General features: G+C 74.1%; 53 protein-coding genes and 1 pseudogene (2 of these 54 running past the window's edge). 25 read left to right on the top strand and 29 right to left on the bottom strand.

Annotated features, from left to right (window positions below):
• Positions 1–391, top strand: the end of a protein-coding gene (locus AB0O01_RS28685) for an alpha/beta fold hydrolase (RefSeq protein WP_365317787.1). Its footprint begins 443 nt before the window's first position; the window shows 391 of its 834 coding nt (coding positions 444–834); its start codon lies beyond the left edge, outside the window; its stop codon occupies positions 389–391.
• Here the strand turns inward: AB0O01_RS28685 and AB0O01_RS28680 are convergent.
• Positions 288–1379, bottom strand: coding sequence for a DMT family transporter (locus AB0O01_RS28680; protein ID WP_365317786.1), 1092 nt, complete (start codon positions 1377–1379; stop codon positions 288–290). The two genes, AB0O01_RS28685 and AB0O01_RS28680, sit on opposite strands and share 104 nt — an antisense overlap.
• Positions 1380–1426: 47 nt before the next feature.
• On the opposite strand from AB0O01_RS28680, the gene AB0O01_RS28675 reads away from it, so the two are divergent.
• The 3 genes from AB0O01_RS28675 (at position 1427) to AB0O01_RS28665 (ending at position 6561) form a co-directional block, all read left to right on the top strand.
• On the top strand, positions 1427–3010 hold the full coding sequence (locus AB0O01_RS28675) for a PLP-dependent aminotransferase family protein (protein WP_365317785.1): 1584 nt from the start codon (positions 1427–1429) through the stop codon (positions 3008–3010).
• 298 nt (positions 3011–3308) lie between these two features.
• On the top strand, positions 3309–4883 hold the full coding sequence (locus AB0O01_RS28670) for an alkaline phosphatase D family protein (protein ID WP_365317783.1): 1575 nt from the start codon (positions 3309–3311) through the stop codon (positions 4881–4883).
• A 202-nt stretch (positions 4884–5085) separates the two neighbouring features.
• Positions 5086–6561 (top strand): GNAT family N-acetyltransferase, encoded by a 1476-nt coding sequence (locus tag AB0O01_RS28665; RefSeq protein ID WP_365318019.1) that lies wholly within the window; start codon positions 5086–5088, stop codon positions 6559–6561.
• A gap of 558 nt (positions 6562–7119) precedes the next feature.
• Here the strand turns inward: AB0O01_RS28665 and AB0O01_RS28660 are convergent.
• A pseudogene (locus AB0O01_RS28660) lies at positions 7120–8271 on the bottom strand (PLP-dependent transferase); the annotation flags it as partial.
• A 60-nt stretch (positions 8272–8331) separates the two neighbouring features.
• Between AB0O01_RS28660 and AB0O01_RS28655 the strand changes: the two are divergent.
• Complete coding sequence (locus AB0O01_RS28655; protein ID WP_365317782.1) at positions 8332–8814, top strand: Lrp/AsnC family transcriptional regulator; 483 nt, start codon at positions 8332–8334, stop codon at positions 8812–8814.
• Positions 8815–8847: 33 nt separating this feature from the next.
• Positions 8848–10545 (top strand): DUF885 domain-containing protein, encoded by a 1698-nt coding sequence (locus AB0O01_RS28650; RefSeq protein ID WP_365317780.1) that lies wholly within the window; start codon positions 8848–8850, stop codon positions 10543–10545.
• A gap of 162 nt (positions 10546–10707) precedes the next feature.
• On the opposite strand, the gene AB0O01_RS28645 is transcribed toward AB0O01_RS28650, so the two are convergent.
• Together AB0O01_RS28645 and AB0O01_RS28640 are read right to left on the bottom strand one after the other, a co-directional pair.
• A complete protein-coding gene (locus AB0O01_RS28645; protein ID WP_365317779.1) occupies positions 10708–11541 on the bottom strand; it encodes an SDR family oxidoreductase in 834 nt (277 codons plus the stop codon).
• Between the two features lie 63 nt (positions 11542–11604).
• Complete coding sequence (locus tag AB0O01_RS28640) at positions 11605–12069, bottom strand: rhodanese-like domain-containing protein (protein ID WP_365318018.1); 465 nt, start codon at positions 12067–12069, stop codon at positions 11605–11607.
• A 93-nt stretch (positions 12070–12162) separates the two neighbouring features.
• Between AB0O01_RS28640 and AB0O01_RS28635 the strand changes: the two genes are divergently transcribed.
• A complete protein-coding gene (locus AB0O01_RS28635; RefSeq protein ID WP_365317777.1) occupies positions 12163–12609 on the top strand; it encodes an Lrp/AsnC family transcriptional regulator in 447 nt (148 codons plus the stop codon).
• 9 nt (positions 12610–12618) lie between these two features.
• Here AB0O01_RS28635 and AB0O01_RS28630 read toward each other — a convergent pair whose 3' ends face one another.
• The 4 genes from AB0O01_RS28630 to AB0O01_RS28615 form a co-directional block, all read right to left on the bottom strand.
• A complete protein-coding gene (locus AB0O01_RS28630; protein WP_365317775.1) occupies positions 12619–15603 on the bottom strand; it encodes an SMC family ATPase in 2985 nt (994 codons plus the stop codon).
• A 262-nt stretch (positions 15604–15865) separates the two neighbouring features.
• Positions 15866–17029 carry an exonuclease SbcCD subunit D gene (locus tag AB0O01_RS28625; protein ID WP_365317774.1) on the bottom strand — a complete coding sequence of 388 codons (1164 nt, stop codon included), beginning with the start codon at positions 17027–17029 and terminating at the stop codon, positions 15866–15868.
• A gap of 146 nt (positions 17030–17175) precedes the next feature.
• On the bottom strand, positions 17176–17325 hold the full coding sequence (locus tag AB0O01_RS28620) for a hypothetical protein (RefSeq protein ID WP_365317772.1): 150 nt from the start codon (positions 17323–17325) through the stop codon (positions 17176–17178).
• 132 nt (positions 17326–17457) lie between these two features.
• Positions 17458–18084 carry a YigZ family protein gene (locus tag AB0O01_RS28615; RefSeq protein WP_365317771.1) on the bottom strand — a complete coding sequence of 209 codons (627 nt, stop codon included), beginning with the start codon at positions 18082–18084 and terminating at the stop codon, positions 17458–17460.
• 131 nt (positions 18085–18215) lie between these two features.
• On the opposite strand from AB0O01_RS28615, the gene AB0O01_RS28610 reads away from it, so the two are divergent.
• Entirely contained in the window at positions 18216–18533 is a 318-nt protein-coding gene (locus AB0O01_RS28610; protein ID WP_365317769.1) for a hypothetical protein, read from the top strand.
• A 36-nt stretch (positions 18534–18569) separates the two neighbouring features.
• Here AB0O01_RS28610 and AB0O01_RS28605 read toward each other — a convergent pair whose 3' ends face one another.
• The gene (locus AB0O01_RS28605; protein ID WP_365317767.1) at positions 18570–19121 is read right to left on the bottom strand and encodes a histidine phosphatase family protein; all 552 of its coding nucleotides are present in this window, start codon (positions 19119–19121) and stop codon (positions 18570–18572) included.
• The gene (locus tag AB0O01_RS28600; protein ID WP_365317765.1) at positions 19118–19861 is read right to left on the bottom strand and encodes a hypothetical protein; all 744 of its coding nucleotides are present in this window, start codon (positions 19859–19861) and stop codon (positions 19118–19120) included. The genes AB0O01_RS28605 and AB0O01_RS28600 overlap by 4 nt, the downstream gene beginning before the upstream one ends.
• Before the next feature lie 278 nt (positions 19862–20139).
• Between AB0O01_RS28600 and AB0O01_RS28595 the strand changes: the two genes are divergently transcribed.
• Positions 20140–20547, top strand: a complete 408-nt coding sequence (locus tag AB0O01_RS28595; protein WP_365318017.1) for a CoA-binding protein — start codon at positions 20140–20142, stop codon at positions 20545–20547.
• A gap of 105 nt (positions 20548–20652) precedes the next feature.
• Here AB0O01_RS28595 and AB0O01_RS28590 read toward each other — a convergent pair whose 3' ends face one another.
• From AB0O01_RS28590 to AB0O01_RS28580, 3 genes are all read right to left on the bottom strand, one after another.
• A complete protein-coding gene (locus AB0O01_RS28590) occupies positions 20653–21210 on the bottom strand; it encodes a YbaK/EbsC family protein (RefSeq protein WP_365317764.1) in 558 nt (185 codons plus the stop codon).
• 170 nt (positions 21211–21380) lie between these two features.
• Positions 21381–21953, bottom strand: coding sequence for a helix-turn-helix domain-containing protein (locus AB0O01_RS28585; protein ID WP_365317763.1), 573 nt, complete (start codon positions 21951–21953; stop codon positions 21381–21383).
• A 117-nt stretch (positions 21954–22070) separates the two neighbouring features.
• Positions 22071–22874 (bottom strand): acyltransferase, encoded by an 804-nt coding sequence (locus AB0O01_RS28580; RefSeq protein WP_365317761.1) that lies wholly within the window; start codon positions 22872–22874, stop codon positions 22071–22073.
• 118 nt (positions 22875–22992) lie between these two features.
• On the opposite strand from AB0O01_RS28580, the gene AB0O01_RS28575 reads away from it, so the two are divergent.
• Entirely contained in the window at positions 22993–23517 is a 525-nt protein-coding gene (locus AB0O01_RS28575; RefSeq protein WP_365317760.1) for a gamma carbonic anhydrase family protein, read from the top strand.
• Positions 23518–23522: 5 nt separating this feature from the next.
• Here AB0O01_RS28575 and AB0O01_RS28570 read toward each other — a convergent pair whose 3' ends face one another.
• On the bottom strand, positions 23523–26042 hold the full coding sequence (locus tag AB0O01_RS28570; protein ID WP_365317758.1) for a glycoside hydrolase family 3 C-terminal domain-containing protein: 2520 nt from the start codon (positions 26040–26042) through the stop codon (positions 23523–23525).
• A gap of 217 nt (positions 26043–26259) precedes the next feature.
• Positions 26260–26697, bottom strand: coding sequence for a DUF4442 domain-containing protein (locus tag AB0O01_RS28565; protein ID WP_365318015.1), 438 nt, complete (start codon positions 26695–26697; stop codon positions 26260–26262).
• Between the two features lie 191 nt (positions 26698–26888).
• On the opposite strand from AB0O01_RS28565, the gene AB0O01_RS28560 reads away from it, so the two are divergent.
• Both AB0O01_RS28560 and AB0O01_RS28555 read left to right on the top strand, forming a co-directional pair.
• Positions 26889–28091 carry a hypothetical protein gene (locus tag AB0O01_RS28560; RefSeq protein ID WP_365317756.1) on the top strand — a complete coding sequence of 401 codons (1203 nt, stop codon included), beginning with the start codon at positions 26889–26891 and terminating at the stop codon, positions 28089–28091.
• A 270-nt stretch (positions 28092–28361) separates the two neighbouring features.
• Entirely contained in the window at positions 28362–29735 is a 1374-nt protein-coding gene (locus AB0O01_RS28555) for an MFS transporter (RefSeq protein ID WP_365317755.1), read from the top strand.
• On the opposite strand, the gene AB0O01_RS28550 is transcribed toward AB0O01_RS28555, so the two are convergent.
• The 3 genes from AB0O01_RS28550 to AB0O01_RS28540 all read right to left on the bottom strand — a co-directional run bounded on the left by AB0O01_RS28550 (position 29697) and on the right by AB0O01_RS28540 (position 32824).
• Positions 29697–30542: a fused MFS/spermidine synthase gene (locus AB0O01_RS28550; protein ID WP_365317754.1), complete on the bottom strand. Its 846-nt coding sequence runs from the start codon at positions 30540–30542 to the stop codon at positions 29697–29699. The two genes, AB0O01_RS28555 and AB0O01_RS28550, sit on opposite strands and share 39 nt — an antisense overlap.
• Before the next feature lie 73 nt (positions 30543–30615).
• The gene (gene tuf, locus AB0O01_RS28545; protein WP_365317752.1) at positions 30616–31785 is read right to left on the bottom strand and encodes an elongation factor Tu; all 1170 of its coding nucleotides are present in this window, start codon (positions 31783–31785) and stop codon (positions 30616–30618) included.
• Positions 31786–32059: 274 nt separating this feature from the next.
• A complete protein-coding gene (locus AB0O01_RS28540; RefSeq protein ID WP_365317750.1) occupies positions 32060–32824 on the bottom strand; it encodes a DNA alkylation repair protein in 765 nt (254 codons plus the stop codon).
• 219 nt (positions 32825–33043) lie between these two features.
• Here AB0O01_RS28540 and AB0O01_RS28535 point away from each other — a divergent pair, with 219 nt between their 5' ends.
• Positions 33044–33925 carry a TVP38/TMEM64 family protein gene (locus AB0O01_RS28535; RefSeq protein WP_365317748.1) on the top strand — a complete coding sequence of 294 codons (882 nt, stop codon included), beginning with the start codon at positions 33044–33046 and terminating at the stop codon, positions 33923–33925.
• A 190-nt stretch (positions 33926–34115) separates the two neighbouring features.
• Here the strand turns inward: AB0O01_RS28535 and AB0O01_RS28530 are convergent, their stop codons facing one another.
• Positions 34116–35285 (bottom strand): thiolase family protein, encoded by a 1170-nt coding sequence (locus AB0O01_RS28530; RefSeq protein WP_365317747.1) that lies wholly within the window; start codon positions 35283–35285, stop codon positions 34116–34118.
• 137 nt (positions 35286–35422) lie between these two features.
• Between AB0O01_RS28530 and AB0O01_RS28525 the strand changes: the two genes are divergently transcribed.
• On the top strand, positions 35423–35896 hold the full coding sequence (locus AB0O01_RS28525) for a helix-turn-helix domain-containing protein (RefSeq protein WP_365317746.1): 474 nt from the start codon (positions 35423–35425) through the stop codon (positions 35894–35896).
• Positions 35897–36156: 260 nt separating this feature from the next.
• Positions 36157–37032: an undecaprenyl-diphosphate phosphatase gene (locus tag AB0O01_RS28520; protein WP_365317744.1), complete on the top strand. Its 876-nt coding sequence runs from the start codon at positions 36157–36159 to the stop codon at positions 37030–37032.
• 365 nt (positions 37033–37397) lie between these two features.
• Here the strand turns inward: AB0O01_RS28520 and AB0O01_RS28515 are convergent, their stop codons facing one another.
• The 3 genes from AB0O01_RS28515 to AB0O01_RS28505 form a co-directional block, all read right to left on the bottom strand.
• Positions 37398–37730: a hypothetical protein gene (locus tag AB0O01_RS28515; protein WP_365317742.1), complete on the bottom strand. Its 333-nt coding sequence runs from the start codon at positions 37728–37730 to the stop codon at positions 37398–37400.
• A gap of 394 nt (positions 37731–38124) precedes the next feature.
• Complete coding sequence (locus tag AB0O01_RS28510) at positions 38125–39300, bottom strand: helix-turn-helix transcriptional regulator (protein ID WP_365317741.1); 1176 nt, start codon at positions 39298–39300, stop codon at positions 38125–38127.
• 59 nt (positions 39301–39359) lie between these two features.
• Entirely contained in the window at positions 39360–39998 is a 639-nt protein-coding gene (locus AB0O01_RS28505) for an HAD family hydrolase (protein ID WP_365317739.1), read from the bottom strand.
• Positions 39999–40476: 478 nt separating this feature from the next.
• On the opposite strand from AB0O01_RS28505, the gene AB0O01_RS28500 reads away from it, so the two are divergent.
• From AB0O01_RS28500 to AB0O01_RS28480, 5 genes are all read left to right on the top strand, one after another.
• On the top strand, positions 40477–40695 hold the full coding sequence (locus tag AB0O01_RS28500) for a hypothetical protein (protein WP_365317738.1): 219 nt from the start codon (positions 40477–40479) through the stop codon (positions 40693–40695).
• A 24-nt stretch (positions 40696–40719) separates the two neighbouring features.
• A complete protein-coding gene (locus AB0O01_RS28495; protein ID WP_365318013.1) occupies positions 40720–41022 on the top strand; it encodes a 4a-hydroxytetrahydrobiopterin dehydratase in 303 nt (100 codons plus the stop codon).
• A 113-nt stretch (positions 41023–41135) separates the two neighbouring features.
• A complete protein-coding gene (locus tag AB0O01_RS28490) occupies positions 41136–41627 on the top strand; it encodes a hypothetical protein (RefSeq protein ID WP_365317736.1) in 492 nt (163 codons plus the stop codon).
• Between the two features lie 250 nt (positions 41628–41877).
• Entirely contained in the window at positions 41878–42057 is a 180-nt protein-coding gene (locus AB0O01_RS28485; protein WP_365317734.1) for a hypothetical protein, read from the top strand.
• Positions 42058–42238: 181 nt separating this feature from the next.
• Entirely contained in the window at positions 42239–42817 is a 579-nt protein-coding gene (locus tag AB0O01_RS28480; protein WP_365317732.1) for an AAA family ATPase, read from the top strand.
• A 10-nt stretch (positions 42818–42827) separates the two neighbouring features.
• Here AB0O01_RS28480 and AB0O01_RS28475 read toward each other — a convergent pair whose 3' ends face one another.
• Complete coding sequence (locus AB0O01_RS28475; protein ID WP_365317730.1) at positions 42828–43577, bottom strand: SDR family oxidoreductase; 750 nt, start codon at positions 43575–43577, stop codon at positions 42828–42830.
• A 566-nt stretch (positions 43578–44143) separates the two neighbouring features.
• Between AB0O01_RS28475 and AB0O01_RS28470 the strand changes: the two genes are divergently transcribed.
• Together AB0O01_RS28470 and lnt are read left to right on the top strand one after the other, a co-directional pair.
• Entirely contained in the window at positions 44144–44584 is a 441-nt protein-coding gene (locus AB0O01_RS28470; RefSeq protein WP_365317729.1) for a nuclear transport factor 2 family protein, read from the top strand.
• 122 nt (positions 44585–44706) lie between these two features.
• Positions 44707–46296 (top strand): apolipoprotein N-acyltransferase, encoded by a 1590-nt coding sequence (gene lnt / locus AB0O01_RS28465; protein ID WP_365317727.1) that lies wholly within the window; start codon positions 44707–44709, stop codon positions 46294–46296.
• Between the two features lie 99 nt (positions 46297–46395).
• Here the strand turns inward: lnt and AB0O01_RS28460 are convergent, their stop codons facing one another.
• Together AB0O01_RS28460 and AB0O01_RS28455 are read right to left on the bottom strand one after the other, a co-directional pair.
• Positions 46396–47310, bottom strand: coding sequence for a Gfo/Idh/MocA family oxidoreductase (locus tag AB0O01_RS28460; RefSeq protein ID WP_365317725.1), 915 nt, complete (start codon positions 47308–47310; stop codon positions 46396–46398).
• A gap of 51 nt (positions 47311–47361) precedes the next feature.
• Complete coding sequence (locus AB0O01_RS28455) at positions 47362–48756, bottom strand: FAD-dependent monooxygenase (RefSeq protein ID WP_365317723.1); 1395 nt, start codon at positions 48754–48756, stop codon at positions 47362–47364.
• A 96-nt stretch (positions 48757–48852) separates the two neighbouring features.
• Between AB0O01_RS28455 and AB0O01_RS28450 the strand changes: the two genes are divergently transcribed.
• The 3 genes from AB0O01_RS28450 (at position 48853) to AB0O01_RS28440 (ending at position 50819) form a co-directional block, all read left to right on the top strand.
• Positions 48853–49545 carry a TetR/AcrR family transcriptional regulator gene (locus tag AB0O01_RS28450; RefSeq protein ID WP_365317721.1) on the top strand — a complete coding sequence of 231 codons (693 nt, stop codon included), beginning with the start codon at positions 48853–48855 and terminating at the stop codon, positions 49543–49545.
• Between the two features lie 88 nt (positions 49546–49633).
• Positions 49634–50149: a DinB family protein gene (locus AB0O01_RS28445; protein WP_365317720.1), complete on the top strand. Its 516-nt coding sequence runs from the start codon at positions 49634–49636 to the stop codon at positions 50147–50149.
• A 175-nt stretch (positions 50150–50324) separates the two neighbouring features.
• Positions 50325–50819 carry a hypothetical protein gene (locus AB0O01_RS28440; RefSeq protein ID WP_365317719.1) on the top strand — a complete coding sequence of 165 codons (495 nt, stop codon included), beginning with the start codon at positions 50325–50327 and terminating at the stop codon, positions 50817–50819.
• Positions 50820–50861: 42 nt separating this feature from the next.
• Here the strand turns inward: AB0O01_RS28440 and AB0O01_RS28435 are convergent, their stop codons facing one another.
• The 4 genes from AB0O01_RS28435 to AB0O01_RS28420 form a co-directional block, all read right to left on the bottom strand.
• On the bottom strand, positions 50862–51494 hold the full coding sequence (locus AB0O01_RS28435; protein ID WP_365317717.1) for a hypothetical protein: 633 nt from the start codon (positions 51492–51494) through the stop codon (positions 50862–50864).
• Positions 51495–51619: 125 nt separating this feature from the next.
• Positions 51620–52303, bottom strand: coding sequence for a uracil-DNA glycosylase (gene ung / locus AB0O01_RS28430; protein WP_365317715.1), 684 nt, complete (start codon positions 52301–52303; stop codon positions 51620–51622).
• A 209-nt stretch (positions 52304–52512) separates the two neighbouring features.
• Positions 52513–54093 carry an ABC transporter substrate-binding protein gene (locus AB0O01_RS28425; RefSeq protein WP_365317713.1) on the bottom strand — a complete coding sequence of 527 codons (1581 nt, stop codon included), beginning with the start codon at positions 54091–54093 and terminating at the stop codon, positions 52513–52515.
• Between the two features lie 380 nt (positions 54094–54473).
• Positions 54474–55182: the 3' portion of an SDR family oxidoreductase gene (locus tag AB0O01_RS28420; protein WP_365317711.1), read on the bottom strand. 53 nt of this gene lie beyond the right edge of the window; 709 of the gene's 762 nt are visible here — the last part of the coding sequence; the start codon falls outside the window, past its right edge; it ends in the stop codon at positions 54474–54476.

Genomic DNA, 55182 nt, shown 5'->3' with positions numbered 1-55182 from the left:
GCACACCGCGCGGCGGATGCCCGTGCCGCTGGTCGAGAAGATGGCCCGCACGGCGGCCGGGCGTACCGCGCTGACCAGCACGATCTACGCGCACCCGGCCCGTCGCGCGCCGCAGGCCGTGATCGCCGAGACCCGGGCGCTCGCCGGGGCCACGGGGTTCACCGAGACTCTGCGGGCCGGTACGGGGGTGCGGTTCACGGACGCGGTCACGGGTGTCCCGGTCACCGTCGCCTGGGGCAGCCGGGATCTGCTGCTGCCGCGCCGCCAGGGCGTGCGCGCCAAGCGGATCATTCCGCACGCCCGGCTGATCCGGCTCCCCGGCTGCGGCCATGTCCCGATGCACGACGATCCGGCGCTGGTGGCGCGGGTGATTCTGGACGGGAGCCGGTGAGGGACGGCGGGGAGGCCCCCGGACCGGGCCCCTGAGCCCCGCCGCCCGCCCCTCCCCGCCGCTGCGGCCACGAGAACCACGAGAGCCGCGTCAGGCGCAACAGGCGCACCGCCCTCGTCCCCGGTACCACCCCCGAACCCAGCGCCACGCCCGCGCCCACCAGGGTGCTGCCTACGGCCTGGGCGAGCCCATAGGTGCCCGTTCCGACCAGGGGGGCGGTCGCCGCCGCCGCGACCGGGATGAGGCCGGAGAAGAGCGTGGCGCGCTCCGCGCCGATCCGCTGCATGGCCATGTACCAGCAGACGAAGCCGATGACGGTGACCACGGCCGCCTGCCACAGCAGCGCCAGCACCTCCGTGCTGTCCGGGCGGGGCAGCCACCCCGAGCCGTCCACCAGCAGCCCCACCGCCGCCGATTCGACCGCCGCGAGCCCGCACACGGTGGCCGACAGCAGGCGCGGCCCCAGAGGGCGCAGTACCGGCACCGCCAGCATCGCGAAGCCGACCTCGCCGAGCAGCGCGCACACCGAGAAGGCGATCCCGGCGGCATCCGTACGGCCCCACCCCTGGACGGTGAACGCGCCGACCGCGACCAGCAGCGCCCCGTACAGGACCGTCCGCTGCGGGCGGCGGCCGGACGTCAGCGGGACCAGGACCGCCACGACGATGGGCGCGCAGCCGACGAAGACGCCCGGGACGGCCGGTTCCGCCGTGCGTTCGGCGGCGAGCACCGCCAGGTTGAAGCCGACCATGCCGACCGCCGCGAGCAGGGCCAGGCGCCCCCACTGGCGCGGGGTCAGCGCCCTGAGGCGGGCCCCGGCGCCCGGTCCCGCGAGCGGGACGAGCAGCAGACCGGCGAGCGCGTAGCGCAGGAACTGGCCGCCCGCGTAGGGGTAGTCCCCGAGCACGCTGTTGGCGGTGAAGGACGCCCCGACAAGGACGCAGGCGAACGCGGCGAGCAGGGCCCCGCGCGCGGTGGTGGCATTCATGGCACCGACGCTAGGGAGGCGGGCGGTCCGGATTAAGGTCCATTTCCATGAGCCCATCGGAGACCAATTCGGCGCCCGCCTCCCCCGCGGCCACCCCGTCCGCACCCACCCCGTCGACGCCCGCCTCCCCCGCAACCGCCTCCCCCGCTTCACCGGCCCCCGCCCCCTCCGCCCCCTCCGCCCCCTCCGCCCCGGCCTCTCCGGCCTCCCCGGCCTGGGAGCTGCTGCTCCCGGCCGCCTCGGCGCCCGCCCGCGCGCGGGGCCGGGCCCTCCAGGCCGCCCTGCGCGAGGCCGTGCGCTCGGGGCGGCTCACCCCGGGCACCCGGCTGCCGTCGAGCCGGGACCTGGCGGGCGACCTGGGCGTGTCGCGGGGGCTGGTCACGGAGGCGTACGAGCAGTTGACGGCGGAGGGGTATCTGCGCAGCGGGCGCGGGGCGGGGACCTGGGTCGGGGACGCCGTACGGGCCGCGCGGCCGGCGGTGCGGGATCTGGCGCCGCGGACGACGGGGGTGCGGGCCGACTTCGTACCCGGCACGCCCGATCTCGCGCTGTTCCCGAGGGCCGCGTGGGCGGCGGCCCAGCGTGCCGCGCTGGCGGAGGTGCCGCACACCGCCCTCGGCTATCCCGACCCGCGGGGCCTGCCCCGGCTGCGCACCGCGCTGGCCGGGCTGCTGGCGCGGCGCCGGGGGGTGGTCGCGGACCCGGAGCGGATCGTGGTGGTCTCCGGGGTCGCCCAGGCGTCGGCGCTGCTCGGTTTCGTGCTGCACGCGCGCGGGGAGCGCGCGATCGGCGTGGAGGACCCGGGCAGCCCGCAGCACGACACCCTGTACGCGGCGGCCGGGGTGGCCACCGTCCCGGTGCCGCTCGACGCGGAGGGGATCGCCCTGGAGCCGCTGCGGGCGTCCGGGGTGCGGGCCGTGGTGACGACGCCGTCCCACCAGTTCCCGACCGGCATCGCGTACTCGGCGCGGCGCCGGGCCGATCTGCTGGCCTGGGCGCGGGACCGGGACGGGCTGATCCTGGAGGACGACTACGACGGCGACTTCCGCTACGACCGGGCGCCGGTCGGCGCGCTCCAGGGGCTCGATCCGGAACACGTGGCCTATACGGGCTCGGTGAGCAAGTCCCTGGCACCGGGGCTGCGGCTGGGCTGGCTGCTGGTGCCCCGGTGGCTCGCCGAGGAGACGGTGGAGCGCAAACGGACCATGGACCTCGGGCATCCGGCGCTGGACCAGGAGATGTTCGCGCGGTTCGTGGAGCGCGGCGACTACGACCGGCAGTTGCGGCGCTGCCAGCGCGCCTACCGGGAGCGCCGGGACGCCCTGGTGGCGGCGCTGGCGGACCGCTTCCCCGGGGCGCGGGTCTCCGGCATCGCGGCGGGGCTCCACGTCATCGCCGAACTGCCTCTGGGGCGGGGGTCCGAGGAGGGGTTCCTCGCGCGGGTGGGGGAGGCCGGGGTCGCCGTACGGACGCTGGCGGACTACGCGAACCAGAGCGCCGCCCCGCAGCACGGGGCCCCCGGCGCTCCCGGTACCCCCGGCGTCGTGCGGCTGGTGCTCGGGTACGCGCATCTGACGCCCGCGCGGATCAGGGCGGGGGTGGCGCTGATGGCGGAGGCGGCCGGGGAGTGAACCGGGGGCGGGGCACGGTCCGCTGTCCACCCTCCGGAACGGGCGGACGGGGCACGGTCCGCTGTCCACCCCGGACCCGGCGGACGGGGCACGGTCCGTTGGCCACCGCACAACCGGCGGACGGGGCGGACGGGACACGGCACGCTCCGTTGTTCACCTCCGGTTCGCGTGCCCGCTGTGGAGCCCCCGTAGGAGTGGCGGTGCGCGCCCTCGGTGGCCGGTTCCGATCCCCCCGGGGAGGCGGCCGGACACCACCCGACTCCGTACCCCACCGGATCGACATCACTGGAGGCTCCCCATGTCCCACGGTCCGCTCCCCGGCCGCCGCGGTGTGCTGCGCGGCTCGCTCGCCGCCTCGGCGGCCCTGGCCCTGCCCGCCGGTCCCGGCGCGGCCCCCGCCCTCGCCCTGTCGGGGCGCCCGCGCGCCGGGTGGGGCGTCCAGACCGGCGATGTCACCACGGACTCGGGGCTGGTGTGGGTCCGCTCGGACCGCCCGGCCCGGATGATCGTCGAGACGTCCGCCACCGAGTCCTTCCGCAGAACCACCCGCCGGTACGGTCCGCTGCTCGGCCCCGGCACCGACTTCACCGGCACCACCCTCCTGCGCGGGCTGCCGTCCGGCGAGCAGATCCACTACCGGGTGCTGCTGGCCGACCCGGACGACCCGCGCCGTACCGGCGAGCCGGTCGAGGGCACCTTCCGGACCGCGTCGGACAAGCGGCGCGACGGCGTCCGGTTCGTCTGGTCCGGGGATCTGGCGGGACAGGGCTGGGGCATCAACCCGGAGATCGGCGGCTACCGGATCTACGAGGCGATGGGCCGCCTGGACCCCGACTTCTTCCTGTGCAGCGGGGACAACGTGTACGCGGACGGCCCGATCACCGCGTCCGTGCCCCTGCCCGACGGACGGATCTGGCGCAACGTCACGACCGAGGAGAAGGCGAAGGTGGCCGAGACCCTCGCCGAGTTCCGCGGCAACTTCCGCTACAACCTGCTGGACGCGCATCTGCGCGCGTTCAACGCCCGGGTGCCGTCGATCATCCAGTGGGACGACCACGAGGTCACCAACAACTGGTACCCCGGGGAGATCCTCGGCGACGGCCGGTACACCGAGAAGCGGGTGGACGTGCTCGCCGGGCGGGCCCGGCAGGCGTTCTCCGAGTACTTCCCCATCTCCACTCTGCGCCGCCCCGACGGCCGGGTGCACCGGGTCCAGCGCCACGGCCCGCTGCTCGATGTGTTCGTGCTGGACATGCGGACGTATCGCAACGCCAACTCGACGGACGACCAGCCCACGGACCCGCAGGGCATTCTCGGCGCCGGGCAGCTCGCCTGGCTCAAGCGGGAACTGTCGCGCTCGCGGGCGGTGTGGAAGGTGATCGCCTCCGACATGCCGATCGGCCTGGTGGTGCCGGACACCGGCGACGGGAAGCCGCACATCGAGGCGGTCGCGCAGGGCGACCCGGGGGCGCCGCTCGGGCGGGAACTCCAGATCGCGGAGCTGCTGCGGTACATCAAGCACCGGCGGATCACCGGCACGGTGTGGCTGACGGCGGACGTGCACTACACCTCGGCGCAGCACTACCAGCCGTCGCGCGCCGCGTTCGGCGACTTCGAGCCGTTCTGGGAGTTCGTCTCCGGTCCGCTGAACGCGGGCGCGTTCCCGGCGAACGCGCTGGACGGCACGTTCGGGCCCGAGCGGGTGTTCCTGAAGGCGCCGACGGTGGCGAACGTGTCACCGGCCGAGGGGTACCAGTTCTTCGGCGAGGTGGACATCGACGGCGGCAGCGGGGAGCTGACCGTGCGGCTGCGCGAGCAGGACGGGACGGTGCTGTTCACCAAGACGCTCCAGCCGGGGCGGGTCGGACAGTGAGCCCCGGGCGGCGCCGTCCGGCGGGTGGTCCCTCACCGCACGGGCAGCCACAAAAAGGACATAAGTAGCTTTTACCGTTCGGTCACAGCGCGTTTGTGATCACGCAACACCGTTCCTTCACAGTGGCGGCATGAATCGGAAGACGGAGCCGAAGACAAAGACGCAGACGAAGGCGAAGGCGAAGGCGAAGGCGACAAGGACGATGACCGACGTCACCCGGGCCCGCCACGGCCGCCCGGTGCACCACTGGCGGCGGGACGTGGTGGAGCTGGCCGCGCTGTTCACGGCCGTCGCCGTCGCGGACGCCGTGGCCAATCTGATCGGGCACGGGCCCGGCGGCCCCGAACTGCTGCTGATCTCGGCGGTGGTGCTGGTGGCCACGGCGGCGTTCCACGTCTGGTGGTCACGCCGCCACGGCCATGCCCCGCCACCGCCGTCCGATACCGGTGCCCGGCCCCGCTCCCCCGAGCGGCGGGCCGGGCCCCCGGCCCCCGGCGACGGGGCGCGCGACGGCGCCACGCCCCCGCACCCCACCCTGTGGCGGATGCGCACCACGGTCCGCGACGAACCCGGGGCCCTCGCCGCCCTGTGCACGGCGCTCGCCGGGCACCGCGTCGACATCCTCAGCCTCCAGACGCACCCCCTGGGCGCGGACACCGTCGACGAGTTCCTGCTCCGCTCCCCCGGCACCCTCGCCGCCACCGAGCTGACCCGCGCGGTGGCCCTCGCGGGCGGCTCCGGCACCTGGATCGAGCGGGCCGACACCCACGACCTGGTGGACGCCCCGACCCGGATCCTCTCGCTCGCCACCCGGACCGCTCTGGACGCGGCGGAACTTCCGCTGGCCCTGCGTCAGTTGTTGGGACGGTGCACCATCCGCTCGCTGCCCGCGCGGCCCACCGCCTCCGGCCGGTCGCCGGAGCGCGTTCCCGTGGAAGGCGCGCTGGAGGACACCGTGATGCGACTGCGAGCACCAGAAGGCGGAGTGATCACCGTGGAGCGGCCCTATCTGCCGTTCACGCCCACCGAGTTCGCGCGGGCGCGCGCGCTGGTCGAGCTGGACTCCCGGCTCGGCCCCCGCGTCCCGCGCGGCCGTGACGTCCTGACGCTGCCCGAGGGCGGCGACTTCACCGTGCGCCGGGCCGGGCCCGACGACCTCGACGCGGCCAAGGCCCTGCACGAACGCTGCTCGGCCCACACCCTCGGCCTGCGCTACCACGGCCCGGTGGGCGACGCCGACCGCTATCTGCACCATCTGCTCAGCCCCCGCTTCGGCCGCACCCTCGCGGTCGAGACCGGGGACGGCCGGATCGCCGGTCTCGGCCATCTGCTGTGGGACGGCGACGAGACCGAGGTCGCGCTGATCGTCGAGGACGCCTGGCAGCGGCGCGGCATCGGCGGCGAACTGCTGGGGCGGCTGGTGGCGATGGCCGTGGAGGCGGGCTGCGACAGCGTGTACGCGGTGACCCGGTCCGGCAACACCGGCATGGTCGCCGCGATGCGGGGTCTGGGCCTCCCGCTCGACTACCAGATCGAGGGGGGCACCCTGGTCATCACGGCCCGGCTGGACGCGGCGCCGGTGACACCGAGCCCGGCGGCATCGACCCCGGCATCATCGGCCCCGGTGACATCGGCCCCGCCGTACGACACGGCACGGGAGCGAAGCGCCCGGGAGTGACGGGCCCGGGAGTGACGGGCCCGGGGGCGGGGGTCACTGGGTGGGCCGCAGGCGTCGCGGGGTGCGCTCCGGGGGGCGCCGAGTGGATCCCAGAGGTTGCCTGGTGGGGCTCAAGGGGCGCCGAGTGCACCCCAGGCGTCCCCGGGTAGGCCCCAAGGGGTGCCGAGTGGCCTCAGAGGTCCCCGAGTGGGCGCCAAGGGCCGCCGGGCGCACCCCACAGGCATCCCCGGGCACGCCCCACGAATCGCCGAGTAGACCCCAGAGATCGCCAGGCGCGCGCATCCCGAGGCCCCCAAGCCGGCCTCAAGGGGCCGCCGGACGCACTCCAGGCGTCCCTGAGCAGGCCCCGGGAATCGCCCGGTGTGCCTCAGGGATCGCCGAGTGGGCCCCAGAAGTCGCGGGGTGCGCGTCCCCCGCCCACCCGGTGGTCCCGGCCCCGGCCCCGGCGCCGACCCGTCCGTCCGGCCGCCCCCCGGCGGCCCGCCCGGCGGCACCCTCCCCCAGAGCCCCCTCCCCCAGACCCCGGCCCCCTAGACCCCGGTCCTCCAGGCCCCGGCCCCCCAGACCCCGGTCCAGGTCCGCCCACAGGTCGTCCACGTCCTCCAGGCCCACCGACAGCCGCAGCAGCCGGTCGCCGACCCCGGCGTCCCGGCGGTCGTCCGGGGCGACGACGCGGTGGCTGATGGACGCGGGGTGCTGGATGAGGGTGTCGACGCTGCCGAGGCTGACGGCGGGGGTGATCAGCCGGACGGCGGCGATCAGGTCGTGCGGGTCGCGGTCGCCGTACGGCTCGAACGCGATCATCGCGCCGCCGATCCGGGGGTAGCACACCCGGGCGACCCGGGGGTCGGCGGTGAGTCTGCGGGCCAGTTCCGCGGCGGTCGCGGAGGCCGCCCGGACCCGTACCGGCAGGGTCGCCAGACCGCGCAGCAGCAGATACCCGGCCAGCGGGTGCAGCACCCCGCCCGTCGCGAACCGGATCCGGCGCAGCGCCCCGGCGAGTTCCTCGTCGCAGGCGACCACCCCGCCCAGCACGTCCCCGTGGCCGCCGAGGTACTTGGTGGCGGAGTGCAGGACGAGCCGGGCGCCCTGGTCCGCCGGGCGCTGGAGGACGGGGGTGGCGAAGGTGTTGTCGGCGAGCAGCGGCACCGATCCGCAGGCATGGGCGACGGCCCGCAGATCGATCTCGGCCAGGGTCGGATTCGCCGGGGTCTCGACCATGACCAGACCGGTGTCCGGGCGCAGCGCGTCGGCGATCCCGGCCGGGTCGGTCCAGGTCACCTCGGTGCCGAGCAGCCCGGCGGTGAGCAGATGGTCGCTGCACCCGTACAGCGGCCGGACGGCCACCACATGGCGCAGCCCGAGCGCGGCACGGGCGAGGAGCACGGCGGTGAGGGCGGCCATACCGCTGGCGAAGGCGACGGCGGACCCGGTGCCCTCCAGCCGGGCCAGGGCGGTCTCGAAGCGGGCGACGGTCGGATTGCCGAGGCGTCCGTAGACGGGCGGGCCGTCCGGCTCGGCGCCGGTGGCGGCGAAGGCGTCGACGCGGTCCGCCTCGGCGCGGCTGTCGTACGAGGGGTATGTGGTGGAGAGGTCGATCGGCGGGGCGTGCAGTCCCTGCCCGGCGAGGTCGTCGCGGCCGGCGTGCACGGCCTCGGTGTCCAGGGCTCGCGGTGGGGTCAGGGCGCTCGGTGGGGTGGGTATGTCCATGGGGGCAGCCTTGGGCACCGGCCAGTCCACGTGTTCGAAAGCCCGTGCTACGTTCGGCCGATGGCCCAGTCTGTCGTACTGGATCCGGTGGATCTCCGGTTGCTGCGGCTGCTCCAGAACGATGCCCGGACGACGTACCGCGATCTCGCCGGGCGCATCGGGGTGGCGCCGTCGACGTGCCTGGACCGGGTGGCCCGGCTGCGGCGGGCCGGGGTGATCCTCGGGCATCGGCTGCAACTGGATCCGGCCAAACTCGGGCGCGGTCTCCAGGCACTGCTGTCCGTGCAGGTCAGACCGCATCGGCGGGAGCTGGTGGGGTCGTTCGTGGACCGGGTGCGGGCGCTGCCGGAAGCGCTGACGGTGTTCCATCTGACCGGTCCCGACGACTATCTGGTGCATGTCGCGGTCGTGGACATGGCAGATCTGCAACGGCTGGTGATGGACGAGTTCACCGCCCGGCGCGAGGTCGCCCGGGTCGAGACACGGCTGATCTTCCAGCAGTGGGACTGCGGGCCGATTCTGCCCCCGGCGCAATCGGGGTGACGTCCGGCGGGCGGCCGTATGAGGATGGGCCGCATGTCACAGACGACCAAGAGCCAGCAGTTGCCCCGCGAGGTCGCCGACGCCTATGTCGACGATCTCATCGCCCTCGACCCGGTCACCGGCACCTATCTCGGTGTCGCGGAGAGCTCGCGCAGAATGCCGGACCTCTCCCCCGCCGGACAGGAGGCGGTCGCGGCGCTGGCACGGGCCACGCTGGTGCGTCTGGACGAGGCCGAGCGCCTGCCCGGCGCCGACAGTGACATCGAGCGGCGCTGCGCCCGGCTGCTGCGCGAGCGCCTGACCGCCGAACTCGCCGTGCACGAGGCCGACGAGGGGCTGCGCCAGGCCGGCAACCTGGGCACCCCGCTGCACTCGGTGCGGGAGGTGTTCACCGTGACCCCGGCCGACACGGACGAGGACTGGGCGGCCATCGCCGAGCGGCTGCGCGCGGTGCCGGACGCCCTGGCCGGCTACCGCGCCGCCCTCCAGCTCGGCCTGGACCGCAAGCTGTACGCGGCGCCCCGGCCGACGGCCACCCTGATCGGGCAGCTCGGCGAGTGGGCGGACACCGACGGCACCGGGCGCGGCTGGTTCGAGGACTTCGCCGCCGCCGGACCCGACGCCCTGCGCGCGGAGCTGGACGAGGCGGCCCGCGCCGCCACCGCCGGGGTGGTCGCCCTGCGGGACTGGCTGCGGGACGTGTACGCCCCGGCGATCGAGGGCGCCCCCGACACCGTCGGCCGTGAGCGCTACGCCCGCTGGGCCCGCTACTTCAACGGCACCGATCTCGACCTGGACGAGGCGTACGCGTACGGCTGGGCCGAGTACCACCGGCTGCTCGCCGAGATGCGGCGCGAGGCCGAGAAGATCCTGCCCGGCGCCGCGACGCCCTGGGTGGCGCTGGCCCATCTGGACGAGCACGGGCGGCACATCGAGGGCGTGGACGAGGTCCGCGACTGGCTCCAGGGGCTGATGGACCAGGCGATCGAGGCGCTCGACGGCACCCACTTCGAACTCGCCGAGCGGGTCCGCCGGGTGGAGTCGCGGATCGCCCCGCCCGGCAGCGCCGCCGCGCCCTACTACACCGCCCCCTCCGAGGACTTCTCCCGCCCCGGCCGCACCTGGCTGCCGACCATGGGGCAGACCCGGTTCCCGGTGTACGACCTGGTGTCGACCTGGTACCACGAGGGCGTCCCCGGCCATCACCTCCAGCTCGCCCAGTGGGCGCACGTCGCCGAGAACCTCTCCCGCTACCAGGCCACCCTGGGCGGGGTCAGCGCCAACGCCGAGGGCTGGGCCCTGTACGCGGAGCGGCTGATGGACGAGCTGGGCTTCCTGACGGACGCCGAGGAGCGGCTCGGCTATCTGGACGCCCAGATGATGCGGGCGACCCGGGTGATCGTGGACATCGGTATGCATCTGGAGCTGGAGATCCCGGCCGACTCGCCGTTCCACCCCGGAGAGCGCTGGACGCCCGAGCTGGCCCAGGAGTTCTTCGGCGCCCACAGCAGCCGCCCGGCGGACTTCGTGGAGAGCGAACTGACCCGCTATCTCACCATTCCCGGCCAGGCGATCGGCTACAAGCTGGGCGAACGCGCCTGGCTGCTGGGCCGCGAGAAGGCCCGCGAGCGGCACGGCGACGGGTTCGACCTGAAGGCGTGGCACATGGCGGCGCTGTCGCAGGGCTCACTGGGGCTGGACGACCTGGTGGACGAGCTGGCGCGGCTGTAGCAGCGGGGCCGGAGGGCGGTGGCGCCGAGGCCCGCCCCTCACGGTTCGCGCCGGCGCCGAGGCCCGCCCGTCACGGCCCGCGCCGCCCCCGGAACCCGCCCCCCGCCTCACTACCGGGAGGCCACTCCCCCCGCCTCACCGCCGGGAGGCCACTCCCCCACCTCACCGCCGGAACCCGCCCTCCGAGTCGATCACCTGCCCGGTGATCCAGCCCGCCTCGTCCGTGGCCAGCCAGGCGATGAGGCGGGCCGGGTCGTCCGGCATCCCCCAGCGCCCGCCCGGGAAGCGCGCGGCGACGGCGTCGTAGTCCGCGCCCGTCAGATAGTCGGTGTCGACGGGGCCCGGGTTGACCGTGTTCACGGTGATCCCCTGCTCGGCGAGCGTCGTGGACAGGGACCGGGTGATGGAGGCGAGGGCGCCCTTCTGGAGGCCGTAGGCGAGTTCGTGGGGCATGCCGCCCGCGATGTCCTGACCGGACGTCATCATCATCACCCGCCCGCCCCTGGGCCGTTCCGGCTGCCGGGCGAACGCCTGCACCAGCAGCAGGACCGAGCGGGTGTTCACGGCCCAGTGGTCGTCCAGGATCGTCGCGTCGATCTCGTCGAGGGTGCCGTCCCGGCCGCTGCGGGCGTGGTTGGCGACCAGGATGTCCAGCCGTCCGCCGAGCGCTCCGGCGGCGGTGGCGATCAGCCGGGCGGGCGCCTCGGGGTCGGCGAGGTCGCCGGGGCCGTGGACGACGGTCGCGGCCGGGTCGCCGAGTGCCTCGCGCACGGACGCGGCGACGTCCTCGGGCCGGTCGGCGCCCCAGGGGAGTTCGGCGTCGTGCGGCACATGGTGGTGCAGGTACACGCTCGCGCCGTACGCCGCCAGACGCCGGGCCACCGCGTGCCCGATCCCGCCGCGCCGGCTGGCGCCGGTGACGAGGGCGGTACGGCCGCGCAGCGGGAGCGGATCACGGCGGAGGGCTTCGGGGGTGGGGTGGGGAAAAAGAGGCATGACAGCCCATCATGAACACCACCCGCAACCCCCGCATCCCCTTTTCCACCGGCCCCTCCCTCCTCAGCAGCCGCAGACCCCGCCCACCGGTGCCGTCAGCGGGTCGGCCGCCCGGCGCTCGGCGCCGTCCGCCGTCTCGTGGGCGAAGCCCTCGCGCACCCAGTACTCGAATCCGCCGAGCATCTCCCTGACCCGGTAGCCGCGTTCGGCGAGGGCGAGGGCGGCGCGGGTGGCGCCGTTGCAGGCCGGGCCCCAGCAGTAGGTCACCACCGGTACGGCCGGGTCCAGCAGCCGGGGCGCGAGGGCGGGGATCTGCGCGGTGGGCAGATGCAGGGCGCCGGGGATGTGGCCCTGGTCCCAGGACTCGGTGGAGCGGGAGTCGAGGAGCACGAAGCCGGGTCCGCCGTCGGCGGCCAGCGCGGCGGCGACATCGGAGACATCGGTGTGGAAGGCGAGCGAGGCCCGGAAGTGGGCGGCGGCCTCGGCGGGGGTGGGCGGGGTGACCGGGAGCGGGGCGATCGTCGTCATGCCGGAGAATCTACGGCGGCCGAACCGCCGGATGAAGGCGAGTTCCCCGGCGCTCTCCTTGCCCCGCCGTGCATTCCCCGGCATTCTCGCCCCATGAGCACGTTTTCCCCCGATGCCACCGATTGGCGCATCCTCGATGTTCTCCAGCGCGACGGACGGGCCAGCTTCGCCGAGCTGGCGCGGGCGGTGGCCATGTCGCCCAGCGCGGTCACCGAGCGGGTGCGGCGGCTGGAGGAGGCGGGCGTGATCCAGGGGTACGCGGCGGTCGTGGACCCGGACCGGCTGGGGCTGACCATCCTGGCGTTCGTCCGCCTGCGCTATCCGCACGGCAACTACCGGCCGTTCCACGATCTGGTGGCCGCCACCCCGGAGATCCTGGAGGCGCATCACGTCACCGGTGACGACTGTTTCGTCATCAAGGTCGCCGCGCGTTCGATGCGGCATCTGGAGGAGGTGACGGGGCGGATCGCCGGGCTCGGGTCGGTGACGACGAGTGTCGTGTACTCCTCGCCGCTGCCCCGCCGCCCGATCGGCCACTGAGGGCGGCCGTCAGGTCCGCTGCCGCAGCACCGACCCCGACCGCCCCTTCACCACCTCCAGTTGGGCGTGCACCCGGCGCCGCAGATCGGCGACATGGCTGACGATCCCCACACTGCGGTCCCGCTCCCGCAGCGAGTCCAGGACGTCCAGGACCTCGTCCAGGGTCTGGTCGTCGAGGCTGCCGAAGCCCTCGTCGATGAAGAGGGTGTCGAGCCGGACCCCGCCCGCCTCGTCGGTGACGACGTCCGCGAGACCGAGGGCGAGGGCGAGGGAGGCGAAGAAGGTCTCGCCGCCGGAGAGGGTGGCGGTGTCGCGCTCCCGGCCGGTCCAGGCGTCCACCACATGCAGCCCGAGCCCGCTGCGCCCGCGCCCGCTGCGGTCGTCGGAGTGGACCAGGGTGTACCGGCCGGACGACATCCGCCGCAGTTGTACGGTCGCGGCGGCGGCGACCTGCTCCAGCCGGGCCGCGAGGACGTACGACTCCAGCCGCATCCGGCGTTCGTTGTCGGCGGCCGTGCCCGCGGTGAGGGCGGCCATCCGGGCGACCCGGTCGTACTCGGCGCGCAGCGGGGCGAGCCGGCGGACGGCGTCGGCGGCCCGCGCGGAGAGGGCGTCCAGCTCGGTGCGGCGCCGGTCGGCGGCATCGCGGGCGGAGGCGGCGGTACGGACCCGGCGGTCGGCGTCGGCGGCGGCCCCCTCGGCGGCGGCGAGGTCGGCCGGGGGCTGCTGGGCGGCGTCGGCCGTGGCGGTCTCGGCGAGCAGCGCGCGGACGGCCGCCTCCTCGGCCGCCCAGGCGTCCAGTTGGTGCTGGAGGTCGCGGTGGGCGGCGTCGTCGAGGAGGGCGGCGGCGGCCTCGGCCGGGGTGTCGAAACCGGCGCGGAAGGCGGCGTCGGACAGCTTGGCGTCGGCGTCCTTGAGGCGCTGGGCGGTGTCCTCGGCGCCCCGGGCGGTGTCGGCGGCCTCGGTGAGCAGGGCGACCTGCCGCTCCAGGTGCGCCGCCCGCGCGGCGACGCTCGCGAAGGCGGCGCGGGCCTGCGTCAGCTCGTCCTCCAGGGACCGGCGTTCGCGTTCCAGGCCCTCCCGGCGGGCGGTGCGGGCGGCGGCCCGCAGCTCGGCCCGCTGCCGGTCGTCGGTGCGGCGCCGGTGCTCCTGCTCGGCGTGGCGCAGGCTCTCGTGCGCGGTGTGCAGGCCGGACGCCTCCTCGCGGGCGCGCGCGTAGTGCCGTTCCAGTTCCTCGGTCTCGGCGGCGAGCGCCTCGGCCGCGGTGTCCCCGGCCTCCGCGGCGGCAGCGGCGAGCGCCTCCCGTACGGTGCCCAGACGGCGTTCGTCCTCGGTGTGCTGCTCGTCGGCGCGCTGGAAGGTGTCCTGGGCGGCCTGCTCGGCCGCGCGGTCGATGTGCCCGGCGTCCTTGCGGGCGGGCGCGGGGTGCGCGGTGGCGCCGCAGACCGCGCAGGGGGCGCCGTCGGTGAGGTGCGCGGCGAGTTCGGCGGCGATGCCGCTCAGGCGCTGTTCCTTGAGGTCGAGCCAGTGGGTGCGGGCGTCGGCGGCCCGCCGGGCGGAATCCAGGGCCGTGCGTCCGGCGCTCTCGGTGTCCCGGGCGAGCCGGTCGCGCTGCCGGGCCGCGGCCAGCCGCCGCCGGGCGGGCTCGCGTCGCTCGCCGAGTTGTTCGGCCCGGGTGGCGGCGTCCTGCGCGGTGTCGACGGCACTCTGGAGGGCGGTGCGGTGGGTGTCCCAGCCGGTGAGCCAGGTGCCGGTCTCGGCGAGGATGTCGTCGTCGGCGCGGTCCTGGCGGTCCAGCGCGGCGCGTTCCCCGGTCAGTTCGGCGAGGCGCTGTTCGGCGCGGCGGGCGGCTTCCAGGCCGCCGAGTTCCTCGGTGGCGCGGCGGGCGGCGGTGGCGAGGCCGGTGGGTCCGGCGCCGGTGAGGGCGGTGGGCAGCGGGTCCCGCGCGCGGGCCTCGGCGGCGCCCGCCCGGCGGTGCTCGGCCTCGGCGGCGTCCCGCAGGTCCAGGGCGGGGGCGACGGCCGCCGCCTTGCGGGCGCGCTCCATCCGGGTACGCGTCTCGCGGTGCGCCCCGGCCCGCGCTTCGAGCCGCCCGGCCCGCTCCCGCGCCTCCCCGAACCTCCCCTGCAACCGCGCCAGTTCCCGTACGTCGTCCAGGGCGCGGCCGGTGGCGGCCCGGTCGGACTCGGCGGCGAGGAGGCCCGCGCGGGCGATGTCGAGCTGTTCGCGGGCGGTGGAGCGGGCGACGGCGGCGGCACCGAGCACGGCGTCGGCGAGTCCGGGCTCCCCGGGAGCGAGGCCGGGCAGTTCCATGGCGTCCCCGGCGGCCTGCTGCATCCGGTGGGCGTCGGCGAGGAGTTCGGCGTCCCCGTCGCGGACGGCGGACTCGGTGGTCCGGCGTCGCTCGGCGAGCCGCTTCTCGACCTCGCCGAAGCGATGGGTGTCGAAGAGGCGCCCCAGGAGCCTGCCGCGGGCCTCGGCGTCCGCGCGCAGGAACCGCGCGAAGTCGCCCTGCGGCAACAGCACGACCTGGCAGAACTGCTCCCGGCTCATCCCTAGCAACTGGGTGATCTCCTCGCCGATCTCCTGGTGGGAGCGGCTGAGGTCGGTCCAGGCGCCCGCCCTGTGCTCGCGCAGCCAGGTCTGCGCCTTGTCGACGGTGGTACCGGCGCCGCCGCGCTTCTTGGGGCGGGCCCAGGGCGGCTGGCGGGTGATCTCCAGCCGCCGTCCGGCGACGGTCAGTTCGAGGGTGACGGAGGTGCGGGTGCCGGGCGCGGCGTGGTCGCTGCGCAGGGTGAGGCCCTGGCCGGTCTGCCGGGCGCCGGGGACGGCGCCGTACAGGGCGTAGCAGACGGCGTCCAGGACGGAGGTCTTTCCGGCGCCGGTGGGGCCGTGCAGCAGGAACAGTCCGGCGGCGGCGAGCGGGTCGAAGGCGACGCTCTGGGTGGCGCCGAAGGGCCCGAAGGCGGTGAGGTCGAGGCGGTGCAGCCTCATCGGGCGCTCTCCTGGGGGATCTGATCGGCGCGGACCGCGCCGGGCCGGCGGGGACCGGTTCGAGGGGCCTCCTCCCGGACGGGCCGGTCGGTACGGGCGGCGATGAACCGGTGGGGCCCCGTCACACGGGCGGCGATGGACCCGTGGAGCCCCGTCACACGGGCGGCGCTGAACCCATGGAGCCCCATGGGACGGGACTCGCGGACAGCCCGGTCCGCGTGGACAGCCCGGTCGGCGCGGGCGGCGTTGCACCCGTGGCGCCTCACCGGCCCGTCTCCCGGAGGGTCGCATCGGCGCGGACCGCGTCGAACGCGTCGCGCAGTACGGCGCGTTCGCGGGCGTCGGGTCCGGCGCCGCGCACATGGGCCACGAAGTCCTCGGCGATCTCCTGGTCGGTGCGGCCCGCGAGCCGCCGCGCGTAGGACACATCGGGGTCCTCGGGCGGGCGGTCCGGGTCGAAGACCAGGGCGAGGGCGTGCGGGAACCGTTCGGTGAGGCGGGCCATGGGGTCGGTGGGGCGGACCGGGTCGGTGAGGGTGGCCTCGGTCCAGGACTGCTCGTGCGGGGTGAGCGCCGGGTCGGCGAGGAGGTCCTCCAGGGTGCCGCGCAGCCGGGCGAGGGGGCGGGGCACCGGGCAGTCGAGGCGCTCGGCGCCGATCGTGCCGTCGGCGGCGAGGTCGATCAGCCACATGCTCTTGCGCTGGTCCGCCTCGGAGAAGGAGTAGGCGAGGGGGGACCCGGAGTACCGCACCCGCGGGGTGAGGGTCTGGCAGCCGTGCAGATGCCCCAGGGCCACGTAGTCGACGCCGTCGAAGACCCCGGCGGGGACGGCGGCGACCCCGCCGACGGTGATGTCCCGTTCGCTGTCGCTGGCCCGGCCGCCGGTGACGAAGGCATGGGCGAGGACGACCGAGCGGGTGCCCGCGGGGCGGGTGGCGAGATCGGCGCGGACCCGGTCCATGGCGGCGGCGAGCACGGCCTCGTGGCCCGCCCGCTCCACCTGGAACTCGTCCTTCACCAGGGCGGGTTCGAGATAGGGCAGCCCGTAGAAGGCGACCTCGCCGAACGCGTCGCCGAGGACGACGGGGGTGCCGCAGCCCGCCGGGTCGGTGCGCAGATGGATCCCGGCCCGGCCGATCAGCCGGGCGCCGACGCCGAGGCGGCGCGCGGAGTCGTGGTTCCCGGAGATCATCACCGTCGGCACCCCGAGTCCGGCCAGCCGGTGCAGGGCCTCGTCGAAGAGTTCGACCGCGGCGAGCGGCGGGACCGCCCGGTCGTACACATCGCCCGCCACGACCACCGCGTCCACCGCCCGTTCCCGCGCGGTCGCCAGGAGATGGTCGATGAACCCGGCCTGGGCGCCGAGCATGTTCACCCGGTGGAAGGCCCGGCCCAGATGCCAGTCGGACGTGTGCAGAATTCTCACGACACCACTCCGGCCCGCACGTCTCCCCCAACAACCCCCGTGCCGGCCCGGTGCCGGCGTTCTCGGCACCGGCCACGCTATCCCCTGCCGGTGACCGGTGGCTCACGGACCTCACAGTCTGCCACCGGCCGCACCCGCGCCGGGCGTCAGGTCCGGCAGGGCGGGGCGTGGCCGAGAAGGGGGAAGCGGGGGTTCCGGTCGGCGCGGCCGATGGGGCCGGGGACGCGGTCGCAGGCGTCGGCGAGGATCCGGTCGAGGCCGGTGGACCGGACCTGGACGCCGCGGTGGGCGGTCACGGTGAGGAGGGTCCCTTCGGTCGTGGGACAGCGCACCGCGTACCTCGGCTGCCGATGGCGGACCGGTCGCGTCCCGTCTCACATGACAGCTCACACATCACACATCACACATCACACATCACACATCACACATCACACATCACCGTACGTCTCCCCGCCGAGTTCGAGGACGGCGGTCCCGGCGGTGGTGTCGGCCAGCCAGGCGCGGAAGGCGGGGACTTCGGCGTCCGGGAGGGCGACCTCGATGGCGACCTGCTCGCCGTAGCGCACCTCCCGTACCGTGCGGCCGGTGGCGAGCAGGTCGTTGTGCAGGCGCCCCGCGCGGTCGTGGCCGACGGTGACCGCGCCCAGCCGGAAGCGGCGCCGGGTGCGGGTGCCGAGGGCGTCCAGCGTCTCGCCGACCGCGCCCCCGTAGGCGCGGATCAGGCCGCCCGCGCCGAGTTTGACCCCGCCGTAGTAGCGGGTCACCACGGCGACGGTGTGGCGCAGATCGCGCCGCAGCAGCATCTGGAGCATGGGGAGCCCGGCGGTGCCGCCGGGCTCCCCGTCGTCACTGGCCTTCTGGACGGCGGCGTCGGCGCCGATCACATACGCCCAGCAGTTGTGGGTGGCGTCCGCGTGCTCCTTGCGCACGCGCGCGATGACGTCCTGGGCCTCCTGTTCGGTGGCCGCCGGGGCGAGCGTGCACAGGAAGCGGGAGCGGTTGACCTCGGTCTCGTGCACACCCGCGCGGGCCACTGTGCGGTACTCGTCCGGCATCCGCCCAGCCTATGCGGCCCCTGGGGCCCGGTTCCCGGTGACCCTTCTAGGTAGCCGTACTCATGTGCGATCGGGTCCGGGGCGGGAGGCTGATGGCGTCGGACGGCACAGCGGGACCGGGCGGAGGGGCCATGACGGGTGCGGAGCGGCGGCACGGGCCGTCGGGCGGGGCGCAGACGGCGGCCTCTGCGGGGCTGCTGGTGCTCGATCTGCTGCTCATCGCCTGGCTGTGGCTGCGCTGGGGCATCACCGGCTGGGGCGACGCCTACGACCCCGCCAATCCGGCGGAGGCGCCCCGGTCGGCCCGGCAGGCGATGTGGATCCTGCTCGGCGGCGCGGCCCTGACCGGCGGCGGCCTGCTCGCCCTGCGGTGGCGGGGCCCCGGGGTGCTCCAGTTGGTGGTGCTGGGCGGGGCGGGGGCCCTGGCGGCGGCGTTCGCGGCCGGATGACCGCCCCCTGCGCGGCCTTCCACCCCGTCTCCTCGGCTACGCGGCCTTCTTCTTCCGCCCCCTCGGCACCAGGACCGCCGTCAGGAGGGCGGCGCCGGGGGCGAGGGTCTCCCAGGTGGGCCCGTACCAGGTGAGGACGGCCACGGCGGACGTGGGGAACTTCTCCCGGACCCGGTCCAGGGTGCCGTCCAGGCCGTCCCCGGCGAGGCGCAGCACCAGGTCCTCCAGACCGGGGTTGTGCCCGACCAGGAGCAGGGTCTCCACCCGGGGCCGGGTCTCGCGCACGACGGCCAGCAGTTCGGGGGCGTCCGCCGCGTACACCCGCGGGTCGTGGTGGACCGGCGGCGGGGTGCCCCACTGCGCGGACGCCAGCTCCCAGGTCCGGCGGGCGCGGACGGCGGTGGAGCACAGGGCGAGGTCGGGCAGCAGATCGGCCTCGGCGAGGGCGTGCCCGACGGCGGGCGCGTCCCGGCGGCCCCGGGGTGCCAGCGGCCGGTCGTGGTCGGGGACGCCGTCCGGCCAGGCCGACTTGGCGTGCCGCAGCACCACAAGGCGGCGCAGCGGGCCCGCGCCCGTCCGGCGGGTCACGCCTGCGCCCCCACGTCCCGGGTGAGTTCGGCGCCGAGCAGCCGGTCGGCGTAGGCGAAGGTCTCGAAGCGGGCTCCGTCGGGGACGGCGGGGTCGTCGGCGACGCCGCGCAGGACGGTCAGGACACCGGGCACGTCCAGATCGTCCTCCCAGGCGGCGCGGAGCCGTTTGCGGACATCGGCGGGGATCGGCCGGGACGGGGTGCGGGCCCAGCCGGCGACCGCGCGGCGCCAGCCGGAGAGGATGCCCCGGGCGGTGTCCAGCGCGGCGGGGTCCACGCGCGCGGGACGGTCGTGGCGAGCGGAGAGCAGGGCGAGCCGCAGGACGGCGGGGTCGGTGCCGGGCGGGGGCCCCGTCGCCGGGTCGACCGGCGCGACGGCGACGAGCGCGCCCTCGGCGGTGAACGGTGCGGCGCCGCCCGCGGGGGCCTCCCTCGCCGCGACGTGTATCACCTGGGCCGCCCCGAGGGCCTGCCCGACGTCCCGGCTCTCCTCGAACGGCCGGACGCCGAGCGCGGCGGCGTCCGCGCGCAGTTCCGTCTGGTCGTCCGCGCCGCCCAGTTGCGCCCACACCGGCGTACCGCCCAGTTCCAGGGCACGGACGAGGACATCGGCGACCAGCAGCACCCGCAGGGCGGTGGTGTCGTGTCCGGCGGCATGGACCTCGACGCGGGTCAGTCCCCGGCGGACCGGGGCGGCGTCGGCGGAATGGCCCGTTCGGGCGTCGATGATGCGCAGCACGGCCCGAGCGTAGGCCCGAAAGCCGCACTACGCAGGCATGTCATGAGGCATCCGGACACCTTGGCGCGGAAACGCGGTCCGGGACGGCCGACGGGCGACGGTGGGAATCCCCCGTGCCGGGTGGGAATCCTCGTGGCGGGTGGGATGTCCTCGTGCCGGTCGGGATCCCCCCGTGCCGGTGGGAATCTCCGCGGAGTGCCGCGCGTTCCTCCCACAGAGGCGCCGACGAAGGCGCGGGCAAGAGCTGTGGGGGGGATGGAATGTCCGGGAGGCCGGCCGTGTACGGCGACGACGAGACGATCCGCAGGATCCTGACCGGGTCGGGCGACACCTGGGCGGTGGTGGGCCTGTCCGCGAACCGGTCCCGGGCGGCGTACGGCGTCGCCGCGGTGCTCCAGCGGTTCGGCAAGCGGGTGATCCCGGTCCATCCCAAGGCGGAGACCGTCCATGGCGAGCAGGGCTACGCCTCGCTGGCCGACATCCCCTTCGCGGTGGACGTGGTCGATGTCTTCGTCAACAGCGACCTGGCGGGAGCGGTCGCCGACGAGGCCGTGGCGAAGGGCGCCAAGGCGGTCTGGTTCCAGCTCGGGGTGATCGACGAGGCGGCGTACGAGCGGACGCGCGCGGCGGGCCTGGACATGGTGATGGACCACTGCCCCGCGATCGAGATACCCCGCCTCGGCTGACCCGCCACGGGGTGTCCCCGGCCGATACCACCGCCCTCAGGCCACGTCCACCACTGCCCTGAGGGCACTGCCACCACCGCCCTCAGGCCACGTCCGTCACCGCTCTCAGGCCACCCCCAGCCCCTCCAGCACCACCGCGCCCGGCAGTTCGGCGAACGCCTTGCCCGGCACCAGCAGCTTCCCGCGCCGCCGTCCGCTGCCGACGAGGACGTACGGCAGGTCCACCACCGCCGGGTCGACCAGCACCGGCCAGTCGGCGGGCAGGCCGATCGGGGTGATGCCGCCGTACTCCATGCCGGTCTCCCCGGTCGCGGTGTCCATCGCGGCGAAGGACGCCTTGCGGGCGCCGAGTTGGCGGCGGACGGCGCCGTTGACGTCGACGCGGGTGGTGGAGAGGACGACGCAGGCCGCGAAGGTGGTCTCCCCGCCCCGCTTCCCGGCCACGACCACGCAGTTCGCGGACTGTTCGAGGAGGTCCTGCCCGTAGTGCTGGACGAAGACCGCCGTGTCGGCCCACTGCGGATCGGTCTCGACATAGACGATCTGCCCGGCCGGGACGCTGCCGCTCCAGTCGCGGACGGCGGCGGCGACGGGGGTGACCAGTTCGGCGAGGGCGTCGGGGGCGGGGGTGGCCTGTTCGAAGTGTCCGATGGGTGCGCGCATCCGCGCACGCTAACAGGCGCCTCGACGGCACCCACCCCGGGCAGGTGTCCCGGCCTCCGGACGGCGAACGGCCCCTCCGGACGGCGAACGGCCCTCCACGGGCGGAGCCACAGACCCGGCGGGCGAAGACTCAGCCCACCGGCAGCACCCCAGGCCCCCCGGTCCCCCGCTCAACCCACCGGCGGCACCGACACCGCCATCACCATCCGCATCGGAAGGTCCCCCGTGTTGCCGTAGACATGGGCGGCGTTGGCCTCGAAGGCGGCGCTGGCCCCGGCCGGGACGCGGTGGTCGGTGCCGTCGACGGTGAGGGTCAGTTCGCCCTCGATGACATGGACCAGCTCGACCGTGCCGGCCGGGTGCGGGTCGGAGGGGCTGGACTCGCCGGGCATCAGCCGCCACTCCCACAGCTCCAGCGGGCCGGGGGCCTCGGTCCCGGCGAGCAGCAGGTTGTAGCTGCCGGCGTCGGTGTGCCAGAGCCGTACGGCCTGGTCGGCGGGGACGATCCGGACCCTGGGGCCCTGTTCGTAGTCGAGGAGGGTGGTGATGCTGATGCCGAGCGCGTCACCGATCTTGACGACCGTGCCGAGGCTGGGGTTGGTGCGGGCCTGCTCGATCTGGATCAGCATGCCCCGGCTGACGCCCGAGCGGGCGGCGAGCACATCGAGGGTGAAGCCGCGCACCGCGCGCCAGTGCTTCACCGTGCGCGCCAGCGACTGGGTCAGCAGTTCGAGGTCCGACACATTCCACCCAACATCGACATCCAGACCGGCAGCGTCCGCCGGTCGGCGGCACCCGCCGCGCTCCGGTGCGCTGCACCCGATTGTTCACCGCACTGTACTGCGCGGCACTGCCCCGGCTCAGTCGGCGTCGAGCTGGGCGAGCCGGGCCAGGTCCTCCTCGTCCAGGCCGGCCAGCTCCGCGAGCCGGGCCGCCGCCGCCTCGTCCAGCCCGGACACCGCGAGGAGCTGCTCGGAGGTCACCCCGTCCGGGACCGGGACCGGCGCCGGGGTCCGCAGCGGCGGCTGCCAGCCCTCGGCGGGGGTCCAGCGCCGGACGACCCGGGCGGGAGCGCCCGCGACGACGGCGTGGTCGGGAACCGCCCCGCGCACCACCGCACCGGCGGCGACGACCACGTTCCGCCCGATGCGGGCGCCCGGCAGGATCACCGCGCCGGTGCCGATCCAGCAGCCGGGGCCGATCTCGACCGGCTCCATGCGCGGCCACTGCTTGCCGATGGGCTGGTGCGGATCGTCGTAGGAGTGATTGGTGGAGGTGATGTACACATACGGGCCGAGGTAGCAGTCGCTGCCGATGGTGACCGTGGTGTCGGCGATGACATGGCTGCCGCGGCCGAGGACGACTCCGTCGCCGATGCGCAGGATCGGGTCGGGGCCGAGATCGAGGTCGGGCATCAGCCCGGCGGTCAGGGTGACCTGTTCGCCGACGATGCAGTGGGCACCGAGCCGGATCCAGGGCTCGCCGAAGACCGTGCCGAGCGGGAAGGCCAGTCTGGTACCGGTTCCCATCGCGCCGAAGCGGAAGCGGCCCGGCCGCTCGGCCGTCACGGAGCCGGTGCGCTGCACCCAGGCCCAGCCCGAGTGCACAGCACGCTGCGCCACCCGGCGCCACCAGGACGAGAACGTGTTCCTGCGTTTCGTCACGGGTTCACGTTAATCGGCGGGCGGGCCGCTCCGCGGACCGGTGCCCTGTGATCTTCGCCCCACCGGGTGACGTACGGTGCTCAGCGGCAGGCACCTCCACCACCCGCAGGGAGACGGCATGGCACAGCAGGCGCTGATCACCGGTATCGGCGGCAGGGAGCCGCGCATCGACCCGACGGCGTTCGTGGCACCCACGGCCGCGGTCATCGGGGACGTGACGCTCTGTGCCGGGGCGAGTGTCTGGTACGGGGCGGTGCTGCGCGGCGATGTGGAGCGGATCTCGGTGGGCGCGGGCAGCAACGTCCAGGACAACTGCACCCTGCACGCCGACCCCGGCTTCCCGGTGACGGTCGGCGAGCGGGTGTCCATCGGCCACAACGCGGTGGTGCACGGCGCGACCGTCGAGGACGACTGCCTGATCGGCATGGGCGCCACCGTCCTCAACGGCGCCGTCATCGGCGAGGGTTCCCTGGTCGCCGCCCAGGCCCTGGTCCCGCAGGGCCTTGAGGTCCCGCCGGGCTCCCTGGTCGCGGGCGTACCGGCGAAGATCCGCCGCGCACTGACCGCCGAGGAACGCGAGGGCCTGACCCTCAACAGCACCCTCTACACAGAACTGGGCAAGGCCCACGGCGACCTGTACTGACCCCCTCACCCGCCACTCGGCGCGCCGGTGATCTCCACCTCCGCCCGCAGCGCCAGATCCCCCGACGACGCCCCCACCCACACCGTCCGCCGCCCCGTCCCCAGCACCCAGCCGTGCCGCTGCGGATCCCAGGACGACAGGGTGCGCCCGTCGATCCGGACGCTCACCTCGCGCCGCTCGCCCGGCCCGAGCGTCAGCCGCCGGTACCCCGCCAGCACCCGCACCGGCTGCTCCAGCCGCAGCTCCGGCGAGGGCCCCAGATACACCTGGGGCACGGCGATCCCGCTCCGGCCCCCCGTGTTGCGCACGGCGAAGACGACCTCGGCCCCCTCCGCCGTCCGGCGGGCCCGGAGCCCTTCGTAGGCGAAGGAGGTGTACGACATGCCGTGCCCGAAGGGGAACAGGGGCCGCACGCCCCGCGCGTCGTACCAGCGGTGGCCGAGGTGGACGCCCTCCGAGTACTCCACGACACTGTTCTCGCCGGGGTAGCGGCGGGTGTCGGCGGCGACGGGATGGTGGTCGTCGTCGGCCGGGAAGGTCTGGGTCAGGCGGCCCCCGGGGTCGCAGTCGCCGTAGAGCACGGCGGTGGTCGCGGCGGCGCCCTCCTGGCCCGGGTAGTACATCTGGAGCACCGCGCCGGTCCCCTCCAGCCAGGGCATCGCGGTCGCGGACGAGGTGTTGAGGACGACGGTGGTGCGCGGGTTGGCCGCGGTCACCGCCTCGATCAGCCGGTCCTGGCCGCCGGGCAGGGACAGGCTCGTACGGTCCCGGCCCTCGGTGGCGTCCTCGTGGGCGAACAGCACCACCCGGTCGGCGGCGCGGGCGATCCGTACGGCGTCGGCCACGTCGTCGCGGCGGGTCGTGCCGCTGATCCGGCGCAGCCGGAAGGAGAGCCCGGCGGTGCCGCCCTCGGCGGTGACGGCCAGCCGGTGGGCGCCGGGGGTGAGGGCGCGGGTGGCGCGACGGACGCCGAGCCCGTCGGGGGCGGTGGTGGTCAGTCCGCCCATGAAGTACTCGCCGTGGTCCGGGAGCTGAGGGAAGAGTTCCGTGCCGTCGAGGCGGACGGAGGGGCGGCGGGCGGGGTCGCCGGAGAAGTGCAGGACGAAGGTCCACTCGTCGGGCGCGTCGAGGGTGAGTGTGCCGTCGTAGGTCCAGGTCCGTCCCGCGGCCACGGTGCGGTGCTCGGCGGCGAGGGCGGGGGTGAGCAGGGTGGCGGGCAGCGGCTTGCCGAAGAGGTCCTCGCCGAGGGCGTGGGTGACCGAGGCGGCCCGCGCCCGCAGGGCGTCCAACGGGCTGACGGCCCGGTCGGGCACGACATGGGCGCTGCCGCCGCCGCTGACGAAGGGGTGGGAGGCGGACGCTCCGATCACCGCCAGCCGGGCGCTCCCGTCGAGGGGGAGGGTGCCCCGGGCGTTGCGCAGCAGGGTGGCCCCGGCCTTGGCCACCTCCAGGGCGACGGCCGCGCCCGCCGCCGGATCGCGCGCGGGCCGGGGCGGGGCACTCCCGTCGAGCAGCCCGAAGCGTTCCATCACCCCGAGCAGCCGCCCGGCCGAGGCGTCGACCAGTTTCTCCGGCACCCGGCCGTCCCGGACCGCCGCCGCGAGGGCCGCCCCGAAGTACCGGCCGTCGGGCATCTCCATGTCGAGTCCGGCGGTGATCGACGCGACGGTGCTCCGGGCGGCCGACCAGTCGGTCATCACCCACCCCTCGAACCCCCACCGCTCACGCAGGATCTCGCTCAGCAGCACCGGGTTCTCGCAGGCGAAGACCCCGTTCACCTTGTTGTACGCGCCCATCACCGCGCCCGCGCCGGCCGTGACGGCGGCCTCGAAGGCCCGCAGTTCGACCTCGTGCAGGGTGCGCTCGTCGACCCGGACGTCGACCGTCATGCGGTCCTGCTCCTGGTTGTTCAGGGCGAAGTGCTTGACGGTCGCGATCAGTCCGGCGTCCTGGACGCCCCGGATCTCGGCGGCGACGAGATCGGCGGCGAGCAGCGGATCCTCCCCGAACGTCTCGAAGTTCCGGCCCGCGTAGGGGGTGCGGATCAGGTTCACCATCGGGGACAGCAGCACATCCTGGCCGAGGGCGCGGCCCTCCCGCCCGATGACCTCGCCGTAGCGCCGCGCGAGCGCCGGGTCGAAGGCAGCCGCCAGCAGAACGGGGGCGGGCAGCGCGGTGGCGTGCCGGGCGACCCGGACCCCGGCGGGTCCGTCGGCCAGCCGCAGGGGCGGGATGCCGAGCCGTTTCACCCCGGGGACGTAGCCCGCCTGGCCGAGCGGGGCGGGGTCGGTGGCACCGTGCAGCAGGGAGATCTTCTCGTCGAGGGTGAGCTGTTCGAGCAGCGCCCCGGCCCGGCGCCCGGCTCCGGCCGCACCGGTCGGGACCGCCGTCGCCGGGCGCGCGCCGGATGCCCGCGCGCCCGCCGCCCGTACGGTGGAGGCGTGCGCGCCGGTGGCCGCCGCGACGACGGCGAGGGCACCGCCGAGCAGCCGCAGGGCGGATCGTCGGGGAACGGTGTCGGTCATGGGCCCACTGTGCGGCAGCGGAGGGTGACGAACCGTCAGGCGGGGTGTCGGGCGCGGCGGGGCCGGACGGTGCGGAGGGCGGGGGCTCACGGGGCGGAGGGCGGGGCCGGACTGGACGGAGGGGCCTCACGGGACGGGCGCGGGGCCTCGCGGAGGCGGGGCCGGTCCCCGCCGCTGCCGACCCCGGCCCCCACCCCGTGCCGGGCGTGCCGCCGCCTCAGCCGCCCGGCCGCAGCGTCCAGACGACCGTCATCTCCGCCGTCACCGCCCCGTCCTCGCGCCGGATCTCCACGGCGACCGGGAACTCGGGGCGCTCCCCGGCGTCGAGTTCGGCGACGATCTCGGGGATCGGGCGGCCGAGGGTGGCCGTGGCGGTCACCGGGCCCAGCGCGATCTTGCGGAAGTCGATCTCCGCGTGCACGGGCAGCGGCACGGCCCGCGCCAACTGGTCACCGAAGGCGGCCAGTACGACGGCCCCGCTGGCGGACTCGCCGAGGGTGAACATCGCGCCCGCGTGGGGCCCGCCGACATGGTTGCGGTACTCCTCCTGGTCCGGAAGGGCCAGCACCGCCTTCTCCGGGGTGGTCTCCAGGTAGGCGAGTTCGAGGGTCCGCACCATCGGCACCGTGGCGGCGAGCAACTCGCCGATCGTCATCTGGTCAGCGCTCATGAAGGCCATGTTACCCACGGGTAGCGGAAAGGTCGCCGGAGAGGCACCGGGAACTGCGCTCCGCTGAGGCCCCTCTCCGATGAGGCCCCTCCGATGAGGCACCGGACACCTTCGGTACAGCACCGACGATGGCCGGTGACCCCATCGTGTCCCGCTCCGCACTAGGGTTACCGCACATGTGGCCAGGACAGCAGCCGCCAGGGGGCGAGCAGAACCCGCAGGGGCACCCGGAACAGGGACACCCGCAGCAGCATCAGCATCAGGGCACTCCCTCACCGAGCGCTCCGCAGCAGAACCCGTACCAGCAACCGGGCACCCCGCAGCCCGACCCGGACCCGCAGCCCGGCGCCCAGCCCAATCCCCAGCCGCAACCCGGCGCCCCCCAGCCCAACCCGTACCAGCAGCCCGGCTACCAGCAGCCGAACCCGTACCAGCAACCGGGCTACCAGCAGACCCCGTACCCGCATCAGCCCCACCAGCCCCCGCAGCCCCACCAGTCGCAGCACCACCCCGCCTGGACCGTGCCCACCCCGGTGAGCGACCCTCAGCCGCCCTCCGGCGGAGGCGGGAACCGGACCAGGCTGGTCGCCATCGTCGCCGCCACGGCCGTCGTCATCGCGGCCGGTGTCACCGGCTACCTGGTCCTGGGCGGCGACCAGGACAGCGCCAAGGACCCCGCCGACGCGGGCGGTCCCGAGGCGAGCCAGTCGGCGTCCCGGGAACCGGCCGGGTCCCCGAGCGCCCAGGAGAACCCGCGCGGCACGGAGACCGAGAAGCCGACGGTGCCCGGCTGGAAGGTCGTGGTGAACCCCAAGTGGGGCATCGCCTTCGACGTACCGGCCGACTGGGAGGTGCAGTCGCCGACCCTGAGCATCGGGTTCGAGGAGTCGGACTCGGACGACTTCAAGCCGCTCATCACCATGGCCGGCACGGCGCTCTACCAGTCCAAGTGGTGCACCAGCGACGACAACAAGGACGGCAGCACCGACGACACCTCGCTCGGCGCGGTCGGCACCAAGGGCGCGGACGGCGCGAAGGACACCGACGAGGTCGCCATCAACAACGTGTCCTGGTGGGTGTACGGCGGCTACACCCAGCCCGACCGCAAGAGCGTGCAGAGCCCCGACAAGGCGGAACCGTTCACCACCGATTCCGGCATCCAGGGCTCCATCGCCTGGGCGCGGTCCACAAACACCCCGCAGACCGGCAAGTGCGCCAGCGACGGCAAGGCGCTCACCTTCGGCTTCAAGAACTCCAGCAACGACTTCGTCTCCTGGAACTTCTACGGCGCCAAGGGAGTGCAGGACGAGATCCCGGACGCCGATGTCCTGAAGATCCTCAAGACGGTACGGCTGCACGGCGAACCGACCGGCGGCTGACCCGGACCGGGCCGGGAGGCCGTGGCCGGGAGGCCGTGGCCGGGAGGCCGTGGCCGGGAGGCCGTGGCCGGGAGGCCGTGGCCGGAAGGCCGTGGCCGGAAGGCCGTGGCCGGAAGGCCGTGGCCGGAAGGCCGTGGCCGGAAGGCCGTGGCCGGAAGGCCGTGGCCCGGCCGCGGACAACGGTTCGGCCGCCCCGGTCGAAGTCGAAGGGCCCCGGAAAGTCCGGCAAGGGGTTTGGCAAGGGGCTCTCCGGCCGGAGATAGTCGGGCCGTGCAGACCCCCGCCACACCCCCCACGCCCCCCGGCCCGCCCCCGTCCTCCCCCCGGCGCCGTCCCGCCTGGGCGGGCCGCAACTACACCCTGCTCACCGGCGCGGCCTTCATCACCAACCTCGGCAGCAACGGGGCGCTGATCGCCGCAGCGTTCGCGGTGCTGGAGGCGGGCGGCGACGGCGGGGACGTCGGGCTGGTGGCCGCCGCGCGCACCCTGCCGCTGGTGCTGTTCCTGCTGATCGGCGGCGCGCTCGCGGACCGGCTGCCGCGCCACCGGGTGATGGTCGCGGCGAACGCCCTGAACTGTGTCTCCCAGGGCCTGTTCGCGGTGGTCGTACTCACCGGGCGGGCCGAGCTGTGGCACATGATGCTGCTCTCCGCGCTCGGCGGCACCGGCCAGGCGTTCTTCAGCCCGGCGGCCGAGGGCATGCTGCTGTCCAGTGTGACCGCCGAGCACGCCAGCCGGGCGTTCGCGATGTTCCGGATGGCGATGCACGGGGCGGCGCTCGGCGGGGCCGCGCTGGGCGGGGCGATGGTCGCCGCGCTGGGCCCCGGCTGGGTCCTGGCGGCGGACGCGGTGGCCTTCGCGCTCGCCGGGGCGCTGCGCTGGTTCCTGGACGTGAGTCATATCCCGGCCCGGGAGCCGGGCGGCGGGCTGCTGTCCGATCTGCGGGAGGGCTGGCAGGAGTTCAGCGGACGGCCCTGGCTGTGGAGCGTCGTCGTCCAGTTCTCGATCGCGAACGCGGTGGTGGCCGCCGCCGACGGCGTCTACGGCCCCCTGGTCGCCCGCGACCATCTGGGCGGCGCCGGTCCCTGGGGTCTGGCGCTGGGCTTCTTCGGCGCGGGCACGGTCGCCGGGGCGCTGCTGATGACCCGCTGGAAACCCCGCAGGCTGCTGCTGGCCGGCACCCTCGGGGTCTTCCCCCTGGCGCTGCCGGCGGCGGCCCTCGCCGTACCGGCGTCGATCGGGGTGCTGTGCGCGGTCATGTTCCTGACCGGCGTCACCCTGGAGATCTTCGGGGTCTCCTGGATGACCGCGCTGCACCAGGAGATCCCGGAGCACAAGCTGTCCCGGGTCGCCGCCTACGACTGGTTCGGCTCGGTGTCCCTGGTGCCGCTGGCGACGGCGCTGGCGGGCCCGGCGGAGTCGGCCTTCGGCCGGACGGGCGCCCTGTGGGGGTGCGCGGTCCTGGTGATCGTGGTGACGGCCCTGGTCCTGTGCGTCCCGGAGGTACGGACCCTGCGCCGCCGCACCAAACCGGTGACGACGTCGAAGCCCCCCGCCCCCCACACGCCGCCCACCCCAACGGAAGCGCCCACCGCCCCACCCCCGTCACCCGACCCCGAACGCCCCCTCCGGCGGAACCGGTGAGGCGACCGCCTCCGCGTCCCGGACCGGTCGCGCCCCGCCGATGAAGTCCCGGAGCGCGGCCCCGTGCACCACCCGCGCCGGAAAGGCGTCCGCGGCGGTCCGCCGGGCCAGCGCCGCCACGTCGACAGGGTGACGCGAGGCCACGACCACCGCGTTGCCGAACCGCCGCCCGCGCAGCACCCCCGGTTCGGCGACCATCGCCAGTTCCCCGAAGACCGTCGCGAGGTTGGCGAGTTGGGTGCGCAGAAACCCGAAGGGCGCCCCGTCCGCGAGGTTGGCGAGATAGACGCCGCGCTCCCGGAGCACCCGGGCGACCGTCCGCGCATACTCCACGGAGGTCAGCGACGCGGGCACCCGCGAGCCGCCGAAGACATCGCCGATCACCACGTCCGCCGAGGAGTCGGGGGCGGATTCCAGCCACTGCCGGGCGTCCGCCGCGTACAGCTCGGCCGGGATCTCCGGGGGCAGCGGCAGATGCTCGGTGACGAGATCCAGCAGCCCCCCGTCCGCCTCGACCACCCGTTGCCGGGACCCGGGCCGGGTGACCCCCAGGTACCGGGGCAGGGTCAGCCCGCCACCGCCCAGGTGGACGACGTCCCACGCCCGTCCCGGCGCGTCCAGCACGTCCAGGGCGTGCCCGAGCCGCCGGGTGTACTCGAACTCCAGACGGTCGGGCGCGTCGAGATCGACGTAGGACTGCGGTGCCCCGTCGACGGTGAGCAGCCAGGCGCGCGGCAGGTCCACATCGGGCAGCAGCTTCACGGTGCCGTACTCGGTGACCCGGAGCACGGGAAGGGCGTCGTTCACCCACCCATTGTGCGGGGGCGGCACGGGGGGCCCGGCACGGCCGCGGCCCCCCGCCCCCTTCACACCCGGCGGGTCACAGCAGGGCCGTCACCGTCCCCGCCCCCACCGTCCGGCCGCCCTCGCGGATCGCGAAGCCGAGCCCGGCCTCCAGCGGTACGTCCCGCCCCAGTTCCACGGTCATGGTCACCGTGTCCCCGGGCCGGGCGACCCCGGCCTCGCCGAGGTCGACGTTCCCGACGACATCCGCGGTGCGGATGTAGAACTGCGGCCGGTACCCGGTGGCGACCGGTGTCGTCCGCCCGCCCTCGCGGGCCGACAGCACGTACACCCGGGCGGTGAAGCGCCGGCTGGGCGCCACGCTGCCCGGCGCGGCGACGACATGCCCGCGTCGCACCGCGTCCCGGGGCACCCCGCGCAGCAGCAGCGCCACGTTGTCCCCGGCCTGGGCCTCCGTCATGGGCTTGCCGAAGGTCTCCAGCCCGGTGACGACGGACTCCAGCTCCGCGCCGAGCACCTCGACCCGGTCGCCCATCCGGATCGTGCCGCGCTCGACGGCGCCGGTGACGACCGTGCCGCGCCCGGTGATGGTGAGCACGTTCTCCACCGGTAGCAGGAACGGGGCGTCGAGATACCGCTCGGGCAGCGGGACATAGGTGTCCACCGCGTCGAGCAGCGCCTCGACGGACGCGGTCCAGCGCGGGTCGCCCTCCAGCGCCCCGAGCCCGGAGACCCGCACGACCGGTACCGCGTCGCCCGGGTAGCCGTTGCGGGTCAGCAGGTCGCGGACCTCCAGCTCGACCAGGTCGGTCAGCTCCTCGTCGCCCGCGTCGGCCTTGTTGAGGGCGACGACGATGTGGTCGACGCCCACCTGCCGGGCGAGCAGGACGTGTTCGGCGGTCTGCGGCATGATCCCGTCCAGCGCGGACACGACCAGGATCGCCCCGTCGAGCTGGGCGGCGCCGGTGACCATGTTCTTGATGTAGTCGGCGTGACCGGGCATGTCGACATGCGCGTAGTGCCGGGTGTCGGTCTCGTACTCGACGTGCGCGATGTTGATGGTGATGCCGCGGGCGGCCTCCTCCGGGGCGCGGTCGATCCGGTCGAAGGGCACGAAGGTGCCGGAGCCGCGCTCGGCGAGGACCTTGGTGATGGCGGCGGTGAGCGTGGTCTTGCCGTGGTCGACATGGCCCATGGTGCCGATGTTGAGATGCGGTTTGGTGCGGATGTACGCCGTCTTGGACATGACTGAGTTCCTCGTAACCCGGCTCGAAGCCTGCTGAGGGTGGAAGACGGGACCCCGGATTCCGGCCGACCCTCCCCCTGCGGGGTCCGCCGGTCGTTCCGGGGAGGGTCAGCTTCGGGCGCCGTCTACAGCGGCCAGGAGCACAAGGACGGCAGCCTTCGGAGCATCCGCGGCGGCGGATGCGGCGAGAAGGAAGGCGTACCGGAACATGGAGAGATCATCGCTGGCGAAGCCCCCCGGCGTCGAACGGTTTTCCCGCCCCGCCCGGCCGCCCCTACTCCCCCGCCCCTTCCGTCTCCCCTTCCCCCTCCCCGATGTTCTTGAGGGCCTCCCGGACCGAGAGCGGCGCGAAGCGGCCCCGTTCGCGCGCCAGGAAGTCCCGTACGGCGTCCGGGTCGGTCTTGGCGTACTCGCGCAGCGCCCAGCCGATGGCCTTGCGGATGAAGAAGTCGGGGTGGCCGGACCTGCGCAGGCAGTAGCCGAAGAGCCGCTCGGTGTCGGTCCGTTCCCGGTAGCGGAGCTGGTGGAGCAGGGCGGTGCGGGCGACCCAGAGGTCGTCGTCGGTGATCCAGCGGTCCAGGTCGGCGGTGAGCCGGGGATCGGCGGCCACCAGTCCGCCCACGACATGCACGGCGAGCAGATCGACGGTGTCCCACCAGGAGCCGGTGGTGATCAGCCGCCGGGCCACCGGCAGGAAGGCGGAGGAGCAGCGGGCGGTGTGGCGGCGGAGGTAGTCGACGGCGAAGTACTGGTACTCGCGCTCGGGCAGCGCCCAGCAGCGCAGGGCGACGGCGGTGCAGTCGGCCTCGGCGGGGCGGGGCGTCCCGGCGAGCACCGTGCGGGACAGCGTCCGCCGCACCGGTGTGGTGAGGCCGAGGAAGGGGGCGATGTCCTTCATGTACGCCCGCATGGCCGCGGCCCGGTCGGGGTCGGCGGCGGCCGGGTAGACGGTGGTGAGCCGCTCCAGCAGGGTGTCCGCGAGCGCGCTGCCCGGTACCGCACCCGCACCCGCTCTTCCTTCCCCGCCTCCGTCGCCCATGGGCGCACGATACGGCGACGGCGGCGCACCCGCCCGGTCCGGTTCGGGAACGACTGTGCCGCTTCTCACAAGTGGGCGGAGCGAACCAGCCATAGGACAATCGCGTATACAGACGTGACCCCTGTGGGATCGTGGGCACGGGCCGCCTGCTTCCCGGCACGCGCCCGCCCCGCCTCCCCGCCGTCGGGACCCCGCCCTCGGGAAACTCCGGGAGTTCACTTGTTCGATGCCAGCACCCGCCCTGGGGGCACCGGTACGGCCGCACCCCCGGCCGCGCCCACCGGACTCGCGCACACCACCGCCCTCCCCGCCGGTGCCGTGCCCCTGCGTCCCACCCTCGCCGTCCGCTGTGCCAGAGCGCTGCTCTCGCCCTGGGCCCGGTTCGCCCTGCTGGTGGCGCTGCTGGTGGGGGCGGGGGCGACCGTCCTGCTGTTCGAGCCGCAGCGGCTGCTGCGGGAGGGCTGGCCGCCGCAGCTCGGCGGGGTGCTCGCCGCGCTGGTGTTCGCCGCGGCGTACGGCCTGGTCACGGTGGCGTTCGTACCGCGCCCGCTGCTGAATCTGGCCGCGGGGGCGGTGTTCGGGTCGCAGTTGGGCATCGCCACGGCCCTGGCGGGTTCGGTGATCGGCGCCGCGATGGCCTTCGGGCTGGGCCGGGCGCTGGGCCAGGACGCGCTGCGCCCGCTGCTGCGGGGGCGGCTGCTGACCGCGGTCGACGGCCAGCTCAGCCGCCACGGCTTCCGGTCGATGCTGGCGGTGCGGCTGTTCCCGGGGGTGCCGTTCTGGGCGTCGAACTACTGCGCCGCGGTGTCCCGGATGGGCTGGGTCCCGTTCCTGATGGCGACCGCGCTGGGGTCGATCCCGAACACGGCCGCGTATGTCGTCGCCGGGGCGCGCGCCTCGACGCCCACCTCGCCCGCGTTTCTGATCGCCCTGGCCTGCATCGCCGTACCGGGTCTGGCGGGCACGGTGATGGCCTGGCGCAAGCGCCACCACTTCCGGGGCCGCCCGGCGGCGAAGGACGGGGCGGGAACGGCGGGGACGGGAACCGGGACCGGGGTGGCGCCGGTGTGCGCGACGGCGGACGACCGGCAGGGCGGCTGAGCGGGCCGGAGAGGCCACTGATCGGACCGGAGACGGCACACGGGACGCCGACGCCGCTCGCCGATGCGCGGACGCGCGGACGCCAGGGACTGGACCCCGGCGGGCAGGATCCCGGCGCCAGGGACGCCGACCCGCGGGACCCCGGCAGGCGGGAACACCGGCGGGCAGAGGCACCCGCACTCGGGCCGCCTCAGACAGCCTCCAGGATCATCGCGTTGGCGAGGCCGCCCGCCTCGCACATGGTCTGGAGCCCGTAGCGCGCCCCGCGCTCGCGCAGGGCGTGGACCAGTGTGGTGGTCAGCCGGGTCCCGCTGGCGCCCAGCGGATGCCCCAGCGCGATGGCACCCCCGTTGACATTGACCCGCCCGAGATCGGCGCCGGTCTCCTGCTGCCAGGTCAGGACGACACTGGCGAACGCCTCGTTGACCTCGAAGAGGTCGATGTCGCCGAGGGTGAGCCCGGCCCGGCGCAGCACCTTCTCCGTGGCGGGGACGACCCCGGTGAGCATCAGGAGAGGGTCGGAGCCGGTGACGGCGAAGCTGTGCAGCCGGGCGAGCGGGCGCAGACCGAGCCGGGCGGCGGTGTCGCCGGACATGATCAGCACGGCGGAGGCGCCGTCGTTGACGGGGCTGGAGTTGCCGGCGGTGACGTTCCACTCGATCTGCGGGAAGCGCTCGGCGAACCCGGGGTCCCGGAAGGCGGGCCGGAGCCCGGCGAGGATCTCGGGGGTGGTGCCGGGCCGCACGGACTCGTCCCGGGTGACGCCGTCCAGCGGGACGACCTCCGCGTCGAACCGTCCGGCGGCCCAGGCGTCGGCGGCCCTGCGGTGGGAGTCGGCGGCGAAGGCGTCCATGCGCTCCCGGCCGAGGGACCACTTGGCGGCGATCAGCTCGGCGCTGATGCCCTGCGGTACGAGGCCCTCCGGGTAGCGGGCGGCGACCCCGGGCCCGAAGGGATCGGCGCCGGGCGGCACGTTCGACCACATCGGCACCCGGCTCATGGACTCGACCCCGCAGGCGACGACGATGTCGTACGCGCCCGACAGCACGCCCTGGGCGGCGAAGTGCACGGCCTGCTGGGAGGAGCCGCACTGCCGGTCGACGGTGGTGGCGGGGACGCTCTCCGGGAACCCGGCCGACAGGACGGCGTACCGGGTGGTGTTCATGGCCTGCTCGCCGACCTGGTCGACGGTGCCGCCGATGACGTCGTCGATGAGCGCGGGGTCGATGCCGGAGCGCTCGACAAGGGCGCGCAGGGTGTGGGCGAGGAGTTCGACGGGGTGGAGGTGCGCGAGGGCACCGCCGGGTCTGCCCCTGCCGATGGGGGTGCGTACGGCTTCGACGACGACTGCGTCACGCATGTGCGGCCCTCCCCGGCCGGGCGGCGACGCCTGCGCGGCACCCCGCACGCCGGTACTCGACGGCTTCGGTAAGTAGGATTTCCCAACCCACCCTAGCTCTGCTGGTTGGAAAATCAAACCCTCACTACACTGACCCCATGGCCGCCCGAAAAGACGCCCGCCCCTGTTCCATCGCCGACGCGCTCGCCCTGGTCGGTGAGAAGTACTCGCTGCTCGTGCTGCGCGAGGTCTGCCTCGGCAATGGCCGGTTCGACCAGTTGGTACGGAACATCGGCGCCCCCCGCGACATCCTCGCCACCCGGCTGCGCCGCCTGGTGGACGCCGGGATCCTCACCAAGCGGGCGTACAGCGAGCGCCCGCAGCGGTTCGAGTACCGGCCGACGCAGGCCGGGCTGGAACTGGAGCCGGTGCTCATGACACTGATGGCGTGGGGCGACCGCCATCTGCGTCCGGACGGCGACCGCCCGATGATCATCGATCACCGCTGCGGCCACGAACTGTCACCGCAGGTGGTGTGCCGGGCGTGCGGCGAACAGGTCCACCACGAGGACCTCACGGCACGACCGCAGGCGGCGGGGTGGGGGGTGACGGGGCCGACGGCGGCGGCGTGAGGCCGGGGGGAGGGCTGGGGGGCGGGACCGACGGCGGCGGCATGAGGCAGAGGGAAGGGCTGGAGGCGGGACCGACCGACCGCGACGGGCAAGCACCGGACGGACAACGGCCGTGCGGGGAAAGGACGTACGAAGCCCCTGTGTGGGGCGGGCGCCCGGCGGGACGCTACGCTGCCTCCACCACACCTGATCACCCGCATGGGCGAGTGTCGGTGTGTCCGTAGCCCGTTGCACGATCGGCACTTGGACTCCGTACTTTCATGTCTTGGTTCGAATCACTCATCCTCGGACTCGTCCAGGGGCTGACCGAATTCCTTCCCGTGTCCTCCAGCGCGCATCTGCGGCTGACGGCGGCGTTCTCCGGCTGGGAGGACCCGGGGGCGGCCTTCACCGCGATCACCCAGGTCGGCACGGAGGCCGCGGTGCTGATCTACTTCCGCAAGGACATCGGCCGGATCGTGCTCGCCTGGTGCCGCTCGCTCTACAGCAAGGAGTGGCGGCGGGACCACGACGCCCAGATGGGCTGGCTGGTGATCATCGGCTCGATCCCGATCGGTGTGCTCGGGGTGACGCTCAAGGACCAGATCGAGGGGCCGTTCCGGGATCTGCGGATCACGGCGACGATGCTGATCGTCGTCGGCATCATCATCGGCATCGCGGACCGGATGGCGGCCCGCGACGAGACGGGCGGGCGGCATCGCGCCCCCAAGCAGCGCAAGGGCCTCCAGGACCTCAACGCCAAGGACGGCCTGATCTTCGGCCTCTGCCAGGCGTGCGCCCTGATCCCCGGCGTCTCCCGCTCGGGCGCGACCATCACGGGCGGCCTCTTCATGGGCTACAACCGCGAGGCCGCCGCCCGCTACTCCTTCCTCCTCGCCATCCCGGCGGTCCTGGCCTCGGGCCTGTACGAACTGAGCGACGCGATGGAGGGCGGGCATGTGACCTGGGGCCCGACCATCTTCGCGACGATTGTCGCTTTTGCCACGGGATATGCCGTCATTGCATGGTTTATGAAATACATCAGCACGAAGTCCTTCATGCCGTTCGTCTGGTACCGGATCGCCCTCGGGATCATCATCATCGTGCTGGTCATGACGGGCGTACTGAGCCCGCACGCGGCGGAGTCGGCGGGCTGAGGGGGCGCTCCGGATCGGCCGGGATCAGCTAGCGGCGAGTGGCTGTGACCGGGGGTTCGTAGAGGGGCTTGAGCCTCGGCCGGGAGCCGGGCGTACCGCTCCCGGATCTGATCTGCTGCACGAGCGCTGAGCGCGGTCCCGGCCGGGACGGGGCGCACCGGCCGGGACCGCGGACGATGCCGTCCGCCCCTCGCCGACCTGAGGGACGGACGGCGGTCATCGGCGGACGTCGGGATGGGTCCGCGGGTACGTGCCCTCGCACTGGGCTTTGTGGAGGTAGACCGCGCAGCCGTCCCGGGACTCGCCCGGGTTGTCGAGCCGGTAGGGCTCGCCCTCTGTGATGGGCTCTCCGCACCGCCGGCAGGTCATCGGCGTCCCTCACGCCTGAGGCGGCGCAGGCTGGACGCGTCGTCGCAGCCTCCCGCGTCGTCGGTGCACTGCTCGCAGAGCCCGGCGTGGTCCATGAGGGCGCGGTAGGCCCGCTCCCCGGTGTGGGCGCGGCAGGCTCGGGGGAACCAGCGGCCCGTGCCGTCCTTGCGCTCGCCGAGGTCGACGGCGGTCTCGGCGGTGAGCGGCTTCTCGTCGGCGCCCCAGACGCAGACGGCGCCGCGCCGTTGGTCCACGGTGAGCGTGTCCAGCGCTGGGATTTCGAGGAGGCTGAGCGCCTCGGCTGAGATGTCATGGGTGGTGCTCATCATGGGGTCGCCCCCTCGGGCGGCCGGGCGGTACCGTGCGGCATGTCGACTCCTTCGTGGTCGGCCATGCCCCGGGACCGTGACGGCGGTCGCCGGGGGCTCCTTCCGGCAGAGGGATCCCGCTCACGGCACCCGCATGTGACGACTGCCCACACGCGAGTCGCGCCGCGTATCACGACCCTCCCTGCCTCGCGCAAGGGACCGGAGACGACTCCGCAGTGGAAGCAGGCCAGCCCGTGAAGGCGGGCGATGCTCACGCTGTGACTCACGACCGTCGGAGGGGGCAGGGGCTCGTCTGACATCCCGGGTCCCGGTCCCATCTGCTCGGTTTTGCGCGTGAGACAGATGGTGGCCCGTCGGGAAGGGCACAAGTACCCCAGCGCGGGGTACCCCGGTATCAGGTGGCGGCGCACCACTCCGCGAAGGCGGTCAGGTCATCCACGCCCGCCCGCTTCAGCCGCCGCAGCGTCGCAGCGTCCTGCCGCACCCACGGGTGCTCGCGGGTGTGCTGGGGCGCGATCTCCCGCGCGACCTTCAGCGCCTCGAACGCCGCATCGGGGTGACCCGCCCAGAGCTGGGCGCGGGCCATCTCGATGTAGAAGCCCGACCGGCGCTCGGCGGGCAGCGAGGTGGGGGGCTTCCACTCCCGGGCGACTTCCAGGGCGCGGCCCACATGGTCGTTGCCGAGGCTGACCGCGACCGAGACCTCGTGGATACGGACGGAATCCGGACCGAACGCGGTGCCCAGGTAGACGTCCTCCTTCACATTCTCTGCCAGCTTCCGCGCCTCGGACAGATGAAGGGTGGCGGCACTGGCGTCGGCCGCTCGTCCGGCGATGACCGCCGCCCGCATGTGGAGGGCCCCGCGTGACGCGGCGGTCGGCACGTCGTCCGGGGCCGGTGACGCATCGATCGCCGCTTCCAGCGCACGCAGCCCGACAGCGTGGGCGCGGGCGGCGAAGAAGGTCTCCGTGCGCACGTAGGCGACGGACGACGCGAGCAGCGGGTCGCCGGACTCCGGCACGGCCCACCGCATCAGCTCGATCATCCGGGCGGACAGGTCGCGGGCGCCGAACTTGTACGCGACCGCATCGGCGCTGCGGGCGGCACGGACGACCAGCGCCGACCAGTCGCTCCGGCTGCCCAGCGCGGAGTTGTAGCCGCGCAGCAACTCGGCGAGCAGAGCAGGGAGCTTCCGGGCGATCGGCGTGTAGCGCGCCGCCAGCCGCCAGCCCTCGGCCTCCTCGACTGCCCCGTGCAGTGCGGCGAGTGGTCGTACCGGGCCGTTGTCGGGGAGGTCGTACGCGGCGATGGAGTGCGACAGGGACGGCAGCGCGTCGCGCACCCGGGTCCGCGCCGCATCGCGGTCGGACAACAGCTCGCTCGGGTCCACTCCGAGAGCATCGGCGATAGCGTCCATGACGGCGACGCCCGCCCCGCGCTCACCGCGCTCGATCTTGCGGATCGTGCCCAGTGCGACCCCTGCCGTGTCGGCCACCTGCCGCTGCGTCAGCGGCGGGCGGTGGACACTGCGGTAGTACGCGATCCGTTTGCCGACCTCGCGCGCAGACATGCTGCCCCCTTTGTCCGTTCAGGGCCACCGTAGCGGCGTGAGGGGTACGTCGTGGAGGGTCAGCCAGAGACGATGCCGGCCAGTTCGCCGAGGCTGCCGATGCGGTAGTCCGCCTGCGCTGCCTCCGGGGTATCGGCCCACAGGTGCCCCCAGGGCCCGCGCCGCAGGTGCGCGGTGAGCAGTCCGGCCGCCCTCGCTGGAGCGATGTCGTTGGCCGGGTGGTCGCCGACGTACAGGCTCACGGCCGTGTCCAGGTCAGCGGCGGCCAGCACGCGGGCGAAGAACTCCGTCTCCGGTTTGGCCACGCCGAGGTCGCCAGAGGTGACGATGAGGTCGGCGGGCAGATCGAGACCGCGAAGGAGATCACCCGCGAGGGCGGTCTGGTTGCCCGCGATGATGACGCGGGCGCCGAGGGCACGGAGGGCTGCGAGCGCTGGGCGGACATCCTCGTACAGGTCGCTCTCATCGAGGCGCTCACCCCGCCCCGCTGCCTCGCGGGCGGCGTACTCGGCTGGGATGTCGATGCCGGGCCGGAGCATCCGCAGGGCCTCGGCGTTGTCGTGGCCCTGGGCAACGACGGCGCCGACGAGGGCGGAGACGGTGTGGCGCGGGATGTCGAGCCAGTCGGCCCACGCCGCCCAGAAGCGGTCATCCCGCGTGATCGTCTCGCCGACGTCGAAGATCACAGCGCGAATCATGCGGCGAGCGTACCCGCACAGCAACGGTGCCTCTTTCGCGCGAGGCGAGAAGGACGCGATGGCAAGAGGCTACGGAGCAGTCCGGCGGCCCCAGCCGACCTTGAACCGCTCGTCGATGGCCAGCCCCTGATCCTGCGACCGACGGTGAGCGGCTGCGTAGCCACTTGCCGGGTTGACCCGAGGCCGGATTTCCAGGACACGGGCGCAATGGACGGCGCCGCCTTCGGGCGGGGCATCACTCAGGAGATGGCGATGCGCGCCCGTGATCCTCAACTGATCGGCTACTTCCCGGTCAACTCGGCTCAGGTGAGCACCGATCTGTGCAGGGCGGCCCTTGAGGACGGGCGGCGGCTCATGCCGAAGGTCCGGATCATGGCGATGGAGCAACAGACCCACGGCGCTGGCCTCACCCTCGACCGGACGGCGGTGGGGGCAGGTCCTTCGGATCGTCCTGGAGACGGCACGCCGGGACCGAGGCGTGTACCTCGCCCGGCACGCCACTGCGGCAGCCGCTGCCGGTGAGCCCGAGCAGGCGCTGGAGATCGCGCGGTGCGCCGCGGACATCGCGGTCGAGACCCTGTCGGCCAGGATGCGGCGGGAGTTGGTGACCCTTCAGGGGGCGATGCGGCCGTGGCAGGATGCTCCGGTCGGCCAGGATCCGGGAGAGGTGCTGGCCCCTGCGATCGGAGGGAGCTGACCGTGTCGGACGGACGCGGCGCCGCTGTCAGAGAGCGAGATCGAGACCGCCTTGGGCCAGGTGCCGGGCTGGCGGCGGGACGGCGACGAGATCACCCGCTCCTACGCGATCCGCTACCACGGCGGGGTGGCGATGATCGTGCATGTCGCGGACGTGGAGCGGTTGATCGGCCACCACGCGGACATCGATCTGCGCTGGGGGACGATCCGCTTCGGGATCACCACCCACGACGCCGGTCACCGACTGACGGCGGACGACTTCGATCTCGCGCGTCGGATCGACGCCATCGCACAGGCGCACGGCGCGGAGCCGGTCACGGAGATGTAGCCGGTACCGGCACGACGAACACCCCGCCCGAGCGAAGCAGAACGCGCACCCGGTCGGCCCGTGTCCGCAGCGCGCAGCGGACTCCACGAAGTACTTTCCAACTGAGGAGTGTCGTGACCACGATTGCCGTGACCGGGCACATGGACCTCACAGACGCCAGCGTCCCCCTGGTACGGGACGCCCTGCGTGAAGTCCTGAAAACGCACGCCGCCGCGCTGACCGGCGTGTCGTGCATCGCGAAGGGAGCCGACTCGTTGTTCGCGGAGGCCGTGCTCGAACTAGGTGGGCGCCTCGTGGCGGTCATCCCCTCGCAGGACTATCGGCAGAGCAAGGTGAAGCCCGACCACACCGAGACCTTCGACCGGCTCACCGCCGCAGCCGCCGAGGCCATCGTGCTCCCGCACGAGACGGCAAACCGGGGCGCCTACGAGGACGCCAACCGGACGCTGCTCCAGCAGGCCGAGCGCCTGGTTGCCGTCTGGGACGGGACGCCTCCGAGCGGCAAGGGCGGCGGCACCGCGGACACCGTTCTGGAAGCACGCGAGGCGGGAGTACCTGTCGACGTGGTCTGGCCCGAGGGCGCCGCGCGACGAAGTGCCGCGTAGACGCGACAGCGCGCTCCTCCCCGCCCGAAGCGAGAAGTCCTGGCACGACGAAACGGCCCGCTCCCCTGTCGGGCGAATTCCAGGGGCCGGTACGCGATCGGATCTCGCCGGTCCACAGGCGGCCGTCTCCCCGTCGAGGCCGCCACCCGAGGGGGCGGGGCCGATGCGAACAACCGGTCCCGGCCAAACCCCGTCCGCTGCCGTAGTCGGGCGGTAGCGCTGTGTCAGTGCTTGGCCCTAGGCTTGCCGCATGTCCCCAGATTCCGAGCGCCGTGGTTTCATTCGTTCCGCCGCCGAGCTGAACGAACAGATCCGGGCCCTTTGGCTGCGCGCGGGCGGCTCGCTGTCCGTCCAGGAGCGCGCGGAGTACGAGTTGCTGGTGGTGGAGTGGGCCGCGGCGGTGCGCGGGGAGATCGTCGAGGCGGCGTAGGACGAGGCGAGGGCGAGGCCGAAGCCGACCCGGGCAGTACCGGCCCACGCACACCCGCGCCACGCACAACCGCGCCAGGCGGAACCGACCGGCGAAGAGCCGCTCAAGGAAGGGCCGATCAGCGCAGGGCCCACCGGGCACCGGCCGTCGGCCGCGACACCCCGCGTGACACCCTCCCCCCATGGACCACCTCACCACCGCCCCACCCCGCCAGGGCCTGATCATCTTCCTGAACGGAACGACGAGTTCCGGCAAATCCGCCATCGCCGCGGAGCTGCTCCCGATCCTGGACGAGCCGTACTTCCACCTCCCGGTTGACGCCTTCCACGCGCTCCGCTCCCCCGTCCCCGTCCCGCCCGAGTCCCTGGACCTCCTGCTCCACCGCACCTGGCGCGGCTACCACCGGGCGGTCGCGGGCATGGCGGCGGCCGGCAACCACATCGTCATGGACCATGTGCTGAGCGCCGACTGGCGTCTTGAGGACTGCCTCGCCCTCTTCTCCCCGCGCGATGTCGTCCTCGTCGGCGTGCACTGCCCCCTGCCCGAGCTGGAGCGCCGCGAGCGGCTGCGCGGCGACCGCCCGCCCGGTCTCGCCGCCCGCCAGCTCGCGCAGGTCCACGCCCATGGCGTCTACGACATCGAGTGCGACACCGGTACGACCGACCCGGCGGCCTGCGCCCGGCTCATCAGGGACTTCCTGGACGACCGGCCCACACCCACCGCCTTCGAACGCCTCCGCGCGACCGCGGGCGCCCGCTGACCGCACGCCCTCAGCGCCCGCCCGACACCCGCAGCACCGCACCCGTCGTGAAGGAGGACTCCGGCGAGAGGAGCCAGGCGATGGCGGCGGCGATCTCCGCGGGGTCGCCGGGGCGGCGCAGCGGGGTCGTGGCCGCCATCCGGGCCGCGCGCCCGGGGTCCCCCATCGCGGCGTGCATCTCGGTGTCGATGACGCCGGGCGCCACCGCGTTGACCCGCACCCCGTCGGGGCCGAGTTCCTTGGCGAGGCCCAGGGTGAGGGCGTCGACGGCGGCCTTGGTCGCCGCGTAGTGGACGTACTCGCCGGGGCTGCCGATCGAGGCGGCGGCGGACGACACGTTCACGATCGCCCCGCCCCCGCGACCGCCCCCGGTCATCGACCGGGCCGCACGGCGGCAGCACAGCAGCGTACCCAGCAGATTGACGTCCACGACCCGGCGCAGATCGTCGGTGGACGTGTCCGCGAGGCGGCCCAGCGGGCCGGTCACCGCCGCGTTGTTCACCAGTCCCGTGACCGGGCCCAGCTCCCGCTCCGCCCGCTCGAAGAGCCCGTCGACCTCGCTCTCGACGGAGGTGTCGACCCGGACGACCGCGCAGCGCCGCCCCGCCGCCCGCACCCCGTCGGCGACGCCTTCCGCCGCCCGCTCGTCCCGTACGTACCCGACGGCCACGTCATGCCCGTCCGCGGCCAGCCGCAGACAGGTCGCGGCCCCGATCCCCCGACTGCCACCGGTGACCACGGTGACGGGCTGCTGCGCCATACGGGCTCCCCCCATCTCTCCCCATTTCGACCTATCTGTCCGCTTCGCTCCCGGCAGACTCGATCAAGAGTACGGGCGCCGCCTCCCCGCGCCCGTCCGCCATGGAGGACGCGTCCGTGATCGAGCAGTCCCCGGCGCGGACCCCCGCCACCCCGCACCCTCCTCACCGGCACGGACACCGGCCGGCCCCGCTTCGACGGATGGGCCCTGCACCTGCGACCAGAGGGAGAGTTCGCTGCCCGTCGCCACGGCGAGGGTGCGTCCGGAGGGCGAGAAACCGGCGGCCCGAACCTCGGAGCAGGACGCGTCCACCAGGTGCCACCAGCGCTCCCCGTGCGGACCGTCGTGCGGGAGTCCGCCGTCGCGGGAGAGGAGAACCCGCAATCCCTGTCCCTCCCCACCCCGCGTCCTCGACCGACCGCCCCATGATCCCCCCCGCACCCGAAACCCCGCCCCCGCACCCCGGCCCCGGCCCCGGCTCCCGGCTCCACCGGAGGAGCCGCCCCCCTCCCCGAATGTCCTGCACGCCCCTTGGCTCCCCACTCCCCGTGTCCAACACTGATCAGGTGACGCAGCGTGTGGAGCTGGCGACCCTGATGGACCGGATGGCCGTGGACGGGCTGATCACCGACTACGCCGTGGCCGTCGACGACGGTGACTGGGAGGCGTACCGGGGGCTGTTCACCGCCGACGGCCGGGCGGACTACCGTTCGGCGGGCGGGATCGAGGGCGGGGCGCGGGCGGTGTCGGAGTGGCTCGCGGAGCATCTGCGGGTGTTCCCGGTGCGGCAGCATCTGATCGTCAACCGGAGGGTGCGGTTCGAGATCCTGGAGCGGGACACCGGGGACACCGCGCGGGTGCAGGCCGACTATGTCAATCCGATGGGCGCCTCGGCGGTCCCCGACTTCATCTGCGGCGGGCGCTACGCCTTCGGGGCGGTCCGCACCGGGGACGGCTGGCGGCTGAGCGAGGTCGTCGTCCGGGAGAAGTGGCGGCGGGTGTCCTGAGCCGACGAAGGCCATGAGGAGGGCCATGAGGAGGGCCCCGAGGGAGCTGACGTGGCTTGATGTGGGTGGGGGCGATCAAGGTCCCCTGTACCTCGATCCGGCGGCGGGGTCACACTCGTCGTATGACCTCATCGCGGCGGCTGCTCGGCTCCGACTGGCGGCGGTCGGTCGTCGCGGCCGGGGCGGGGGCGCTGCCGCTGCTGGCGTTTCCGGCTCCGGCGCTGTGGTGGTGGGCGCCGGTCGCGCTGGTGCCGTGGCTGCTGCTGGCGCGCGGGGCGCCGACCGGGCGGCGGGCGCTGTACGACGGCTGGTGCGGCGGCTTCGGGTTCATGCTGGGTGTCCATCACTGGCTGCTGCCGAATCTGCATGTCTTTACCTTCGTCATCGCGGCGCTGCTGGGCGCGCTCTGGGCGCCCTGGGGCTGGCTGGTGCGCCGGTTCCTGGGCGGGACGCCCTCGCCGGGGCGGGTCGGGGCGGCGCTGCTGGTACTGCCGTCGGGGTGGCTGGCGGTGGAGCTGGTGCGGTCCTGGCAGGGGCTGGGCGGGCCGTGGGGGATGCTCGGGGCGAGCCAGTGGCAGACGGCCCCGGCGCTGCGGCTGGCCTCGGTGGGCGGGGTGTGGCTGCTGAGCTTTCTGCTGGTCGCCGTGAATGTGGCGGTCACGGCGCTGGTGGCGGTGCGGGCCGGCCGGGTGCCCGCCCTCGCCGGGCTGCTCGCCACGGCCGCCGCGACCTCGGCGGCCTGGGCGTGGGCGCCGCACCCCGAGGTGGCGGAACGGGTCGCCGTGGCCGTCGTCCAGCCCGGGGTGGTGGGCGGGGCCGACAGCGGGGACCGGCGGTTCGACCGGGCGGAGGCGCTGACGCGGGAGTTGGCCGGGCGGGGTGCGGAGCTGATCGTGTGGGGGGAGTCGAGTGTCGGGTTCGATCTCGGGGAGCGGCCCGATCTGGCCGGGCGGCTGGCGGCGCTGTCGCGCGGGACCGGTGCGGAGATCCTCGTCAATGTGGACGCGCGGCGGCCGGGGCTCCCGGGAATCTACAAGAGTTCGGTGCTGGTCGACGACGGGGGGCCGACCGGGGACCGGTACGACAAGATGCGGCTGGTGCCGTTCGGGGAGTACATCCCGGCGCGGTCGCTGCTGGGGTGGGCGACCTCGGTCGGCGAGGCGGCGGGCGAGGACCGGGTGCGGGGCACCCGGCAGGTGGTGATGGCGACCGGCGGCGGCCTGCGGATCGGGCCGATGGTGTGCTTCGAGTCGGCGTTCCCGGACATGAGCCGGGCGCTGGCCGCGGCCGGGGCGGAGGTGCTGGTCGCCCAGTCGGCGACCTCGACGTTCCAGCAGAGCTGGGCGCCCGAGCAGCACGCCTCGCTGACCGCGCTGCGGGCCGCCGAGACCGGCCGCCCGATGGTGCACGCCACCCTGACCGGCGTCTCCGTGGTCCACGGCCCGGACGGCACCCGGGTCGGCGCCCCGCTGGGCACGGACGCGAGCGCGTCCCGGGTGTACGAGGTGCCGCTCGCCGCCGGGGTCACCCCGTACGTCCGCCACGGCGCCTGGCCGGTACACGCGGCGCTGCTGGTGCTCGCCGGGCTGGGGGCGGCGGAGGCACTGCGGGCGATCAGAAACAGAAACCGGCGGGCCGCTCCCGCACCGGACGCACCGCCCGCGCCGCCCGCACCATCCGCTCATGACCGGCCCGGGCGCCCGGGACGCTGAGCACCCCGGCCCTCCCCGTACCGACTCCCCACCCGCTCACGACCGGCCCGCGCGCCAGGGGACCCTGAGAGCGCCCCCGCCCTCCCCGCACGGACCCCCTCAGAACCCGGCGGCAGGCCGCTCCGTCACCGCCCGCACCACGCGCTCGCACATCTCGTGCGTCGCCAGCGCGTCACGGGCGCTGAGGGTCTTCCCGGCGCGCACCGCGTCGAGGAAGCCGAGGGCGACCTGCTCGATACCGCGCTGGCGGGCCACCGGCACCCAGTCGCCGCGCCGCCGCACGGTGGGCTGGCCCTTGTGGTCGATGACGTCGGAGATGTTGAGCACCTGGCGCTTGGTGTCCTGCCCGGACACATCGAGGATCTCCTCGGTGGAGCCGCTGAGCCGGTTCATCACCCCGAGCGCGGTGAAGCCGTCCCCGGCGAGCTGGAGCACCACATGGTGGAGCAGTCCGTCCAGCACCCGCGCCCGCACGGTGACGTCCTCGATCTCGCCGGGCACCAGGAAGCGCAGGGTGTCCACGACATGGATGAAGTCGTCCAGGATCATCGCGCGGGGCTCCTCGGGCAGCCCGACCCGGTGCTTCTGCATCACGATCAGCTCGCGCGGATGCTCGGCGCACTGCGCGTACGCGGGCGCGTACCGCCGGTTGAAGCCGACGGCCAGGCTCACCCCGCGCTCCTCGGCGAGGGTCACCAGGCGCGCGGAGTCGGCGAGTTCGTAGGCGAGCGGCTTGTCGACGTACGTCGGGACGCCCGCCGTCAGCAGCCGGGTCACGATCTCGGGGTGCACGGCGGTCGGCGCGTGCACGAAGGCCGCGTCCAGGTCCTGGGCGAGCAGGTCGTCCAGCGTGGTGTGGCGCTGCGCGGCGGGCAGGCGCAGTCCGTCGGCGACCCGGTGGAGGGTGGCGGGCGTCCGGGTCTGGAGGTGCAGCTCGATCCCGGGCTGGGCGCCGAGCACCGGCAGATACGCCTTCTGCGCGATGTCACCGAGTCCGATGCAGCCGACCTTCACGCCATCTCCCCAGGGTCAGTCAGTCGTTCAGTCGTTCAGTCAATCAGTCGTTCAGTCAGTCAGTCGCTCAGGCGTTCGCCCGCCGTCGTCTGATCGGAGCATACGGGGTCGGCCGCGGCGGTCTCCGGCCACGGGGCCGGATCCTGGGGTGGGCCCCGCGGCCGGGCCCTGGGACTGATCCTGGGGCGGGATCTGGGCCGGGTCCTGGGGCGTGTCCTGGGGCGGGCGCCAGTCGGCGATGCCGTCGAACCCCTTCAGGAAGAGCGCGGGCCCGGCGATCCTCGACAGCGCCGACAGCGCCGTGTCCCGTACGGCGACGGCGGTGCGGCCGGCGGTGAGGTTGAGGCGGGAGACCCGTACCGCCTGGCGGGCGATGCGGGTGGTCCTCGGCAGCCGGGCGGCCGAGTAGGCGGCGAGGTCGGTGTGGTGGTGGGCCAGGACGACGGCGTCCTCGATGGCCTGGTTGCCGCCCTGGCCCAGGGTCGGCGGCATGGCGTGCGCGGCGTCGCCGAGCAGCGCGACCCGGCCGCGGTGGAAGGCGGGCAGCGGCTCGGCGAGGTGGTGGACGTCGTGGCGCAGGACGTCCTCGGGGCGGGTGGCGGCCAGCACCGCCGGGATCGGGTCGTGCCAGTCGCCGTAGCGGCGCAGCAGTTCGGCGCGTTCGTCGGCGGCGCGTTCCCCGGCGGGGGCGAGGGCGGCGGCGTAGGCGTAGATACGGCCGTCCTTGAGGGGGTGGGTGCCCCAGATCCGGCCGCGCCCCCAGGTCTCGTGCGCGGCGAAGGCGACGCCGGGCAGCGGGACGACGATCCGCCAGGTGGTGAACCCGGCGTAGACCGCCCCGGGGTGGTCCGGGAAGAGCGCGCGGCGCACGGCGGACTGGATGCCGTCGGCCGCCACCACCAGGTCGGCCGCCGTCTCGTCGCCCTCGGCGGTACGGACGCGGGCCGGGCGGCCCGGATCACCCGGGTCGCCGGGGTCGACGAGGGCGGTGTCGGCCGCCGTGCGGACCGTGCCCTCGGGGAGCCGGGCGGCGAGGGCGTCGATGAGCGTGGCGCGGTGCAGCAGCACGAGCGGTCCCCCGAACCGCTCGGCCACCGCGTCGGCGCTGGACCGGGAGAGCCAGCGCCCGCCCGGGGTGCGCACCCCGCCGTCGCCCTGCCAGGCGGCCAGCGCGCGGATCTCGTCGCCGAGTCCGAGGGTGTCGAGGGCGCGCAGGGAGTTGGGCGCGAGGGAGATCCCGGCGCCGACGGGTTCCAGCGACGGGGCGCGCTCCAGGACGGTGACCCGCACTCCGCGCCGGTGCAGGGCGACGGCCGCGGTGAGCCCGCCGATCCCCCCGCCGACGACCACGGCGGTCCGGACCGCGCCCGGCGCCCCCGCCCGCCCTTGCGCCCCCCGCGCCTCCGGTACCCCTGATGTCCCTGGTGCCTCCGGTGTCCCGCGCATGGCTCCTCCTCGGACGCCGACCCGCTCACTACATCCGTAGTGACCCTTGTGGTGACGACTTTACTACAGGTGTAGTGGGAGAGGTAGATTGCCTCCATGCCCGAGCGCCCCGCCCCCACCACCCCGGCCACCCCCACCACCTCCGCCGCCCCCGCCACCCCGACCACCCCCGTCACTCCCGCGCCCCCCTCTCCCACCCCCTCCCCCACCGGCAACCCCCGGGCCGAGCTGGTCGCCGACACCTCCATCGCGCTGCTCGCCGAACGCGGGATGCGGGGGCTGACCCATCGCGCGGTGGACGAGGCCGCCGGGCTCCCGCAGGGCTCCACCTCCAACGTGGCCCGCACCCGCCAGGCCCTGCTGGAGCTGGCGGTGCGTCGGCACGCCGAACGCGAGGCCCGCGTCCTGGCCCTCGGGGAGATGCCCGATCCGCGCGGCGGCCGGGACGCCGTCGCCGACGCGCTGGCGCTGGCCGTGCACCGCACCCTCACCGACCACCGCGACCTGCTGATCTCCCGCTACGAACTCGCCCTGGAGGCCACCCGCCGCCCCGAACTGCGCGCCTTCTACGACGCGACCGGCGCCGTCTTCCGCGCCCACCTCACCGCGCTGGTCGCGGCCCTGGGCTCGACCGCCCCCGCCCGTCACGCCCTCTCGCTGATCGCCTGGGCGGACGGGCTGATGTTCACCTGCGCGGCCGGTTCCTACAGCGCCGAGGTGCCGGACCTCGCGGAGTTGCGGGCCGGGGTGCGCGAACTGCTCGCGGGGCTGCTGGGCGACAACGGCTGACCTGCGCGGACACCTCCGGCGCCCGGATTCCGGCCCGCCCCCGATAAGCCGTGGCCAGGGCCCGCCGCCTCGGGTGAGGATGGCCCCCATGACCATCGAACGCAATGAACCTTCGCGGGCCGCCGACGAGCGCACCATGCTGGACGGCTGGCTGGAATACCACCGCGCCACCCTCGCGGCGAAGTGCGAGGGCCTCACCGACGAGCAGCTCAGGACCAAGTCGGTGCCGCCGTCCGAACTGTCCCTGCTGGGGCTGGTACGGCATATGGCGGACGTGGAGCGCGGCTGGTACCGCAGGGTGCTGGCCGGGGAGGACGCCCCGCCGATCCACTACACCGACGACGACCTCGACGGCGACTTCCGCACCGGCCCGGCCGACACCTGGGAGCAGGCGTACGCCACCTGGCAGGAGGAGATCGCCGCCGCCCGCCGCCACGCGGCCGATTTCGCCCTGGACGACCTCGCCAAGGGCAAGCACCGCCACCGCGGCGACGAGCCCTTCAACCTGCGCTGGATCCACACCCACATGATCGAGGAGTACGCCCGCCACAACGGCCACGCCGATCTGCTGCGCGAGGCCATCGACGGCAGCACCGGGGACTGACGGAGGCGGTCATCGGGGCGGGCCCGCACGCCGTCGACCGTGCGGGCGCCCCGGGGCACCGCCGGGGGCCACCTCGGGGGGGGACCCCGCCGGTCGGGCCCCGGGATCACCCGTGCGGGTCATCCCGCGCCTGTCCGGTGCCGGGAACCGGGCCCGAGCCAGCAGAGTGGCCCGGGTGCATCGAACGACGACCACCGCCACGCTCCTGGTCACCGTGGCCGTCTCGGCCCTCACCGGCTGTACGACGGTCCACCCCCCGGCCGCGCCCGCCCCGGTGGCGACACCGGTACGGCCCCCGGTGCCGGAGCCGGACGGCAGCTCGGGGCCGCAGATCGTGCAGGCCCCGGCCCGAGAGGCGCTGGAGCTGATCGGCCCGGCCCGGCCGCACGCCGGCCGGCGGACGGCCCCGGCCGCACGCCCCGCCGTACCGCCCCCGTCCACCAGGGCTCCGGTACCCGGGCCGAAGACCCCGCGCGCCACGCCCCGCCCGCGCACACCGGCCCCGGCGCCCCGGCCGTCGCGCAGACCGACCGCCCTGCCCGACCTCGCCGACGCCATCGGCAAGGACGTCCGCCGCCAGACCGATGTCTGCGCGCTGGGGCGGCGGTACGGCGGCTGGGACCCGGACAGCCCCGAGTCACGGATCTGCGAGCAGACGAACGGGCGGTGAAGCCCCCGGCTCCGGCCGCCAGCCGAGGCGCGGCCAGGGTCATCACCGGTACGGGCGGCCGTCCCCTCCGGGTCTCCCGTCCGGGTCGTCACCGGGTCTCCCGTCCCGGTCGTCACCGGGTTCCCCCTCCGGGGCGTCACCGGGTTCCCTCTCTGATCCCCCGCCCCGCCCTTCTCCCAGTTCCCCGCCCAACCCCCCGCCCAGTTCGGCGAGCCGGGCCTCCAGGCGGCCGAGGGTGGTGCGGAGCCCGAGGCCGTGGCCGTCGTCGGGCAGCCGGGAGCAGGCGTGACGGGCACGGGCCGCATGGCTGCGGGCGGCGTCGGCGCGGTCCAGTTTCAGATAGTCGGCGGCCAGGTTCAGATGCAGGGCGGGGTAGAACGCCCGGACCGCGACGGCGCTCTCGTGGTCGGCGGGGTGCAGTGCGGTGAGTTCCTCGGCCGCGGCCAGCGCCCTGAGGTCCCAGGCGAGTTCGTCGGCCGGGTCGTCCTGGGTGTCGGCGAGGTAATGGGCGAGGGTGCAGCGGTGCAGGGGGTCGCCGTGCTCACCGGTCTCGGTCCACAGCCGCAGCAGCCGGTCCCGGGCCTCCTCGCGGTCGCCCGCGTGGTGGAGCATGACGCCCTGCCCGATCCGGGTCAGTACGGCGTCCGGCACCGACTGCTGCTGTCGCTCCGTCATCACGGCCTCCGCGCGCTCACCGACTGTCCGGCACCGACGCTAGCCGCCACCGGGGGCGATCACGCTGAGGCAGGCCCGGCCGACCCGTACGGGACGGGGGGGACGGGACCGGCCCGGCGGGCGGCTCAGCCGAGGTCGGGGATCGTCCAGTCGATCGCGGTGTGGCCCTGGCGGGCCACAGCCTCGTCGATCTGGGTGAAGGGGCGGGAGCCGAAGAACTTCTTCGCGGAGAGCGGGGAGGGATGGGCGCCCTTGACCACGACATGCCGGTTCTCGTCGATCAGCGGCAGCTTCTTCTGGGCGTAGTTGCCCCACAGCACGAAGACCGCCGGGTCGGGCCGGTCGGCGACCGCGCGGATCACCGCGTCGGTGAACTTCTCCCAGCCCTTGCCCTTGTGGGAGTTGGCCTCGCCGGAGCGGACCGTGAGCACCGCGTTGAGCAGCAGCACACCCTGGGTCGCCCAGGGCATCAGATAGCCGTTGTCCGGGATCGGGGTGCCCAGCTCCGCGTGCATCTCCTTGTAGATGTTGCGCAGGGACGGCGGGATCCGCACCCCCGGGCGCACCGAGAAGCACAGGCCGTGGCCCTGGCCCTCGCCGTGGTACGGGTCCTGGCCGAGGATCAGGACCTTCACCTGGTCGTAGGGCGTGGCGTCGAGGGCGGCGAAGACCTCCTCGCGGGGCGGGTAGACGGGGCCGTTCGCCCGCTCCTCCTCCACGAAGTCCGTCAGCTCCTTGAAGTAGGGCTGCTGGAGCTCGTCGCCCAGGACTCCGCGCCAGGACTCGGGCAGCATGGCGATGTCGGTCACGTCAACTTCCTTACGCTGTATGTCACTTCGAGGCACCGGCCCGCCGGTCGGTCGGAGGGTCCGGTGATCCGGTGGTCCTCGGATCCTGGTTCCAGAACCTACAGGCGGCCACTGACAACCGGCCCCCCAGGGAAGGCCGGGGGCTGGTCAGGGGGAGGACCGGCGGGGGGAGAGCCGACGGGGGGAGCCGACGGGAGGGAGAACCGGGGCTACCAGCTCGTCTTCCGGGACAGCGTCCACACCATCATGATCGTCGACGGGTCGAGGGCCTGCTCCCCGCCGGAGATCTCCTCGCTGGCGGCGATGTACTGCTTGCCCTGCCACAGCGGCAGCAGCCGGGCGTCGTCCACCAGGATCTGCTGGGCATCCTCGAAGTCCTTCACCACCTGGGCGCGGTCGCTCTCGCGGCGCGAGCGGGGCAGCAGGACGGTGGTGATCTCCTCGGCCGGATAGGGCGTGCCCAGGGCGTTCTGGTCGCCGACGAAGGGGGCGATGAAGTTCTCGGCGTCGGGGAAGTCCGGGAACCAGCCGCGGCCGAAGACCGGGTACTCGCCCTTCTGGTAGCCCTCGACATAGGTCTTCCAGGGGCGGCTCTTCAGGGTGATCTCGAACAGGCCGGACTCTTCGAGCTGCCGCTTCAGCTCCTTGAAGAGGACGGCGGTCTCGGAGCCGTAGCGGTCCGTGGTGTACCAGAAGGTGAGCTTCACCGGGGTGGTGATCCCGGCCTCGGTGAGCAGTTCGCGGGCCTTGTCGGCGTCGGGGTCGCCGTAGTCGTCGAAGAAGCCGGTGGTGTGTCCGGTGAGGCCCTTGGGGACCATGGAGTACAGCGGCTCGACGGTGTCCTTGTAGATGTTGTGCGCGATGGAGGCGCGGTCGACCACCTGGGCGACGGCCTTGCGGACGGCGGGCTCGGCGGCCGTCGGGTCCTTGGGGTTGAACACCAGATAGGAGATGTCCGTCCCGGCGCCCTCCACGAGCTGGAGCCCGGAGTCGGGGTCGGTGCTCTGGAGGTCGACGATGTCGTTGGCGGCGAGACCCCGGTAGGTGAGGTCGATCCGCTTGGCCTTGAGGGCCTTGACCATCTCGCCGGAGTCCTGGAAGTAGCGGATGGTCACGGCGCTGTTGCGGCGGTCGGCGAAGCCCTTGTAGCTCTCGTTGCGGACCAGTTCGGCCTCGCTGTTCTCGGTGTACGAGGCGAGGCTGTAGGGGCCGGAACCGGTGACGGAGGTGCCCTCGCGCAGGGCGTCCGCCGGGTAGTGCTCGGGGTCCACGATCGACATGGCCGGGGTGGCCAGGACGAACGGGAAGGTGGCGTCGGAGGTCTTCAGGCGGAACAGCACCTGGTTGTCGCCCTCGGTGTCGACCTGTTCGAGACTGCCGAGGAGCCCGGCGGGGCCGCCGGCGACATCGATCTTCAGGATCCGGTCGAACGAGTGCTTGACCGCCTGCGCGTCGAGCTTGTGCCCGTCGGAGAAAGTGAGGCCGTCGCGCAGGGTGCAGCGGTAGGCCGTGTTGGAGGAGTCGGTGAACTCGCAGCTCTTGGCGGCGTCGGGCTGCGGGGTGGTCGCTCCGTTGGGGTAGCTCAGCAGGGTCTGGTAGATGTTCCGGTACAGCTCCCAGGAGCCGTCCCAGGAGGCGGCCGGATCAAGCGTGCTGGGCGCGCTCGTCGTCCCCACCACGATCGGCCGGCTGTCGTCGGACCCGTTGTCCGACAACACTCCGCATCCGGCCGCCAGGGATATGGACGCGATGGCGGCGACTGGCCGCAGGCATCGGTTCCGGTTGAACACGCGCTCGCTCCTCGATCTGCCATGCCAAGGGTTGGCAGACCCTACCGCAGCCCAAAGCCTTGTGAACCGCGCTTGAACGAGCCGATGGATCAACTCGGGAATGATTACGTTGTCATGGCCGAAAAGCGCGCCCCTGACGCCCGGTTGGACATCGGAAATCTCCCTTTCGGACACCCGGCGGGCACGGCACATGCACAGGGAATACACAGCAAGGGCGGGCTCCGGCCACCCGGGCGGAGGGCCACCCCGAACCGGCCACTCGAACACCCTCCGTCACGACTGCCTCGGCCCGCCCCGACACCGAGGACGAGCCCTCCCTCACGAGGACTGCCCCGGCCCACCCCGGCGTCGGAAACGAGCCCTCCGTCACGACGACCGCCTCAGCCCACCCCGGCGTTGAGGAAGAGCCCTCCGTCGACGGCCAGGGTCTGGCCGGTCACCCAGTCCGACTGGTCGGAGGTGAGGAACGCGGCGGCGCCCCCGATGTCGGAGGGGACGCCGAGCCGGCCCAGCGGATAGGCCGCGGCGGCCTCCTCCTCGCGCCCCTCGTACAGCGCCTGGGCGAACCTGGTCTTCACCACCGCCGGGGCGATGGCGTTGACCCGCACCTTCGGGGCGAACTCGTGCGCCAGTTGCACGGTCAGGTTGATCATCGCGGCCTTGCTGACGCCGTACGCGCCGATGAACGGCGACGGGGCGAGACCGGCGATGGAGGCGATGTTGACGATGGCGCCGCCGTTCTCCCGCTGCCAGGCGTGCCAGGTCTTCTGGGCGAAGCCGAGGGCCGAGACCACATTGGTCTCGAACACCTTGCGGGCCACGCCCAGGTCGAGGTCGGCGAGCGGGCCGAAGACCGGGTTGGTACCGGCGTTGTTGACCAGGAAGTCGACCCGGCCGAACGCCTCCATCACCCGCTCCACGGCGGCCGTCTGATGGGCCTCGTCATGGGCCTTGCCCGGGACGCCGATGACCCGGTCCGCGCCGAGCCGTTCGACGGCCTCCTGGAGGGCGTCCTCGTTGCGGCCGGTGATGCAGACCCGGTCACCGCGCGCGACCAGCGCCTCGGCGACGCCGTGGCCGATGCCCCGG

The organism is Streptomyces sp. NPDC093252, from assembly GCF_040683675.1.
In the GTDB taxonomy this organism is placed as follows: domain Bacteria; phylum Actinomycetota; class Actinomycetes; order Streptomycetales; family Streptomycetaceae; genus Streptomyces.
This window is presented reverse-complemented; position numbering and strand designations above follow the sequence as displayed.

Excerpts from the sequence above, each read along its gene's own strand:
- AB0O01_RS28680 (WP_365317786.1), bottom strand. The coding sequence starts at position 1,379 with ATGAATGCCACCACCGCGCGCGGGGCCCTGCTCGCCGCGTTCGCCTGC.
- AB0O01_RS28675 (WP_365317785.1), top strand. The coding sequence starts at position 1,427 with ATGAGCCCATCGGAGACCAATTCGGCGCCCGCCTCCCCCGCGGCCACC.
- AB0O01_RS28670 (WP_365317783.1), top strand. The coding sequence starts at position 3,309 with ATGTCCCACGGTCCGCTCCCCGGCCGCCGCGGTGTGCTGCGCGGCTCG.
- AB0O01_RS28665 (WP_365318019.1), top strand. The coding sequence starts at position 5,086 with ATGACCGACGTCACCCGGGCCCGCCACGGCCGCCCGGTGCACCACTGG.
- AB0O01_RS28655 (WP_365317782.1), top strand. The coding sequence starts at position 8,332 with ATGGCCCAGTCTGTCGTACTGGATCCGGTGGATCTCCGGTTGCTGCGG.
- AB0O01_RS28650 (WP_365317780.1), top strand. The coding sequence starts at position 8,848 with ATGTCACAGACGACCAAGAGCCAGCAGTTGCCCCGCGAGGTCGCCGAC.
- AB0O01_RS28645 (WP_365317779.1), bottom strand. The coding sequence starts at position 11,541 with ATGCCTCTTTTTCCCCACCCCACCCCCGAAGCCCTCCGCCGTGATCCG.
- AB0O01_RS28640 (WP_365318018.1), bottom strand. The coding sequence starts at position 12,069 with ATGACGACGATCGCCCCGCTCCCGGTCACCCCGCCCACCCCCGCCGAG.
- AB0O01_RS28635 (WP_365317777.1), top strand. The coding sequence starts at position 12,163 with ATGAGCACGTTTTCCCCCGATGCCACCGATTGGCGCATCCTCGATGTT.
- AB0O01_RS28630 (WP_365317775.1), bottom strand. The coding sequence starts at position 15,603 with ATGAGGCTGCACCGCCTCGACCTCACCGCCTTCGGGCCCTTCGGCGCC.
- AB0O01_RS28615 (WP_365317771.1), bottom strand. The coding sequence starts at position 18,084 with ATGCCGGACGAGTACCGCACAGTGGCCCGCGCGGGTGTGCACGAGACC.
- AB0O01_RS28610 (WP_365317769.1), top strand. The coding sequence starts at position 18,216 with ATGACGGGTGCGGAGCGGCGGCACGGGCCGTCGGGCGGGGCGCAGACG.
- AB0O01_RS28590 (WP_365317764.1), bottom strand. The coding sequence starts at position 21,210 with ATGCGCGCACCCATCGGACACTTCGAACAGGCCACCCCCGCCCCCGAC.
- AB0O01_RS28575 (WP_365317760.1), top strand. The coding sequence starts at position 22,993 with ATGGCACAGCAGGCGCTGATCACCGGTATCGGCGGCAGGGAGCCGCGC.
- AB0O01_RS28570 (WP_365317758.1), bottom strand. The coding sequence starts at position 26,042 with ATGACCGACACCGTTCCCCGACGATCCGCCCTGCGGCTGCTCGGCGGT.
- AB0O01_RS28565 (WP_365318015.1), bottom strand. The coding sequence starts at position 26,697 with ATGACGATCGGCGAGTTGCTCGCCGCCACGGTGCCGATGGTGCGGACC.
- AB0O01_RS28560 (WP_365317756.1), top strand. The coding sequence starts at position 26,889 with ATGTGGCCAGGACAGCAGCCGCCAGGGGGCGAGCAGAACCCGCAGGGG.
- tuf (WP_365317752.1), bottom strand. The coding sequence starts at position 31,785 with ATGTCCAAGACGGCGTACATCCGCACCAAACCGCATCTCAACATCGGC.
- AB0O01_RS28540 (WP_365317750.1), bottom strand. The coding sequence starts at position 32,824 with ATGGGCGACGGAGGCGGGGAAGGAAGAGCGGGTGCGGGTGCGGTACCG.
- AB0O01_RS28530 (WP_365317747.1), bottom strand. The coding sequence starts at position 35,285 with ATGCGTGACGCAGTCGTCGTCGAAGCCGTACGCACCCCCATCGGCAGG.
- AB0O01_RS28525 (WP_365317746.1), top strand. The coding sequence starts at position 35,423 with ATGGCCGCCCGAAAAGACGCCCGCCCCTGTTCCATCGCCGACGCGCTC.
- AB0O01_RS28520 (WP_365317744.1), top strand. The coding sequence starts at position 36,157 with ATGTCTTGGTTCGAATCACTCATCCTCGGACTCGTCCAGGGGCTGACC.
- AB0O01_RS28515 (WP_365317742.1), bottom strand. The coding sequence starts at position 37,730 with ATGATGAGCACCACCCATGACATCTCAGCCGAGGCGCTCAGCCTCCTC.
- AB0O01_RS28510 (WP_365317741.1), bottom strand. The coding sequence starts at position 39,300 with ATGTCTGCGCGCGAGGTCGGCAAACGGATCGCGTACTACCGCAGTGTC.
- AB0O01_RS28505 (WP_365317739.1), bottom strand. The coding sequence starts at position 39,998 with ATGATTCGCGCTGTGATCTTCGACGTCGGCGAGACGATCACGCGGGAT.
- AB0O01_RS28485 (WP_365317734.1), top strand. The coding sequence starts at position 41,878 with ATGTCCCCAGATTCCGAGCGCCGTGGTTTCATTCGTTCCGCCGCCGAG.
- AB0O01_RS28480 (WP_365317732.1), top strand. The coding sequence starts at position 42,239 with ATGGACCACCTCACCACCGCCCCACCCCGCCAGGGCCTGATCATCTTC.
- AB0O01_RS28475 (WP_365317730.1), bottom strand. The coding sequence starts at position 43,577 with ATGGCGCAGCAGCCCGTCACCGTGGTCACCGGTGGCAGTCGGGGGATC.
- lnt (WP_365317727.1), top strand. The coding sequence starts at position 44,707 with ATGACCTCATCGCGGCGGCTGCTCGGCTCCGACTGGCGGCGGTCGGTC.
- AB0O01_RS28455 (WP_365317723.1), bottom strand. The coding sequence starts at position 48,756 with ATGCGCGGGACACCGGAGGCACCAGGGACATCAGGGGTACCGGAGGCG.
- AB0O01_RS28450 (WP_365317721.1), top strand. The coding sequence starts at position 48,853 with ATGCCCGAGCGCCCCGCCCCCACCACCCCGGCCACCCCCACCACCTCC.
- AB0O01_RS28445 (WP_365317720.1), top strand. The coding sequence starts at position 49,634 with ATGACCATCGAACGCAATGAACCTTCGCGGGCCGCCGACGAGCGCACC.
- AB0O01_RS28435 (WP_365317717.1), bottom strand. The coding sequence starts at position 51,494 with ATGACGGAGCGACAGCAGCAGTCGGTGCCGGACGCCGTACTGACCCGG.